The 57671-nt window shown below is 42.4% G+C and carries 49 protein-coding genes and 1 riboswitch (2 of these 50 running past the window's edge); of the genes, 22 read left to right on the plus strand and 27 right to left on the minus strand.

Annotated elements, in window-relative coordinates; all coding sequences use genetic code 11:
* The 4 genes from G9Q97_RS19985 to cmk all read right to left on the minus strand — a co-directional run.
* On the minus strand, window positions 1-862 hold the 5' portion of the coding sequence (locus tag G9Q97_RS19985; protein ID WP_166150143.1) for an NADH:ubiquinone reductase (Na(+)-transporting) subunit B. The gene continues 341 nt to the left of window position 1, outside the view; only the first 862 of its 1203 coding nucleotides appear in the window; it begins with the start codon at window positions 860-862; the stop codon falls past the left edge of the window.
* Between the two features lie 5 nt (window positions 863-867).
* Window positions 868-2229 carry a Na(+)-translocating NADH-quinone reductase subunit A gene (locus G9Q97_RS19990; protein WP_166150145.1) on the minus strand — a complete coding sequence of 454 codons (1362 nt, stop codon included), beginning with the start codon at window positions 2227-2229 and terminating at the stop codon, window positions 868-870.
* Between the two features lie 132 nt (window positions 2230-2361).
* Window positions 2362-3261: a 4-hydroxy-3-methylbut-2-enyl diphosphate reductase gene (locus G9Q97_RS19995; RefSeq protein ID WP_166150147.1), complete on the minus strand. Its 900-nt coding sequence runs from the start codon at window positions 3259-3261 to the stop codon at window positions 2362-2364.
* A 4-nt stretch (window positions 3262-3265) separates the two neighbouring features.
* The gene (gene cmk / locus G9Q97_RS20000) at window positions 3266-3943 is read right to left on the minus strand and encodes a (d)CMP kinase (protein WP_166150149.1); all 678 of its coding nucleotides are present in this window, start codon (window positions 3941-3943) and stop codon (window positions 3266-3268) included.
* A 153-nt stretch (window positions 3944-4096) separates the two neighbouring features.
* On the opposite strand from cmk, the gene ade reads away from it, so the two are divergent.
* Both ade and G9Q97_RS20010 read left to right on the plus strand, forming a co-directional pair.
* Window positions 4097-5746, plus strand: a complete 1650-nt coding sequence (gene ade / locus G9Q97_RS20005; protein WP_166150151.1) for an adenine deaminase — start codon at window positions 4097-4099, stop codon at window positions 5744-5746.
* An 89-nt stretch (window positions 5747-5835) separates the two neighbouring features.
* Window positions 5836-7086: a sensor histidine kinase gene (locus G9Q97_RS20010; RefSeq protein WP_166150153.1), complete on the plus strand. Its 1251-nt coding sequence runs from the start codon at window positions 5836-5838 to the stop codon at window positions 7084-7086.
* Window positions 7087-7174: 88 nt separating this feature from the next.
* On the opposite strand, the gene G9Q97_RS20015 is transcribed toward G9Q97_RS20010, so the two are convergent.
* The 5 genes from G9Q97_RS20015 to G9Q97_RS20035 all read right to left on the minus strand — a co-directional run bounded on the left by G9Q97_RS20015 (window position 7175) and on the right by G9Q97_RS20035 (window position 12832).
* Window positions 7175-8254 carry a DUF3810 domain-containing protein gene (locus G9Q97_RS20015; RefSeq protein WP_166150155.1) on the minus strand — a complete coding sequence of 360 codons (1080 nt, stop codon included), beginning with the start codon at window positions 8252-8254 and terminating at the stop codon, window positions 7175-7177.
* A 24-nt stretch (window positions 8255-8278) separates the two neighbouring features.
* A complete protein-coding gene (locus tag G9Q97_RS20020; RefSeq protein ID WP_166150157.1) occupies window positions 8279-8860 on the minus strand; it encodes a NifU family protein in 582 nt (193 codons plus the stop codon).
* Window positions 8861-8958: 98 nt separating this feature from the next.
* Window positions 8959-10284 (minus strand): dicarboxylate/amino acid:cation symporter, encoded by a 1326-nt coding sequence (locus G9Q97_RS20025; RefSeq protein ID WP_166150159.1) that lies wholly within the window; start codon window positions 10282-10284, stop codon window positions 8959-8961.
* Between the two features lie 22 nt (window positions 10285-10306).
* The gene (gene aroC / locus G9Q97_RS20030) at window positions 10307-11383 is read right to left on the minus strand and encodes a chorismate synthase (protein WP_166150161.1); all 1077 of its coding nucleotides are present in this window, start codon (window positions 11381-11383) and stop codon (window positions 10307-10309) included.
* Between the two features lie 3 nt (window positions 11384-11386).
* The gene (locus tag G9Q97_RS20035) at window positions 11387-12832 is read right to left on the minus strand and encodes a BatD family protein (RefSeq protein ID WP_166150163.1); all 1446 of its coding nucleotides are present in this window, start codon (window positions 12830-12832) and stop codon (window positions 11387-11389) included.
* A 135-nt stretch (window positions 12833-12967) separates the two neighbouring features.
* Here G9Q97_RS20035 and G9Q97_RS20040 point away from each other — a divergent pair, with 135 nt between their 5' ends.
* From G9Q97_RS20040 to G9Q97_RS20050, 3 genes are all read left to right on the plus strand, one after another.
* Window positions 12968-13159 carry a hypothetical protein gene (locus G9Q97_RS20040; RefSeq protein WP_166150165.1) on the plus strand — a complete coding sequence of 64 codons (192 nt, stop codon included), beginning with the start codon at window positions 12968-12970 and terminating at the stop codon, window positions 13157-13159.
* 134 nt (window positions 13160-13293) lie between these two features.
* Window positions 13294-13605, plus strand: a complete 312-nt coding sequence (locus G9Q97_RS20045; protein ID WP_166150167.1) for a hypothetical protein — start codon at window positions 13294-13296, stop codon at window positions 13603-13605.
* Between the two features lie 316 nt (window positions 13606-13921).
* Window positions 13922-15805, plus strand: a complete 1884-nt coding sequence (locus G9Q97_RS20050; RefSeq protein WP_166150169.1) for an ABC-F family ATP-binding cassette domain-containing protein — start codon at window positions 13922-13924, stop codon at window positions 15803-15805.
* Window positions 15806-16046: 241 nt separating this feature from the next.
* Here G9Q97_RS20050 and G9Q97_RS20055 read toward each other — a convergent pair whose 3' ends face one another.
* The 9 genes from G9Q97_RS20055 to G9Q97_RS20095 all read right to left on the minus strand — a co-directional run bounded on the left by G9Q97_RS20055 (window position 16047) and on the right by G9Q97_RS20095 (window position 26665).
* Window positions 16047-16907: a nucleoside phosphorylase gene (locus G9Q97_RS20055; RefSeq protein ID WP_166150171.1), complete on the minus strand. Its 861-nt coding sequence runs from the start codon at window positions 16905-16907 to the stop codon at window positions 16047-16049.
* A complete protein-coding gene (gene trhO / locus G9Q97_RS20060) occupies window positions 16888-17874 on the minus strand; it encodes an oxygen-dependent tRNA uridine(34) hydroxylase TrhO (RefSeq protein WP_166150173.1) in 987 nt (328 codons plus the stop codon). Before trhO ends, G9Q97_RS20055 begins: the two co-directional genes overlap by 20 nt.
* A gap of 57 nt (window positions 17875-17931) precedes the next feature.
* Window positions 17932-18570 (minus strand): acetyltransferase, encoded by a 639-nt coding sequence (locus G9Q97_RS20065; protein ID WP_166150175.1) that lies wholly within the window; start codon window positions 18568-18570, stop codon window positions 17932-17934.
* Window positions 18571-18623: 53 nt separating this feature from the next.
* On the minus strand, window positions 18624-19928 hold the full coding sequence (locus tag G9Q97_RS20070; protein WP_166150177.1) for a DUF2851 family protein: 1305 nt from the start codon (window positions 19926-19928) through the stop codon (window positions 18624-18626).
* A 75-nt stretch (window positions 19929-20003) separates the two neighbouring features.
* The gene (gene pyrF, locus G9Q97_RS20075; RefSeq protein WP_166150179.1) at window positions 20004-20819 is read right to left on the minus strand and encodes an orotidine-5'-phosphate decarboxylase; all 816 of its coding nucleotides are present in this window, start codon (window positions 20817-20819) and stop codon (window positions 20004-20006) included.
* A gap of 49 nt (window positions 20820-20868) precedes the next feature.
* Window positions 20869-21525, minus strand: coding sequence for a LolA family protein (locus tag G9Q97_RS20080; protein ID WP_166150181.1), 657 nt, complete (start codon window positions 21523-21525; stop codon window positions 20869-20871).
* Between the two features lie 19 nt (window positions 21526-21544).
* Complete coding sequence (locus G9Q97_RS20085; RefSeq protein ID WP_166150183.1) at window positions 21545-23995, minus strand: FtsK/SpoIIIE family DNA translocase; 2451 nt, start codon at window positions 23993-23995, stop codon at window positions 21545-21547.
* Between the two features lie 62 nt (window positions 23996-24057).
* Window positions 24058-25101, minus strand: coding sequence for a quinone-dependent dihydroorotate dehydrogenase (locus G9Q97_RS20090; protein ID WP_166150185.1), 1044 nt, complete (start codon window positions 25099-25101; stop codon window positions 24058-24060).
* Window positions 25102-25543: 442 nt separating this feature from the next.
* Window positions 25544-26665 carry a Gfo/Idh/MocA family protein gene (locus G9Q97_RS20095; protein WP_166150186.1) on the minus strand — a complete coding sequence of 374 codons (1122 nt, stop codon included), beginning with the start codon at window positions 26663-26665 and terminating at the stop codon, window positions 25544-25546.
* A gap of 116 nt (window positions 26666-26781) precedes the next feature.
* On the opposite strand from G9Q97_RS20095, the gene G9Q97_RS20100 reads away from it, so the two are divergent.
* Entirely contained in the window at window positions 26782-27198 is a 417-nt protein-coding gene (locus G9Q97_RS20100) for a GNAT family N-acetyltransferase (protein ID WP_166150188.1), read from the plus strand.
* Between the two features lie 66 nt (window positions 27199-27264).
* Here the strand turns inward: G9Q97_RS20100 and G9Q97_RS20105 are convergent, their stop codons facing one another.
* The 3 genes from G9Q97_RS20105 to G9Q97_RS20115 all read right to left on the minus strand — a co-directional run bounded on the left by G9Q97_RS20105 (window position 27265) and on the right by G9Q97_RS20115 (window position 31006).
* Complete coding sequence (locus G9Q97_RS20105; protein ID WP_166150190.1) at window positions 27265-28734, minus strand: Gfo/Idh/MocA family protein; 1470 nt, start codon at window positions 28732-28734, stop codon at window positions 27265-27267.
* 591 nt (window positions 28735-29325) lie between these two features.
* The gene (locus G9Q97_RS20110; protein ID WP_166150192.1) at window positions 29326-29562 is read right to left on the minus strand and encodes an acyl carrier protein; all 237 of its coding nucleotides are present in this window, start codon (window positions 29560-29562) and stop codon (window positions 29326-29328) included.
* 148 nt (window positions 29563-29710) lie between these two features.
* Window positions 29711-31006, minus strand: a complete 1296-nt coding sequence (locus G9Q97_RS20115) for a voltage-gated chloride channel family protein (RefSeq protein WP_166150194.1) — start codon at window positions 31004-31006, stop codon at window positions 29711-29713.
* Window positions 31007-31059: 53 nt separating this feature from the next.
* A riboswitch (Fluoride riboswitch) is annotated at window positions 31060-31170 on the minus strand.
* 202 nt (window positions 31171-31372) lie between these two features.
* On the opposite strand from G9Q97_RS20115, the gene G9Q97_RS20120 reads away from it, so the two are divergent.
* The 3 genes from G9Q97_RS20120 (at window position 31373) to G9Q97_RS20130 (ending at window position 35695) form a co-directional block, all read left to right on the plus strand.
* Window positions 31373-32266: a TIGR01777 family oxidoreductase gene (locus G9Q97_RS20120; protein ID WP_166150196.1), complete on the plus strand. Its 894-nt coding sequence runs from the start codon at window positions 31373-31375 to the stop codon at window positions 32264-32266.
* Window positions 32267-32481: 215 nt separating this feature from the next.
* The gene (locus tag G9Q97_RS20125; RefSeq protein WP_166150198.1) at window positions 32482-35031 is read left to right on the plus strand and encodes a M14 family metallopeptidase; all 2550 of its coding nucleotides are present in this window, start codon (window positions 32482-32484) and stop codon (window positions 35029-35031) included.
* Between the two features lie 157 nt (window positions 35032-35188).
* Window positions 35189-35695, plus strand: a complete 507-nt coding sequence (locus tag G9Q97_RS20130) for a hypothetical protein (protein WP_166150200.1) — start codon at window positions 35189-35191, stop codon at window positions 35693-35695.
* A gap of 12 nt (window positions 35696-35707) precedes the next feature.
* Here G9Q97_RS20130 and G9Q97_RS20135 read toward each other — a convergent pair whose 3' ends face one another.
* Window positions 35708-36013, minus strand: coding sequence for a DUF4286 family protein (locus tag G9Q97_RS20135; RefSeq protein WP_166150202.1), 306 nt, complete (start codon window positions 36011-36013; stop codon window positions 35708-35710).
* Between the two features lie 136 nt (window positions 36014-36149).
* Between G9Q97_RS20135 and G9Q97_RS20140 the strand changes: the two genes are divergently transcribed.
* From G9Q97_RS20140 to G9Q97_RS20190, 11 genes are all read left to right on the plus strand, one after another.
* The gene (locus G9Q97_RS20140; protein ID WP_166150204.1) at window positions 36150-36815 is read left to right on the plus strand and encodes a carotenoid biosynthesis protein; all 666 of its coding nucleotides are present in this window, start codon (window positions 36150-36152) and stop codon (window positions 36813-36815) included.
* Window positions 36816-36851: 36 nt separating this feature from the next.
* Entirely contained in the window at window positions 36852-37301 is a 450-nt protein-coding gene (locus tag G9Q97_RS20145; RefSeq protein ID WP_166150206.1) for a sterol desaturase family protein, read from the plus strand.
* Window positions 37294-38181, plus strand: coding sequence for a MerR family transcriptional regulator (locus G9Q97_RS20150; protein ID WP_166150208.1), 888 nt, complete (start codon window positions 37294-37296; stop codon window positions 38179-38181). The genes G9Q97_RS20145 and G9Q97_RS20150 overlap by 8 nt, the downstream gene beginning before the upstream one ends.
* 418 nt (window positions 38182-38599) lie before the next feature.
* A complete protein-coding gene (locus G9Q97_RS20155) occupies window positions 38600-40360 on the plus strand; it encodes a c-type cytochrome (protein WP_166150210.1) in 1761 nt (586 codons plus the stop codon).
* Window positions 40361-40399: 39 nt separating this feature from the next.
* Window positions 40400-41149, plus strand: coding sequence for a carbohydrate-binding family 9-like protein (locus tag G9Q97_RS20160; RefSeq protein WP_166150212.1), 750 nt, complete (start codon window positions 40400-40402; stop codon window positions 41147-41149).
* 24 nt (window positions 41150-41173) lie between these two features.
* Window positions 41174-41704, plus strand: coding sequence for a RidA family protein (locus tag G9Q97_RS20165; RefSeq protein ID WP_166150214.1), 531 nt, complete (start codon window positions 41174-41176; stop codon window positions 41702-41704).
* A gap of 57 nt (window positions 41705-41761) precedes the next feature.
* The gene (locus tag G9Q97_RS20170) at window positions 41762-42985 is read left to right on the plus strand and encodes an aminotransferase class V-fold PLP-dependent enzyme (protein ID WP_166150216.1); all 1224 of its coding nucleotides are present in this window, start codon (window positions 41762-41764) and stop codon (window positions 42983-42985) included.
* 3 nt (window positions 42986-42988) lie between these two features.
* On the plus strand, window positions 42989-44242 hold the full coding sequence (locus G9Q97_RS20175; protein WP_166150218.1) for an amidohydrolase/deacetylase family metallohydrolase: 1254 nt from the start codon (window positions 42989-42991) through the stop codon (window positions 44240-44242).
* Window positions 44243-44553: 311 nt separating this feature from the next.
* Window positions 44554-45126 carry a carboxymuconolactone decarboxylase family protein gene (locus G9Q97_RS20180; RefSeq protein WP_166150220.1) on the plus strand — a complete coding sequence of 191 codons (573 nt, stop codon included), beginning with the start codon at window positions 44554-44556 and terminating at the stop codon, window positions 45124-45126.
* A 1-nt stretch (window position 45127) separates the two neighbouring features.
* Window positions 45128-45946: a hypothetical protein gene (locus G9Q97_RS20185; protein WP_166150222.1), complete on the plus strand. Its 819-nt coding sequence runs from the start codon at window positions 45128-45130 to the stop codon at window positions 45944-45946.
* 17 nt (window positions 45947-45963) lie between these two features.
* Entirely contained in the window at window positions 45964-46347 is a 384-nt protein-coding gene (locus tag G9Q97_RS20190; protein WP_166150224.1) for a response regulator, read from the plus strand.
* Between the two features lie 26 nt (window positions 46348-46373).
* Here the strand turns inward: G9Q97_RS20190 and G9Q97_RS20195 are convergent, their stop codons facing one another.
* The 3 genes from G9Q97_RS20195 to G9Q97_RS20205 all read right to left on the minus strand — a co-directional run bounded on the left by G9Q97_RS20195 (window position 46374) and on the right by G9Q97_RS20205 (window position 50824).
* Window positions 46374-47396, minus strand: coding sequence for a PAS domain S-box protein (locus tag G9Q97_RS20195; RefSeq protein ID WP_166150226.1), 1023 nt, complete (start codon window positions 47394-47396; stop codon window positions 46374-46376).
* Window positions 47397-47561: 165 nt separating this feature from the next.
* On the minus strand, window positions 47562-49853 hold the full coding sequence (locus G9Q97_RS20200; RefSeq protein WP_166150228.1) for a PAS domain-containing sensor histidine kinase: 2292 nt from the start codon (window positions 49851-49853) through the stop codon (window positions 47562-47564).
* A 38-nt stretch (window positions 49854-49891) separates the two neighbouring features.
* Window positions 49892-50824, minus strand: coding sequence for an SMP-30/gluconolactonase/LRE family protein (locus G9Q97_RS20205; protein ID WP_187357741.1), 933 nt, complete (start codon window positions 50822-50824; stop codon window positions 49892-49894).
* A gap of 277 nt (window positions 50825-51101) precedes the next feature.
* Between G9Q97_RS20205 and G9Q97_RS20210 the strand changes: the two genes are divergently transcribed.
* Together G9Q97_RS20210 and G9Q97_RS20215 are read left to right on the plus strand one after the other, a co-directional pair.
* The gene (locus G9Q97_RS20210) at window positions 51102-51563 is read left to right on the plus strand and encodes a RidA family protein (RefSeq protein ID WP_166150230.1); all 462 of its coding nucleotides are present in this window, start codon (window positions 51102-51104) and stop codon (window positions 51561-51563) included.
* A gap of 119 nt (window positions 51564-51682) precedes the next feature.
* Window positions 51683-52696: a bile acid:sodium symporter family protein gene (locus G9Q97_RS20215; RefSeq protein ID WP_166150276.1), complete on the plus strand. Its 1014-nt coding sequence runs from the start codon at window positions 51683-51685 to the stop codon at window positions 52694-52696.
* 66 nt (window positions 52697-52762) lie between these two features.
* Here G9Q97_RS20215 and G9Q97_RS20220 read toward each other — a convergent pair whose 3' ends face one another.
* Entirely contained in the window at window positions 52763-56068 is a 3306-nt protein-coding gene (locus G9Q97_RS20220) for a VCBS repeat-containing protein (RefSeq protein ID WP_166150231.1), read from the minus strand.
* Between the two features lie 78 nt (window positions 56069-56146).
* A protein-coding gene (locus G9Q97_RS20225) for a SusD/RagB family nutrient-binding outer membrane lipoprotein (protein ID WP_166150233.1) crosses the window boundary here: on the minus strand, window positions 56147-57671 show its 3' portion. 98 nt of this gene lie beyond the right edge of the window; the window shows 1525 of its 1623 coding nt (coding positions 99-1623); its start codon lies beyond the right edge, outside the window; the stop codon is at window positions 56147-56149.

A 57671-nucleotide genomic window follows, 5' to 3' on the forward strand; every position in this document is an offset into this window, starting at 1 on the left:
TTATCATAATTTTCCAGCTTGCAACGCCTGTAAAGAGCAAAATAGCAGCTCCCAACAATACCATGAGGGTAGAGGTCTCTCCAATAGATCCTGGAATAAACCCAAGAAACATGTTTGAAAAACTAAACATACCTTCCATTACTGCGGAATTGTGACTCCCCAAATTGGAAACAGCATTTACTCCTTCTTGTCCGGACTGGTAGGCAACAGCCAAGGCGGTAGCCCCGGAAAATCCGTCAATCGGTGCTTTATCCCCTAAATAGGTCCAGACCTGATCACCGGAAATCTGCGCCGGATAGGCAAAATATAAAAATGCCCTTGCCGTCATGGCTACATTAAGGATATTCATTCCCGTTCCACCAAAAACCTCCTTGGCGATGACAACCGCAAAAACCGTTGCCAATGCAACTTGCCACAATGGGGTAGTGGCAGGTACAACCAAGGGGATAAGCATTCCGGTAACAAGGAAGCCTTCATTGATCGGATGCTTTCTAATAACCGCAAAAGTAGCTTCTACCAAGCCTCCTGCCGCATAAGAAACGATAACGATCGGCAAAACCAGGGTCAAACCCAAAATAAATTTATCCCCAAAACTGGCCTCTTCACCCACTGCCAGGAAATGCATGTGGCCCGTATTATAAATACCAAACAAAAGACAAGGTATCATGGCAATCACCACGGTGATCATCATTCTCTTTAAGTCAATGGCATCCTTTACCTGCGCACCTCTGGGACCTGTGGTATGCTTGGGTGAAAACAAAAATGTCTCACCTGCCTCGTACAAGTAATAAAGGTTTTCCAATTTTCCTCCCTTTTGAAATAAGGGTTTCTGTTTATCCAACAGATTGCGTAAAAACTCCATATTGTCTAACTGTATTGAATAAGTTCTATACCTTTCCTAACTATTTCCTGGACAGGGTGTTTTGAAACATCCACAAATTCACAAAGGGCCAGATCTTCTTCAACCACTTCATAAATACCCAACTCCTCCATTTCATCAAAATCTTCAGCCATGATGGCCTTTAACAAATATACCGGATAAATGTCCATTGGAGTAACACTTTCGAATACACCAGTCTGGACAAATGCCCTTTCTTCACCCCTGGCATTGGAATCCAAGGCATATTCCTTTTTAGGGAATAGAAAAGAAAGCAACCCAAGTGCTTTATGGTAACTCAGTTTTTCGGCAGTAGGTTTCATCCAACCCAGAAACTCATAATAATCCCCTTCAGGAATAATGGTTATCTGATGCTGATAAAAACCAACATACCCGTCCCGGTTAATTTTTTCTCCGGTTAGTACATTGCCGGAAATCACCCTGACCTTTTCTGTCTTTGTATTCCCTGCAACAAAACTATCCACACAGCTTCCAGTATAGGTCTGTGCATAAAGTGGTGATTTGGTTTCCGAACCTGTAATGGCAATGAGCTTGGAAGCATCATAAATTCCATTGGCGAATAATTTACCTATCTGTACCACACCGTAAGGATTGATGGTCCATACTACTTCACCTTTGTTGATCGGAGAAATGTGGTGGATATGTACGCCAACATTCCCTGAAGGATGAGGACCCGAAAAATGGTTGATTTCGGTTCCCTTAATATTGGACAGCTCTTCTGATTTATGATCGGCGGATAAACCCAGGTTGACTTTTCCCTTGGTTAGCTTTTGCAGCACATTGATGCCCAACTGGAAATAGTTAGACTGGCCCTTAAGCAAAAAATCATAGTCAGGTGCCAGGGGATGGGTATCAAATCCAGAGATAAAAATGGCTTTCGGCTCCTCCTCAGGATTGGCTACGATGCCGTAGGGGCGCTGAATTAGTTGGGGCCATACACCAGTGACAGCCAGATGATCTACAATCTTTTCCCGGCTAGCTGCCTGAATGTCGGCTTCGGTAAATTTTTCGAAACTTTCAAAATCGATCTCGGTATCAGCAAGAATTTTGATTTCAAGCAGTTTCCTTTTTTCTCCACGTTTGATTTCAACAATTTCTCCGGATACAGGTGCAACGTATTGCACTTTTTCCATTTTCTTGTCAAATAATATGGGGGTGCCTGCCTTCACCGAATCACCTTCCTTTACAAGGACCTTTGGTCTTTGCATTCCGATGAAATCTGTAGGCTTGATGGCAAAGGTTTTGACAGGTGGGAAGTTGCCAATTTTTTTCTCGGCTTTCCCTACCAGGCGAATATCAAACCCTTTCTTAAGCTTGATTTGTTTTGACATATTTGATTTTTGAAACTATATGGTCCTATGAAAAACGCCTCAAATCTAATAAATTACATTAGTTTTAAGAAGCTAAATCTGCGATTATTTGCCAAATTATCATCAAAAGCCTTTGGTAGAGCCTTGATTTTATTATCCTGCTTCTATGGGGTTTTCATCCATGGAAAGAAGGTATTCTTTTACCTGTTCCATCAACCACATGGGAGTGGAAGTGGCACCGCATATTCCAACACTATCTTCGGGGCGTACCCAGTCCGGATTTATATCCTGCTCATTTTCGACAAAATAGCTTCTAGGATTCACTCCTTTGCATACCTGAAACAAAGCTTTTCCATTTGAACTTTTCTTGCCGGAAACAAAAAAGATGACGTCTTTTTCTTCGGAAAATTTCAATAATTGAGGCTCCCTGTTTGAAACTTGCCTGCATATAGAATCGTTGGCGTTGAAATCCATCTCTTCCAGGCTCCCCTTTTCTGATCTAATCCTTTCTTCAATCTTTTCCTTTAGTTCATAAAACCCTCTGGTACTCTTGGTTGTCTGGCTGAACAGGGTAACCGGCCTGGAAAAATCAATTTGATCCAGGTCTTTATCCTCCATTACAATAATGGCTTTCTCCAGTGTCTGTCCTGTAAGACCAATTACTTCGGCATGCCCTTTTTTACCGTAAATCACAATTTGGCCCTCCTGTTTTTCCATTTTATCAAAGGCAGTCTTTACCCTGTGCTGCAGTTTCAAAACTACCGGACAGGAGGCATCAATCAACTCAATATTGTTCTTTATCGCTGTACGATAAGTTTCAGGAGGCTCACCGTGGGCACGGATCAATACCTTGCAATCACGCAGGCACTGCAAATCTTCCCGGTCAATCACCACCAAACCCTTATCACTTAACCTCCTCACCTCCATGTCATTATGGACGATATCCCCAAGACAATAGAGCTTTTGATTATCAGCCATTTCATCTTCAGCCATTTTAATGGCATATTCCACACCAAAACAATATCCCGAATTCTTATCTATTGTAACTTCCATAAATTCAATTCATTCTCTCTTTAGCCAATTCTATTATCCTGGAAACCTGCTCTTCAAAATCCAGATAACTGGTATCCAATTCTATTGCATCGTCCGCTTTAACTAGCGGACTTATAGCCCTTGTAGTATCTATGGCATCTCTGTTTTCAAGATTTTCTTTTACTTTATCCAAACTAAGCATTTCTCCCTTTTCCAAAAGCTCTTTTTGCCTTCGGGCTGCTCTTATGCCTGTATCCGCTCTCATAAATACTTTTAATTCGGCTTTTGGAAATACAACTGTACCAATATCCCTGCCATCCATCACAATTCCCTTCTTTTTTCCCAGTTTCCTTTGTTTTTCAACCATGGCTCTTCTGACTTCTTCTAATTTACTGATTTCACTAACCCTGGAAGACACCTGCATTCCTCTGATTTCGGCTTCTACATTAACACCGTTAAGGTAAACTTGTTGGACTCCGCTTGAAGCATCCTGATGAAATGAGATATCAAGTTCTTGCAAACCCTTGCTTACATCTTTTGGAATATCCGGGTTAATGTAATTTTCTATAAAAAACAAAGTAACCGCCCTATACATGGCACCTGAATCCAGATAGGTATATCCTAAAGCCCTGGCTACTGCTTTGGCCGTGGTACTCTTTCCACACCCGGAATAACCGTCAATGGCAATAATTATTCTCTTCATCAAAAAAATGAGTTGTTAACTGCTTTCCTTTTCAAATGCAAATATAGTATATTTATGACTATTCTGGGCAGCAGACCTGTTTTGTATTGGTATTTATACGACTCAGGTAAAGGAAACAGCAGCATAAGCATTATTTTAACTTTTCACAATAGAATGACGACAGCTTTCAGTGTAACAGGACATTTTGTAGATATTCAGAACCAAGACATTTATCCCGCTGAAATACAAGTAAGCGGCAAAAAAATCAAAGCCATAAAGAGAATTGCTGACGCTCCCGAACAATACCTGCTTCCGGGCTTTGTAGATGCTCATGTGCATATTGAATCTTCATTACTTGTTCCTTCGGAGTTTGCCAGATTGGCAGTTTTGCATGGCACCGTAGCCGCTGTCTCTGACCCCCACGAAATTGCCAATGTCTGTGGCATGGATGGAATAAGTTTTATGATTGACAATGGCAATGATACGCCGTTTAAATTTTTTTTTGGTGCACCTTCCTGCGTTCCTGCCACACCTTTTGAAACCGCAGGTGCAGCTATCAGCCCAGACGAAATTGATCAACTGTTCCGGGAGAAAAACCTGCTTTATCTGGCAGAAATGATGAACTGGCCGGGAGTGCTCTCAGGGGATGCTTTGGTGAAAGAAAAAATAAAGCTGGCAATAAAATATGGAAAACCCGTCGACGGTCATGCACCAGGCCTAATGGGGGAAAATGCGGCAAAATATGCGGCAGCAGGGATATCCACTGACCATGAATGTTTTACGATAGAAGAAGCGAGAGACAAAATCAGCTATGGCATGAAAGTAGCCATCCGCGAAGGCAGTGCGGCAAAAAATTTTGATGCCTTGATTGACTTAATGGATGAAACCCCTAAACAATTGATGTTTTGCTCAGATGACAAACATCCCGACAGCTTATTGGATGGCCATATCAATCAACTTGTGGCCAGGGCAGTGGCATTGGGAAAGGACATGTTTGACGTGCTGAGGGCTGCCTGCATCACACCAGTAGCACATTATGGATTAGATGTAGGCTTGTGTAGGGATGGTGATCCGGCCGATTTTATTGTGGTAGACAACCTGGTTGATTTTATTCCCAGGCAAACCTACATCAATGGGCAAATGGTCGCCAATAATGGGATATCCGAAATTTTAAGTGTAAGCTGCATTCCCATCAACCATTTCAAGGCAAAGCCCCTTTCAGGGAATGTCTTTGATTTAATTAAAGAAGAAGGCCCGGCAAAAATCATACAGGTACTCGACCGGCAGCTGATTACAAAAACCATTGAGGCAGAAGTGAGTGCTAAGGGAGGAAAAGTGATCTCAGATCCAGAAAAAGATATTTTAAAAATTGCCGTGATCAACCGGTATGCCATTAACAGTAAGCCTCAGGTAGCATTGGTGAAAGGTTTTGGGTTAAAAGAAGGCGCCATCGCTTCCTCCGTAGCCCACGATTCCCATAATATCATTGTTGTGGGCTGTACCGATGAAGCCATGATACAAGCAGCTAACCTTATCATTACCCATCAGGGAGGATTATCCGCAGTTACAAATGAAAAGGAAAGTGTGCTACCCTTGCCTGTAGCAGGCCTGATGAGCCATCAGGATGCTTTTAAAGTAGCGGAACAATACACCCTGTTGGATAAAATGGCCAAAACCTTGGGATCTTCACTTCAATCTCCATTCATGTCGTTAAGTTTTATGGCATTATTGGTCATCCCTCAGATTAAAATAAGCGATCAGGGTCTTTTTGATGGCGAAATGTTTGAATTTATTTCCGTTTTCGAAAAAAAGAAGGAAGCGTAGAAACCTAACCTTAAAGGTGGAAAGTGAATTTTTGGAAAAACATAAAGACATACGCTAAGCATTTGTTCTACTGGGAAAAGAACCCGGTCATGGAGAAACAAATATTCAATGCCACGCTGGTTATTGTTTTTTTCTTCATGATTGCCATGGCTTTTTTCAATCTGATTATTGGAAATTTTGTTTTAATCGGGCTGACGCTATTCGTGATTGCAGGACTTTTGGTTTGCTTTAACCTGCTAAGAAAAAAAAATAAATACAAATTGGCCTATTATATTTTCGGGCTGTCCATTTATCCTATTTTGGCAATTAGCTTTTTTTATAATGATGGTATTCAGGGTCCCATTTTTTACATTTTTCTTCTTTCCCACCTTGTCATTCTCAGTGTATCCACTCATGGTGGCTATGTTTTCTGGACCCTGGTCAATGGAACTTTCTTTTTTATCCTTTATTATATAGGTGTATTTCATGAAGTGTGGATACCAAAGATGTATAACAGCAAGGATATTATTTTTGTGGACCACACGCTCACTTATGCTGCCTGCCTGGCAGGAATCACTTTTTTGGTGCTGACATTAAAAAAATTTTACCGGGTTCAGAAAAACAAGGTAAAAGAAAAAACCAATGAATTGATGCAGCTGAACCGAAGTTTAAGTAAGACCAGTGCCCAAAAAGATAAAATCATCACCATTATTTCACATGACCTAAAAAACCCACTTCAATCCATCATGCAGACCATGGAGCTGATGAAAAACGGAGATCTGCCTCCCGAAGAGGTTGCGTTTCTTCACGAAGAATTGTCAAAAATAACCAGCAGGACCTATAATATGATGGAAAATATCCTGGATTGGTCTTCATTCGAACTAAAAAACAAAACCGTAAGGGTCAAGGAAATCAAATTAAAAGCTCTGATTGAAGATACAACAGAGATTTTTAAAGTAATGGCCAAGCAAAAACAAATAGCGCTTCTCCTGGAGTACAAAAAAAACCCTTTGGTTAAAATTGAAACGGACCGACTACTGCTTATTTACAGGAACCTTGTGCAAAATGCCATTAAATTTACACCGATAGGGGGTAAAGTAAAGGTTGAAATAAATGCCAAAGGCAAATCAGTGAGCATTTCCATTCAGGATGATGGAGTAGGTATTTCTGAAGAACGCCAGAAAAAGATATTTGATCAGGACATCAAATCCACTTATGGAACAGAGCAGGAAAAAGGTACTGGAATGGGATTACACCTTTGCTTTCAGAATGCACACAGGCTAGGAGGTAAAATAGACGTAAAAAGTGTGGAAGGGAATGGTTCAGTTTTTATTTTGACTTTTCCTGACGGGTTGGCTTAATATAATAGGTCTTTTACCCTGGGTCGGGTATAAGCTTTCTCTGCGGAGGGGAAAGGCTACAGGAAGATTCCCAGGGGCTATTTCCGCTTTAAAAGGAATTTCCGGATTTAGATCTCCATGCAAAAGCCAGCATGGGGAGTTGGGCATAACTCTTTACCCCTGCTTTAATCCCCTGAGATTTCAGGTACAAATCGTTAGATTTCCGGCTTAATTCAAGAAAATAAGGCCTGATTTTCAGATTGGCTTTTTGGATTTCCACTATATCCGATTTAATGGCAATGGGAATATTTTCTGTAAACTGACTGTACGATTCCCGGTCCATTCTATGCAAATCGTTCAACTGGTACCTGAAAAGTTTGAGTTCTCCTGCATATTTCAGAAAAGGGTCACTGCTTTCAGCACAAACCAGCCAGGCGATGAAGTTGGCTTCTCCCTCATCTGTTATCCCAAAACCATGAGCCAATTCATGGGCAAGTGTAAAGCTTTTTTCCAATGGATGTAAGGAAGGATCAAGATAGCCTTCACCTGTAAAAGGGAAATAAATACCGAAAATACCCATTCTTCTCATCATTCCTGAAGGAAAAAACTGTTTCACCGTCGGCAGTCCCCGCCAGGAATAGCCCATATCTGACAAAATGATTTTCATTTCTCTTCTAAGCAATTCCCTGTGATCCTTAAAATCCCAAAAATTGACAATGGTATCGGTATCCTGTTGAATGAGTCCTCTAAGGTGAAACAGACCTGCCTGGGTAGCTTCCATTTCCTGTAGCAACAATTCCGTGTTCAATGGTGCTGGCTGCAAGGATAAATGCTGGTAAAGCGGGATCCTGTAATAATTATAGCCCCAGAGAAAAAGGAAAAAAAATACGATCCAACCGGAAAAGTTTATCAAGCTCCTGAAGCAAAAATACAATCTCGACCTGAAACCCTTGATTTCTTTGATTAATCCTTTTAAAAAAAACCATCCCAGCCAGAGCAGCCCTGCTAGCAGCAGGTAAAATGCTGGAATAGGAAGAAGCGTAATGGAATAATCAAGTATTCCCCTAATGGCAGGATAAAGGCCCCTGGCATACCATACTTCCGTGAAGCCGGGGTAGTTTTCCGAAACAATTCTTATAAGGACTGAAAATAGCCCCAAAATCCCTCCAATCCACCTTCCAAGGACCATTGATCTGCTAATGAAAAGCTAAAACTACACTCCTTCGGCTTCCACACCTTTAACCTCTTCCAACATTCCGGTGAGTAAGTTTTCAATTCCTGCTTTTAAGGTAATGGTACTTGATGGGCAGCCTGAACAAGCGCCCTGCAGCAACACCTTAACGATACCATCCTGAAAACTATGAAAGACAATGGCGCCACCATCTTGTTCCACGGCAGGTCGAATGTATTCATCCAGGATGCCTTTGATTTTTTTTACCGTTTCGCTATCATTTTCATCGAAAAGTGGATCTTGCTCAAATTGAGTTGTTACAGGCTGCTTCCCGGAAGATAAAAACTCCTTGATATGATTTCGGATATGATCTTGAATGGTTTCCCATGGTATATCGGCTTTTTTTGTTACAGTAACGAAATTGGAGGCGATAAATACCCTTTCTACAGCTGCAAAATTGAATAGCTCTTTGGCCAAAGGTGCATTCTCTGCACTTTTTTCATCCGGGAAATCAAAACTCACCCCATCATCTGCCAACATGAAATTGGCAACAAACTTTAAAGAATTGGGATTGGGGTTGGCTTCCATGTAAAGATGAACCGGCTTTTTCTCTGCTTCTAACATTGATCACAATATTTAAGTACGCTATATTTTTCTACCACTGAAACGCCAGGGAATCAATGATGGTTCGGAAAAGGTATATTTCCCCCGATTATTGATTTTCAGGATGCCGTCAATGGGTTTGCTTTGCGCACCAGACCTTCTGGCAATTCCCCCTCAGTAGAGGCGACCACGGTGCATACCATTGCATCTCCTGTTACATTTACAATTGTCCTGAACATATCCAAAATACGATCAGGGGCGAGTATCAAAGCAATCCCTGCTGCTGGTACGCCTATGGACTCCAAAACAATAATCAGCATGATTATTCCCGCGCCAGGTACCCCTGCCGTTCCAATTGAGGCAAGTGTAGCGGTCATCACGATCAACAACTGCTGACTTAAAGTCAAGTCCATTCCCAGGGCCTGGGCAATAAATACTGCTGCCACTCCCTGATAGAGGCTTGTGCCGTCCATATTAATGGTAGCACCCAGAGGCAAGACAAAACTACTTACCTCTTCAGAAACACCAATCTCCTCTTCTACCTGCTTCATGGTAACAGGAAGAGTGGCAGAACTGGAGCTGGTCGTGAATGCAAGTAATTGCGCTGGTCTGATGGCTTTGAAAAAATCCAGGTACTTGACTTTAGTGAAAAGTTTCAGGATCATGGGGTAAATGAATAGAATCATAAAAAACAGGCCTCCCAAAACTACCAGGCTGTACTTTAGCAACGCTAGGAGTAATTCCAGGGCAGAATCCGGATTATCACCCGTTATTTCTACTATGAGGGAAGCCATCAGGGCAAAAACACCATATGGTGCAAGTATCATGATGAACCCGACAATCTTGATTATGACATCATTCAACCCTTCAAAAAAAGCAATTACAGGTTCTGCCTTACTCTTGGGAATCTGAATCAGTGCAATGCCGACAATAATGGCAAAAAAAACGACCTGCAGCATGCTGGCATTATCTGTAGCTGCCAGGAAAACATTTTCAGGCACCATGTCCACCAAAGGCTGCAAGGGACTTTGTTGCTTTAATTCTTCGGCTTGAAGGGATTTACTATCCGCAGTTTCATCATACAAACTCATCAGGTTGTCCCTGGTATCTGTAGGCAAACTTTTACCCGGATTGAAAATATTTACGATCACTAAACCTATGGTCACGGAAAGAGCGGTGGTAAAAATATAAGTAAGAATGGTTTTCCCACCGATACGGCTGAGTTTGGTGATGTCACCTAAGTTAGAGACCCCTACAATCAGGGACGCCAGTACCAGCGGTACAGCTATCATTTTCAGTCCGTTAATGAAAATGGTCCCTACAGGTTTGATATAATTTAAGGTAAAATCCGGCGAAATTCCCAATTTGACTACTCCCAGGCCTACCATTAGTCCCAGGACCAGGCCGATGATAATTTGGGTGTGAAGGGGTATTCTTTTTTTCATGTGTGATTAGTGGTTGTGGTGGTTATATTTTGCTGGAACGATTCAACAGGATAAAATCTGCTAGTACCAAAGCGCACATGGCTTCGACGATGGGCACTGCCCTTGGCACCACACAGGGGTCGTGGCGGCCTTTGCCAGTGACGGTAGTAGCTTCTCCCTCGGAATTGATGCTTTCCTGATCCTGCATGATGGTGGCAACAGGCTTAAAAGCTACCCGAAAATAAATATCTTCTCCATTGGAAATACCGCCCTGGATACCGCCGGAATGGTTCGTTTTTGTTTTTATTTTGCCTTCTTCTTTGTAAAAAACATCGTTATGCTCTGATCCCTTCATGCTCACCCCTTCAAAACCACTTCCATATTCAAATCCCTTAACCGCGTTGATACTAAGCATGGCATGACCTAATACAGCATGTAAACGATCAAAAACCGGTTCACCCAATGCTGCAGGTACCCCCTGAGCCACACAGCTAACCACACCACCGATGGTATCCCGGTTTTTTCGGGTCTCATCTATCAAGGCAATCATCTGCTCGGCCGTGGTTGAATCAGGACAGCGAACCATGTTGGATTCAATTTGGCCAAAATCCAATTCAGCATAGGGCTTTTCAAGGCGAATGTGACCTGCCTGGCTTACGTAAGCATTGATGGTAATGCCATATTGGGCAAGCATTAATTTTGCAACAGCCCCGGCAGCCACCCTTGCGGCAGTTTCCCTGGCACTACTCCTCCCGCCCCCACGGTAATCCCGAACTCCATATTTTTCATGGTAAGTAAAATCTGCATGAGAGGGACGGAATTTATCCGCAATATGCGAATAATCCTTGCTTTTTTGATCGGTATTGTAGATGACTATAGCTATTGGCGTACCTGTACTTTGGCCCTCAAACACACCGGAAAGGATTTCAAATTCATCTTCTTCCTTTCGCTGGGTGGTAATTTTTGATTGTCCGGGCTTCCTGCGTTGAAGCTCCTTTCTGATAAATTCTTCCGATATGGCTATTCCTGCCGGACAACCATCTATGATGACGCCAAGCCCCTTACCATGAGATTCACCAAAGGTGGTGATAGTGAAAACATTACCAAATGTATTGCGCATGAACTAATTTTTCTTTATAATCAAAAATCCCAATAAAATCAGTGCCATGAAGAGCAAAACATTTATCAGGATGGAAAAATAATATTTAAATCCCTGGTTTAAAAGCTTATTGTCCTCAACTTCTATCAGATCATACAATCCTCCCAAACGTGAAGAAGAGATGGCCTGATTTATCCTGCTCTCCCCAGTGACATTGACTACCGCCTTTGGTTGCAAGGTGTCGTATTGGGCCAAATCCGGATTAAAATAAATCCATTCAAAATGATCTTTCAAAGCCACCCTTTCCTGTTCATTTAATGTCATAAAATAACTGAACTCTTTCATACCTGTCACTTTTCCCCTTCCCCTGTTGATCTGCACTTGTTCATTTGGATCAAAAGTGTTGAGTTTTTGTCCTCTTTTTACAACCGGTGGGCGAATGGAACTGATATTCCCCTCACCCAAAATGGTAAAATCATAGGTAAATCCTTCTCCGGTCCGTGCCTCAAGTTCTTCAAAACTTTCCCTCAGTCGGTAGTTGCCTACACTCACCTCATTTTTCAGGGGGTGTGGGGGGAGCGGTTTGACCTTTATGGATTTGGGCTGTGAGTAGAAGGTTTTAAAATCCTGAAGGCGGTTACTTCCAAAAAAACTTGGGTTTTTTGCCAATCTGTATTTGATCATTTCCCAGCCCACCTGAGGAAAATCAACGGTTCCAGAATTAAAGGGAAAAAAACTTGCTTCGTAAACCTTATATTTGGTCCATATTTTTCCTCCAAATTCCACTTTCTCCGGTTGAATACTGGTGATGTTAAAATTCTCTTCCCAGGCATTTCCCGGTTTGATCTCATTGATAATCCGCTCAAGCTGTTTTCCAGGCTCATGAAAATTGAAAGGAGCCTGATTGGCTTCAGACATATAAAAAGCAAGACTTACATTAAACCCTTCTCCGACAAAGACTTCCTCTTTGTCTACCGAAAGGGAAAAGAACGCATCATCCTCCACCTCTACATACTCTGGCTCTTCGGCATCCCTTCTCCCAAAAAGATCATCCAAAGGGTCTAAGGCACGGTTGTTTCTGGTACTGGCCCGTGCATCTATTACAGAGATGGTCTTTCCGGGAGTCGATACAGCTTCCCCATTTACAGAAAGTGTAAAGTCAGGCACCGTGAATTGGCCCTTTCTCAAGGGTTTATAATATTGGATGATACTATTGGTACTGCTCATTTGGCCATTGATGATATTCATGGATGAGCTTTGGGAAACTCCCTGCTTCTGAAATCCTGGAATATCGGGTAACTGATCATAAGACCGTATTTTTTCCCCGGAGACCGTTACTTTTATGGTAAAAGTTTCATTCAATGCAACTTCACTTTCTCCCAATTCAATTTTGATATCCTGAGCCATCGCCTGACTGGAAAAAAGGCCCAGGAGAAATACGAAAAGAAAATGCTTCGTCGTTAAACACATATAAGATGATTGTATTATCTTTAAATATAACTGCAAATAAACAAGTATATTTTATACGTAACAAATCAAATCTATTACCGTATGGAGTAATAATAGTATTCTTTTTCCTAAAACTAACTTAAAATAACATGACCCATGATGGAATATGTTAAAACTATTTTATTGAAGGTAAGTTTTGACAGCAAACTCTTTGAAAAGGAGTTACGCAAGGGACTGAACCTTCTGGTTCCCGCAGAACTGGAAGAGTTCAGGGTTTGGTGTTATAAGACATTTTCCAAATTATACGAGCCCATTTTGAACAAATACTTTATCAAACTGGCCGGTTAAACCATCTATCTTATGCCCCGGAAAACTGGGGCATTTTTTTGCCCGATACTATCCTTCATTACGCCCCCGGCTTCATTTTTTCTGATGTTTTGTACAGAATTTTAGTTACTTTTAACGTAATAAAGAAAAAAGACATGGAAAAGAAAAAATCAGGATTTGAAGAGATTGAAAAAATGCTTCAGGAAATCGGTAGCAAAATCGAAGTACTGATCGAAAAAGGCACAAAGGCAACCGGAGAAGCCAGCGAAGAGATCGAGAAGAAAATTAAGGAACTGCGCAAGAACAAAGAAAAGCTCGAAAAAGAACTCCATGAAAAAAAGGCAAAGTTCGAAGAAAAATACAAAAGCAATAGAGGAAATGCGAAACCTTTCCTTGAAGAATCATTCTTTCATCTTAAACAAAGCGTCCGTTCTTTAATTAATGCCATCAATGAGCTATTGAAATAATCCGCAAAGTGAAGCTCCGGGAAACCAATTTTCACTTAATTATTTAAAATCTGTATAGATTTCTTTTAAACCCTGAAATTTTTGATGTAAGACCCGAGGCATAAATTTTTTTATTGGATCTGGCAGTAGGCGATTAATCCAAACAGAAAAGTTCACGGGGTTTGGAAGTTAGCATTGGTTAAACACTCAAGATTTGTACATTCGCCACCTGTTATTTTTCCACCTGATCCAATCCATGTTGCCACTAAGGAATAAAATCATGTGCGGGCTGACCGCAAAAATTGAATTATCCGAAATACCATCGTAATTTTGCCTTATGAATCACCTATCCGTAGAAAATTTGAGTAAGTCCTTTGGGGAGCGCGTGCTTTTTTCCAGGATTTCTTTTGGCATAGATCAGGGACAAAAAACAGCCCTTGTTGGCATTAATGGTGCCGGAAAATCAACTTTGATGAAAATTATCATGGGTGAAGAGATCCCTGACGAAGGGCAAGTGGTGATCAACCTGGAAGCCAGGATAGCCTATGTGCACCAAAACCCTGTTTTTTCAGGAGAAAAAAGTATCTATCAAACCATTTTTGACGATCCGGACAATGAAACCATACAAGTAATTCAGGCCTATCAAAAGGCCCTATTGCAGGCAGAAAAAGACGGAAACAATGATAAGCTGCAGCCTCTGTTCGAAAAAATGGACCAGCTGCAGGCATGGGATTTTGAATACCAGATCAATGAAGTATTGGGTAAATTAGGCCTCCATGATACCGGCATTCAGGTATCAGCACTCAGCGGAGGGCAAAGAAAACGCGTGGCACTGGCCAAAGCAATATTAAATTTTCCCGACCTTTTGTTATTGGATGAGCCTACCAATCACCTGGACCTGGAAACTATCGAATGGCTGGAGGAATATCTTTCAAAAGCCAACCTTTCCCTGCTAATGGTTACTCACGACCGATATTTTCTGGATAAAGTAACCAATCAAATTCTGGAATTGGAGCAAGGAAACCTTTATCGGTACGCAGGAAATTACGGATACTTTCTGGAAAAAAAAGCTGATAGGAAAGCTGCTCAGGCCACCGAACAGGAAAAGGCCAAAAGTCTTTACAAAAAAGAGCTTGATTGGATCAGGAGGCAACCAAAAGCCCGGGGTACCAAAGCCAAATACAGGGTTGACGCATTTGAGGAAACCAAAGAAAAAGCTTTCAATAAATCGGAGGAGCGGGATATCAGTCTGGAAGTTACTGCCCAACGCCTGGGCAAAAAGATCGTAGAAATCGAAAAAATCCACAAATCCTACGGCGATTTGAATTTGATAAATGATTTTAGTTATGTTTTCAAAAAAGGTGATAAAATTGGCATCATAGGCCCCAATGGAGCAGGGAAAACCACCTTCCTCAACATGCTCACTGGAATGATATCCCCGGATAAAGGCACGGTCACCATCGGTCAAACCACCGCTTTTGGCTATTACAGGCAAGAGGAGGATAGTTTCGATGAAACCAAGCGCTTGATTGATATTGTCAAGGAGGTGGCAGAAGTGGTTACAGTAGCGGGTGGCAGTACCATTACCGTCAGCCAATTTCTCAATCAATTTGGGTTTCCACCCAAGCAGCAACATACCCCTGTTTCAAAATTAAGTGGGGGGGAAAGAAGGAGACTCCAACTCCTTATGGTCCTGGTAAAAAGTCCAAATTTCCTGATCCTCGATGAACCTACCAATGACCTGGATATTGTCACCCTGAATACCCTGGAAGATTTTTTGGATAATTTCCCGGGTTGCCTGGTCATCGTTTCTCACGACAGGTATTTTATGGACAGACTGGTGGAGCACCTGTTTGTATTTGACGGTGAGGGGAAAATCAGTGACTTTCCCGGAAATTATACAGACTACCGTGAAAATTTAAAACGCATAAAACCCAATCCCCCAAAAAAAACAGAGGAAAAAAAATCCGGCAATAGCAAGGATCAGGACAAAAACACCAATAAAGCCAGTTTCAAAGACAAGAAAGAGTTTGAAACCATTTCTCAGGACCTGGAAAACCTGGCAAGAAAAAAGGAGTCCTACATCAACAAAATCAATGAGGGAACAGAAAACCACCAGACCCTGATAGAATGGTCTATGGAAATAGAAAGCATTGAAAAAAAGACCGCAGACCTGGAAATGCGCTGGCTTGAGCTTAGCGAATTGGATGGCATCTCTTGATATCCATCTGCCTGATGACTAATTAAAAGTCATTGTCTTCTCCAGCTGAATCGTTGTTCTTATTTCCTTGACCTGCTTTGTCTAATAATCTCCAATTCTGAATAACAAAGTCAGCTTTACAATTTGAGTTTCATTAATTGTAAACCTGTCCAGGACGAAACAGTACATATCCCTTATTCTGATTTATAATACACTGGTGTAAAAATATCGCTTACATTTAGCCTTATGCTTTCTTTTTATTTCAGCCTATTTTTTCCAGAACAACGGCAATTAATCTTTCCATTAGCTCCTCTGGGGAACTTGAAACGTTTTTGGTGATTCGGTTGGCAATAATGGCATTCAGGCTAATGGTTTCATGCCCCAGTAGCCTGCCCATGGCATAATATCCTGCTGTTTCCATTTCAAAATTGGAGCATTGAAGTCCATTGACATTTATCTTTGCCAATTGATCAAAAATATCAGTAAAAACAGGATTTAACCTAACTTTTCTACCTTGCGGTCCAAAAAAACCCGGACAAGTCACTGTTATACCTGAAGGCAATTCACTAAACTTTGTCCTCACCACCGCTGAACCCTGTACGCAATAAGGCATAAATGGCAATTTTAGACCAGATCTTGCCTGAAAAGATAACTCCTGTTCCAGATCGGTTTGGGGAAGCTTATAAAAAGCCATAAGCGTATCAAGCCCCAATGCATAATCGGACAGCAAAAGACTGTCTTCGGGGATTTCGGCACGCACGCTTCCGGAGGTTCCCACACGTATAATAGTCAGTCTTTGCGGATTGGGCTTTGGAAGCCTGGTTGCAAAGTCCACATTAAACAAAGCATCCAGTTCGGTCATAAAAATCTCCACATTATCTGTACCCATACCAGTACTGATGACACTCAGTCTTTTACCCTGGAATGTTCCAGTGTGGGTAACAAACTCCCTTTTGCGAACCTTTAACTCCACGGTATCAAAGTACCTGGAAATCTTTCCTACCCTATCGGGATCTCCTACAGCAATCACCGTATCTGCCACTTGCCCGGGTTTGAGGTTCAAATGGTAAATACTTCCATCAGGATTGATGAGGAGTTCCGATTCAGGTATGGGTTTTACCATGCAAAACAGATTTTATTTTAGATGCGTCGGGTTTTTGATAAAACCCTTTATAGGGATTGTACCCATTTGTGTTTTTTTGATAGTAACCGGTACCATTATATGGCCTCTTTTGGGGATGCTCTTTACAGGCCTCAGAACAAGCTCCTTCCATTTCCCAACCACAAGATTCACAAATAGGCACATGCTCGTTACATTCCGGATTGGCGCAGTTGACCATGCGGTCTGAAGCTGTTCCGCAAACAAAACATTTAGATACAATCTTAGGGTTGACCTGATTGACCGCTACAGCAAGGCGATTGTCAAACACGTAACATTTTCCTTCAAAATCCTCTCCCCCGGCTTCCATTCCGTATTTGATGATTCCTCCGTGGAGCTGATACACATCTTTGAATCCCTGTTCAAGCAGGAAAGCAGAGGCCTTTTCGCATTTAATGCCGCCGGTGCAATAGGTCAGCACTTTCTTTTCTTTTAGGTGCTCCAGTTCCCTGACTTTCTCCGGAAAATCCCGAAAGTTATCCATATCCAGCCTCACTGCATTTTTGAAATGCCCCAATTCATGTTCATAGTTGGAGCGTACATCAAGGATGACCACATCCTCCTGGTCTTTCAAGGCTTTAAATTCATCAGGCTCCAGATGTTTTCCGGTCTTGACCCTGGGGTTGATGTGTTTCAAACCGGAATGGACGATTTCATCCTTTGCCCGAACATTGATCTTGGCAAAGGCATGTTCATGGTGGGTGTCAATTTTAAATTCGGTATCTGCGAATCTGGGATCAGCCTTAACATAGGCCATGTATTTTTCACAGTCTTCCTTTAAACCGGAGACTGTGCCATTTAGGCCCTCAGAAGAGACGATGATCCTTCCCCTGATATTGTTTTCAATGCAAAACAGGTGATGTTCATCCCTGTAGGCTTCCAAATCCTCGATTTGGGCATAACAATAATACAATAAAATGTTGTAATCCATAACTTAAGCCCTGTTTCAGGCAGGGTGTTATTTGAATAAATAGTATACTTCTACTGGTTATTTTTCGATGACCTTGGCAGGATTGCCAAAAACAGTCTGTTTGGCAGCTACATCTGCGATGACGACTGAACCTGCTCCTATTCTGGCATTCTTCCCAATTTTAATCCCTGCTACTACCGTAACTCCTGAGCCAAGGAATGCCCCATCCTCTATGGTCACTCCGGAGTTCACCACTGCCCCTGCTCCGACCTGCACGAAATCACCAAGCCTGGCCTGGTGCTCTATGGTGGCGTTAGTATGTAAAATACAATGATTACCGATCTCGGCTGCTGCCCCGATGGTTACCTTGGCATTGATAAAATTCCCATGTCCTATCGCTGCATCTGTAGAAATGTAGGCCATGCGGTGCAGGGCGTTTACAGGTTGGACTTTCCTTTTTTCATTAAGCATTTTCACCAATGACTCCCTATACTTTGCATCATCGATGGCCACGAATGCTTCGCATTTCTTGCCGATCAATTTAAGAAATCCATCATCCTCGGGACCTCCCAATACGGTGATGTTATTGATTTCCTTTTTGTGAAGGCTTTCATCCTCATCCAAAAAACCAAAGACCACCAGATCATGGCTGTTAAAAATTTCCAGAGCCGGATGGGCTATTCCCTTAGCCCCAAATATAATGATGGGTTTTTCCATGATTTTTGATTTAGAAGTGCAAAATTAATTGAAATTACCATCCCATGCAAAGGTCATTTCAGATTAGGCCTGAGCAGGTTCTGGCCAATTTTGCAATAAAGACACCTTCTTTTGGAGCAATACCCATGATACAGGCCTAACATCCCCTGGCTGTCAAAAGCATTTAGGGGAGACCAGCCGGCCGCCAGATAAATCTCCGTCAACCTGTTTTTTTCCTCAGAGACTTCCTGCAGAAAATTGAAACATTTTTCCTGCCAGTGCCCCAAATCGGAATATTGACCATAAGCATACCACAGCGGCACCACATAATTAATGGCCAACAAATCCAGGATACCGGAACTTAACCCTCCCCTTGATTTATGTTTCATGGGTTTGCCAAAATGGTAATGCTGTTGCCAATATTCGCTTACTTTTATTTCAAAAACTTCCCTGAAAGCCAGTTTATTGTCAAGCCCATACAGCACATTTGAGAATAAGTTTGGTGTCTTGTTCAATAGAGCAGCCAATTGGGCAAGCCGCAATGAAGGAAAATTACCCGGTCTTACTTTCATGAATTTCCATTCCGATCCGAATAATTCGTTTTTCAGGTTATATTTCCTTTGAAGGAAATCATAATCAGCCTCCAGTTTTTTCTCGTACTCCTGGTCCAAACCCAGGGTAGCTGGAATCATTCCCGCCTGACCAAAAACCATGGCCTCAACCAAAGATTGGGTACCTGCATTTTTCTTGATCAATTTATAGGGAAGGCTTTTGGCCAGTTTAAGCATGGGATTGGCATTGGTTTTGAAACCAAAGGCGTAAAAGAGCCACTGGTAAGCAGTCTCTTCCCAATCCTGCTTGTTTTCTTCCAATAAAGTCAGCACCATCCTGCTCTTTTCCTGCAATCTTTCCACCAGGGCTTTTTCCAGCATGGAGAATTTTAAAATGTCAGGAACTTTCACCAAAGCTTCGCTACATAAAAGCCTATTAGGGGAAAAAAGCAATTTTTCATAGTTTCTGATTACGTCCAGTGGAACCTTCCCAAACAGGGATAAGGTAGGAATAATGGTCCCATCTGCCCTGTAAACTTCTTCGTCCTGTTCCCAAACCACATGCAATACAACGCTATTGTAAGCAGGATCATTTTGGTGTTGGTGTGCTTTCCAGTCTGAAGCTTTCAAATGAATTTCCACATGGCCATAATTTTTGATCCCTCCCAAGATTATCTCTGCTTCCTTGAAATCGGGGCCTTCATGTTGGTTGTGCCATCCAATTTTTGGAATAGACAAAGGTATCCCTGAGGTGGTTTCCAATCCCTTTTTATCAAAATACTGGTATTTCCACACCAGGTGAAGAAAATCTTCCTGAAATTGAACCATGAAAAATTCATTGAAAAACCTTATTAATATAGCTATAAAAATAAAAAAACCAAAGATGAGTCGGTAGAATTTTCTTTAACAGTAGGTATTCAGTAGTTCTTCCATAGCAACCTGTAAGCTTTGCGCTTCCTTTTTTGCCGCCAAACCAAAATCTTCGCCTGAAGAAGCATAAATAATGCCTCTGGAAGAATTGACCAGTAAGCCACACTGGGCATTCATTCCCGCCCTTGCCACTTCCTCCAGGCTGCCGCCCTGTGCCCCTACCCCGGGCACTAATAAAAAATGATCGGGAACAAGCTGCCGGACAGTCTGTATATGGCTGACACGCGTGGCACCAACCACATACATCATGTTTTCGGAATTTCCCCAGACCTTGCTTTTCTCCAATACAGTAACAAATAGGGGTTTTTGTTTTTCATCGGTTATCATCTGAAAATCCTGACTTCCCTGATTCGAGGTCAAAGCCAATAGAATCACCCATTTACCGTCGAACTTCAGAAAAGGAGTAACACTGTCTTCCCCCATATACGGCGCCACGGTAATGGCATCGAAATTCATTTTCTCAAAAAATGCCCTGGCATAAAGACTTGAGGTATTGCCTATGTCCCCCCTTTTGGCGTCGGCTATGGTAAAGACATCTGCAGGCAGGTATTCCAGGGTTTTTTGCAATATATCCAGACCTTTGGGGCCCATTGCCTCATAAAAGGCCAGATTTGGTTTATAGGCCACCGCCTGGTCTATGGTCTGATCAATGATGATTTTATTGAAAACGTATACCGGATCCTTTTCCTTCTGCAGGTGCCTTGGAAGCTTTTCCAGCACAGGATCCAGCCCTACGCATAAAAACGACCGTTTCTTTTTGATCTCCGCAAAAATTTCTTTTGAAGTCATGGCACAAAAGTAAATAAAACAACTTCAAAATAACATAATATCAACCTGTTTAACGGAGGTCGATGATTTCAACATCCTGATTTTCACTGGTATTAAATACAAAATAATCATCCATGATGTTGATATTGCTGTCCAGGTCTTTAAAAGTATATTTAAAAGTACCTCCAACATCATCCTGAATTTCCCATGCCAGTAAATCAAATCTTGATTTATCAACGTATAACTTGATTTTTTCGAATTGGGCATTGGGCTTTTCGGCGGTAAGCATGATTTCATGAACCGGCACCCCGTTCATTACACTGCTTCCCTCAAGCTTTGCCTCATAGCCTTTTTTGTAAATACTGTAGATGTTCGAGGGGGTAAGTTCTTCAGTGTCTTCCTCAACATCATTGATGGTGACTTCTTTGTACTTGCTTGATTTGATCAGTGTCCAAACGGTATTCCCATTATTAAATATTTCCTGATCATTCAAGGTAAGCCGGTATTTCTCGCCCTTAACAGTGACTTCACCTGTATTGGTTTGTATCAGTCCTTCATCCTCTGTGGAGTAGGTGTATTCAAATATAGCAGAGAAGCCGTTTAATTTTTGGTAATTGTCACTTACTTTATCAAGTATTTCGACGGCTTTTGGGTCGTTTTGCCCAAAGGATACCTGAAAAAAGCAAAGGAAAATAAGACTTGCGATGATCGTTTTTTTGCCTTTCATTTTATTTAGATCAATATTTTTAAAGGTTGTTCAATAATTGTTCCAAACTATTTTCATCCTGAACCAAAACCTCTCTGGCTTTACTTCCTTCAAAAGCTCCGACTATGCCAGCTGCTTCCAGCTGGTCAATAATCCTGCCAGCGCGGTTGTATCCCAATTTTAGTTTCCTCTGTATCAGTGATGTACTACCTTGCTGGTGCATCACGATCAATCTTGCTGCATCATCAAATAAAGGGTCTCTATCAGATAGGTCTACCTCTCCGATTCCTCCATCGTCCTCTCCCACAAATTCAGGAAGCAGGTAGGCATCAGGGTAACCGCGCTGATCTCCTATCCATTCACAAATGGAATCCACTTCCGGTGTATCGAGGAAAGCACATTGTAATCTGATCACGTCCGAACCCATTGAAAGCAACATGTCACCCATTCCTATCAGCTGCTCTGCCCCTCCCGCATCCAAAATTGTACGGCTGTCAATTTTACTTGTCACCCTGAAAGAGAGTCTTGCCGGAAAATTGGCCTTGATAATTCCTGTTATTACATTGACAGATGGCCGCTGGGTGGCCAACACCAAATGAATACCAATAGCTCTGGCCAATTGGGCCAGCCTGGCAATGGGGCCTTCGATTTCTTTCCCTGCCGTCATCATCAGGTCAGCCAGCTCATCTATCACCAATACGATGTAGGGCATAAACTGATGTCCTTTTTCTGGGTTTAATTTTCTGGCCACAAATTTGGAATTGTACTCCTTCAAGTTTCGGCATCCGGCATCTTTAAGCAAATCATACCGGTTATCCATTTCTATACACAGGGAGTTCAGCGTATAAATCACTTTCTTGGTATCCGTAATGATGGCCTCCTCAGAATTTGGAAGTTTGGCTAGAAAATGTCTTTCAATTTTATTAAAAAGCGTTAGTTCCACTTTTTTCGGATCCACAAGAATTAATTTGAGCTGAGAGGGGTGTTTCTTATAGATCAGAGATGCCAGGATCATGTTCAGCCCCACAGACTTACCCTGACCTGTGGCCCCTGCCATCAGTAAATGCGGCATCTTGGCTAAATCCACAACAAAAACCTCATTGGATATGGTTTTGCCAAGGGCTACAGGCAGGTCCTTGTCACTTTTCATAAACTTTTCCGTTCCCAGGACGGATCGTGCTGCGACCAATTCCCTGTTTTTATTGGGAACTTCTATTCCTATCGTTCCCTTTCCCGGTATTGGAGCAATGATCCGGATGCCCAGTGCTGCCAGGCTAAGCGCAATGTCATCTTCTAGGTTTTTGATTTTGCTGATTTTCACTCCAGGGTCGGGAATGATTTCATACAAGGTTACCGTTGGCCCAATAGTAGCTTTGATCTCCTGAATACCGATCTTAAAATTTACCAGCGTTTCTACAATTTTATTTTTGTTTTCTTCCAGTTCCTGCCGGGTAACTGTCACCTTTTGCTGGTCGTATTCATTCAGAAGGTCCAATGTGGGATACCTGTAGCTGGGCAAATCCAGTGTAGGATCATAAGGGTCAAGATTTTCCACCGTATCCGCTGTTTTTTCTTCCACTTTCTGCTCCTGGACAAAAAAACCATCGGCTTTTTCCTCAGGCTCATCGTATTGTTCCTCTGTCCGGTCCTCCACCTTAAATGCAGGCTCCTGCCTGTTGTCTTTTCCAGACACCGAACTTTCTTTATCGGAAAGCTTCCAGCTGCCCAGTTCTGTTTCATCATCCACATCATCCTGAATGGCCGAATCATCTTCCGAATCCTCATTTTCCGATAGGGGACTGGGATCTATTTCAGTTTCATTACCATATTTTTCAGAAGCAGCGTCCTTTTCTTCAGATGTAAACCATCGGATCTGATCTACATTAAAAAAGATAACCACAAAGATCAATAAGGATCCAAAAATCAAAATAAAGGTACCCCAACCCAAAAATTCATCTGTGATCAATGCCAGTTCATACCCAAATCCCCCACTTAAAAAAGCAAGGTACTGAAACCCATCCAACAAATGGACCAAATAGCCCAGTAGTAAACCCAACCAAACAAGGAAAAACAAGGAAAAAGCCGCATATCTGGTTAAGGAAACAGAAGTATTTTTAAAAGAAAGCCTGAGCCCCCATAAAAACAAAAAAGGTGGAAATAATAAAGCGGCTAGTCCAAACCAACGATAAATCATGTAATGGGACATTACTGCTCCTGTATAGCCCAAAAGGTTTTGGGTCTCCCCAGCCTTGGTTCTTAATGGAACTCCCGAATCACTTACCAGGCTTTGATCTGCCTGCCCTGCAAAAAGGTAGCTCAAAAAGGCCAATAGCATAAATACGGAAAACATCATAAAGAAAATACCAAATGACAGTCCCCATCGCTTGTCCTTAAAAACAGCCCAGTTGATTGTGCTTTTGGTTCTTTCTTTTCCTTTTGCCGGTGCAGCTTTCTTTTTAAAAGTATTCTTCTTGTACGTATTTGCAGCCATGATAATTCCTTTCCTCCACTATCGGGGTGTAATTTAACGCTTGCTTTAGAAATAAAAAAGATTTACGATTTATCGGACCAACCTACCATACCCATTTTCAATCGCTTAACCATTGCGGGGCCCTCATAAATCATACCAGTATATATCTGAACCAAGCTGGCCCCCGCAGCTAACTTTTCCTGGACATCCTCCACAGAAAATATTCCTCCCACGCCTATCACGGGAAAGGCATTGCCGGATTGACTGGTCAAATAGCGAATGACTTCGGTACTCCTGTCTTTAAGCACCCTACCACTCAGGCCTCCTGCCCCTATCTCCTGAACAAGATTTGAAGAAGTTTTCAATCCATCTCTTACCACAGTGGTATTGGTGGCTATCACCCCATCTATATTCGTTTCCCTGACGATAGCTATGATATCATCCAATTGCGTATTGGTAAGGTCCGGGGCGATTTTAAGCAAAACCGGACGTTTTTGAGGGTAATGGTCAGTGGCTGATTTTACCGCCTGCAAAAGCTGCTTGAGCGGCTCTTTCTCCTGAAGAGCCCTTAAATTCGGCGTATTGGGAGAACTCACATTGATAACGAAATAATCCACATGAGGATGCAAGGCGTGCAAGCTGTACAAATAATCGTCCAGGGCCAGCTCATTTGGTGTAGTTTTATTCTTGCCAATATTACCGCCCACCAATACGCCCGACTTTCTTTTCTTCAATCTTTCTACTGCTGCCAATACCCCCTCATTATTAAAACCCATCCTATTGATCAATGCCTGATCCTTGGGCAAGCGAAAAAGCCTGGGCTTCGGATTTCCCTCCTGAGGCTTGGGAGTCAGTGTACCAATCTCAATAAAACCAAATCCCAGCATGGACATTTCATCGATCAGTTTGGCATCCTTGTCAAATCCCGCTGCCAGGCCTATTGGATTTTTGAAAGTTAACCCAAATACCTCCCGCTCCAGGTCCTTGTGCTCAAAGGCAAATGCCGATTTGATCACCGAACGCAGGATAGGTAGGTTAAATAGTTTTTTGATCCAGGAAAAGGTGAAATAATGCGCTGATTCAGGGTTTTTGGTAAACAGTAAAGGCTTGATGAAATGCTTGTACACGACGAAAATATTTTGGCTAATCACAAAATTAAACCAATTCTGTGACAATGCCCCGTCCCCGCCACACAAAATGAAAGATAATGCCCAGGACCGGAAATACACTCTCTGAATGGGCACTGAGGAATCTGAAAAGATGATATTTAATACCCGGCAGTCTTTCTAAAAAATATTGATGTAATTAAATCCACAGGACTGCAGTTAAACCAGTCAGTGTAACCATTAAAATGCTCACAATATTTGTTTTTTAAGGTTTGCCGTCAACATAAAAAGCAGTGGTCCGATCCCTGTTCTCAAGTCAAGACTAAACCTACACGTAATCCGGAGTGCCTTTTGAGCTAACTCAGCTTTACAGAAAGACTCACTTATCTTCATCGCTTTTTGTGCCGTGACCTATCCTAAAATCCACTAACGCCTTCCCAGCGATTTAAGCACTGCAATAAAACTAAACTAATTTGATCTTCTCTTTTTTCCCTGTTTTCACCGCTTTATAAATGGTATCGATGATGATCAAATCTTTAAGACCCTCTTCTCCATCTACAGGAACCTGAGCTGTATCGCCCTCCAGGATAATTTCTGCCATTCGATCCATTTGTACCGTCTGATGGGTAATGTGGGGTTTATCCAAAGGCCCCTTATGCGTTTTTCCCTTGATAGGTCCATAACCGGTCGAAGGCTGCATTTCTGCATATCCCTCTGTGCCATTCAAAAAAAACCTGTCCAGGTTACTCATACTGTAAGTAGACAAACAGGAGGCAACTACTCCGCTGGGAAAGCCAAATTGAAACATGATGGTCTCATCCACTCCTTCTTTAAATTTCACGGGGTCGGTTTTGGTTTCCTGGGCTGTAACCCATTCCGGCTCTTCCCCTACCATATACCTGGCACCATTAACGGAATAGATACCTATATCCATCATGGCACCGCCTCCCGCCAACTCCTTGTTCAATCTCCATTGGGTAGGGTCTCCGATTTTAAACCCACTCAAACCCTGAAAAAATTTAATTTCCCCAAAGGCACCAGCCTCGCGCATCCGAATTACCTCAAGGGTATTCGCCTCAAAATGCATGCGGTAACCAACCAAAAGCTTCACACCTGCATTTTTACAGGCTTCCACCATCTCTCTTCCTTCTTTGGCATTAAGGGCCATAGGTTTTTCGCAGATTACATGCTTCCCTGCTGCCGCTACCCGCAAAGTCTGGGGATGGTGCAAAGCGTTTGGCGTAATAATATATACGGCATCAATGTCCGGATTATCCTTGATGGCATCAAAATTTTCGTAATTGTAGCAGTTTTTTTCAGGGATATTGTATTTGGCCTGCCAGGCAGTAATTTTGGAGGGGGTACCACTAATTACCCCCACCAGTTTTGCTTTTTTACTATCCACCATGGCTTCAGCCACTCTGGTACCATAGCTGCCCAAGCCCATGATGGCAACGCGTAATAGGGTGCCTTGATCGGGTTTTTGGTTCATCACATGCATTGATTTGGTTTCAAATCCGGGAATAAAGGGAATAGACACTGCGGAAAGCGTCAATTTTTGCAAAAAATTTCTTCTACTTGACATGGGAAATATAGGTTTATGGTTATTTCTTATTGATCGGTATATCGCAAGATATTGGTTTTATCTATAATTGTAAAATATTATTTATCTTCCACTGTAAACATAACCCCCTGTTGATCATGAAGCCAGGTATTACCTATCAAAAAGAAAACCACCTATCCATGGCTGAATTTCGGGAAATACTGATCGCCTCAAGCCTGGGAGAAAGAAGGCCCGTGAAGAATTCAGCAAGACTGGAAGACATGCTCCGTCATGCCAACCTCATCATTACCGCCAGACTGGAAGGAAAACTAATCGGTATAGCCCGATCCCTTACAGATACCACTTTTTGTACCTACCTGTCTGATTTGGCTGTCCATGCGGAATTTCAAAAGCAGGGGATAGGCAAAACTTTGATTCAAAAAACCAAAGCTGCTTATCCCCAGGCCAAGCTTATTCTTTTATCTGCACCAAAAGCCACTGCTTATTACCCCAAAATAGGCATGAGCAAACATGACAACTGTTATTATCTTGAGGATTTGGATAAGTTAAGCTGATCCAATCAGACGCGGCCCTCCGGTAAATGTGTTTTCCGTAGTGTCAAGCCATAATCGATCGACCCATCAGACTGAACCAGGCGAAGGCAGGTCAAATTCCGCTCTTCTGGGATCATACAGCAACCGGTTGGCTTCAACGGACCTGTCTCCGACAAAGTGCTCTGCCTCTCCGTCAAACTCCAGCCAGGGACCAACAATATAATCTGCCTGATCCACGGGTACACCCATTCCATCTCTGGCAGTCTCATGAATTTTCATAAATTCCTCGAAAGCCAGCTGATTGTCTCCAAACCTGCCGGCCTTTGCGTTAAATGGCACTTTCTCTCCTAATCTGTAAGAAATATTCATCAGGTGTCCCATGGTACAACTGTAATGAGCATCATACATGTTACCATTGGCCATCATGGGATCATTGGCTTTACAAGCCGCAATAAAGCTCCCAAATGCACCTCCGGGTGTGATGGCCACAGGTTTTGATGCTACATCTCTGGGCTGACTACCGTTATGGGATTGGTATTCTCCTCCCTCCATCAATCTCCCACCGTCTTCAAAATAAAAGCGATTGGTCACCTCCCTTTCGTAACCTTCGTGATTCACATTTCTGACATTGAAAAAGACATATTGCCCATTGGCAAACTCCGCAAGGGCAAACATGGTATTCGGGGTTTCGCCCTGATCATCCCAGCGGAACCTTCCTCCCAGTGCCATGACTCTTTTGGGATGGGTATTGGCCACTTCGTCATCAAGTGCCCAATAGGCGACGTCAAGTTGGTGTGTACCCTGATTATTCAGTTCACCATTGCCTACCTGCCAAAACCAATGCCAATTATAATGAACCAGGTTTTCATGATAACCATCTATGACAGAAGGCCCTTTCCATAAATTCCAATCCAGGTGATTTGGAGGATTGGTAACTGGACTGTATCCAATTCCTTCCCTCGGTTTACAGGCAAAACCATGGGAAACCTTCATCTTTCCATATTTTCCGGATTTGATTTCACCAATTTGATTGGCCCAGTTATCACTGCTCCTCCTTTGGGTACCATGCTGTACCACAATACCATATTTCTGGGCTGCAGCGAGGGCAATTCGGCCCTCATGAACGTCATGGCTGGCGGGTTTTTCCACATAACAATGCTTCCCTGCCTGGGCTGCCCATACCACCATCAATGAATGCCAGTTATTGGGTGTGGCCACACTAATGGCATCTATATTTTTGTCTTCCAGAACCCTTCTCACATCTTTTTCTCCCTTTACCTTATTGCTATTGGTCTTTCCATCCCGAAGTCCCTGAACCCTCTCGCCAAGAACGCGACTGTCTGGATCTACAAGGTACGCAATCTCAGAATCCTTGTGTTCTGAAAATTCCCTGATATGGGTTTTTCCCCTGCCATTGACTCCACATACCGCAATCCTAAGCCTTTCATTCGCTCCCATAATGGATGCATAAGATTTGGCACTGAAGCTCATGGCTCCAATGGTCAGACCACCGGCACCAAAAATGGATTTCTTGATAAACTCCCTTCTTTCTTTCATTTTTTGGGTTTATTTTAAGGATAATTTGAATAAGTAACCTTATAAATAAAAGAAAATACTTTTAGGAATCAAATAATATTTCTTCCTTTTGCAATTTTTGTCCTCGAACGGAATTTTGATTTTGAAATTAAAGCTTTCAACCAATGCCATTGAAACCGGGTTTAACTCCTTTGGAGGAGGGGCCCCACAAATGCATCTACCGAATCAAAATTCCAAAGACGACTTCACTGAGGCTTATTCCATAAGACCAATTTCTATTGAGAAAATAGAACAGCGCTACCCCTGATATCTGCGCCTTTTTGTGATATAGATTTACAACGGATGTTTTGGGAATGATGTCCAGCCGGTAATTTATTGGCTTTTGAAACCCAGCACATGAAAAACGAAACTGTTTGTTAATTAACCAACATGCGGTTCTTGAGATTCACTTGACCACCCTCAGTTGGTCTGAAATGAAGAAATGCCAGGAAAATGATTGGTAATCCCAAAGCCTCATCCGGGCGAGTATGATTTACCAAGTCCACGAACTTCTAAAAATTAAGCTAATAAATCACTGTTCAATTTACTTTACATAAAAAAATTGAGGTAAAATCAGGAAGCCTTAAGCAATGTGGTAATCAATTCAGAAGGTGTTTGTATATGCGCTACCTTTTCCTCTTCAAGCTCTCTTTTAAGCTCATACTCCAACTCAAAAATCAGGCCGGCCACAAAAATTTTGTCCATTCTCAAATCATTATAAAAATTTGCGGCTTTCTTTTTGCCTGTAAGCGGAATGCCGTAAGACTGAAATACGCCAATAGCTTTGCGCATTGCTGTGATGTTTTTCATTTTTACATAAATAAAATTTAACTCAAACTTAAGACGACATATCTCATGGATTTGTTGTGGGATAAATAGATTTTTTTAATTAAAATTTGTTAATCGCTGTCTGAAAAGCAGCCAAGCCTTATATAATTTCAAAAAAACAAAAATAGGATCATTTACCAATACGCCTTCCCTTCTTTTTCAGCAGCTTAACATGCTTGGGCGAACCAATTACCTGTGACCCGTAAATGCCGGAATGGCCGCTAAAAAGGTAGGCCAATACGCATGCGAGACCGATGTACATTCCAGGTGCTGAGCCAAAAAGCTCTATCCCCATAAAGGTACAGGCCATCGGCGTATTTGTAGCGCCAGAAAAAACCCCGACAAAGCCCATCCCAGCCAACAAAGCCACCGGTAAAGGGGTCCATTCAGCCATTGCATTACCCAGTGTAGCCCCCACATAAAATAAGGGTGTTACCTCACCTCCCTTAAATCCTGCCCCGAGGGTAAGGGAAGTCTTTGCCGTTTTTATCAAAAAATCATACCAAGGCAAATCTACCGAAAACGCATCCACAATAGTCGGAATACCCAGACCAATATATTTGGTATCTCCCATCAAAAAAACAGAAGCGGCAATCATTACACCACCTACCACCGGTCTGAAGGGCGGATATTTGATTTTCCTGGAAAAAAACCCAGCCCAAAAATGAGTAGAAAAGGCAAACAGCCTCCCTGCAAGGCCAAAACAAATTCCAGCTGGAATGATCCATAATAACAGGATTAGGTCTAATTCAGGCACTAATGGAATGGTATAATGGGTATGAGCCACCGCCCAAAGGTCCGCACAGGCATAATCCGCAATATAAGCTGCAAGAAATGCCGGCAAAATCGATTCGTACCGCAGTCTGCCGATCACCAGCCATTCCAGGGCAAATACCGCTCCTGCCAGGGGTGTGCCAAATACAGATGCAAAACCTGCTGCCACTCCTACGGTGATAACCGTTTTTCTATCGGTATCGGGAAGTTTAAACCATTTTGTAAATTGATCGGATATCGCTCCACCCATCTGCACGGCCGTACCCTCCCGCCCTGCTGATCCGCCAAAAAAATGGGTCATGAGAGTACCGAACAGCACCAACGGAACCATTCTTAATGGTATGATTTTTAAAGGATTATAAAACTCTTCCAGTAATTGATTGTTGCCCTTTACTACAGAATTGCCATACCTGTGGTATACCCAGCCAATGACAAATCCGCCAATAGGAAGGAATAAAATGACATAAATATTTGCTTCCCGAAATTGAGTGGCCCAATCCAGGCTGATCAAAAAGATTGCCGAAGCGGAACCTGCCAGTAAGCCAATTATGATAGATAGTAGCAGCCATCGAAAAGTGTAGCCAATGTTGGGTGCAAACTCCTGAAATAAAAATTTTCTTAGGGGCAATAAAATTCTGGTCCTCTTCAACATGAAAGTGGTTTTTAAACGCTGCGCATAAAACAAACCTGAAGTACAGGTTAGAAGTTGAAGCAGGAGTCATCAGCTGAACAAATACAGCGGTTTAAACCTGAAAAACCTATCCAAAAGAAAGGGGAAATCAGGAAATTTGGTGGAACCCCATCACCAGATGCGACAAATGTAAGCAAACAAATTAAATTTTTCAGGAAGAGAATGAATAAAGCCGGGGACATCGACACATTTGATCTTAACAGGAAAAAGGCCTCCCAAAATAAGGCAGATCAAATTTTTTTGACGACAAAACAAAAATTTAGATGGAATGCTTTTTGATAGGATAATCATTCAGGTTATATAACTGTAATATTTTGAATGTCTATTATGCAAAAGATACTGATAACAGGAGGTTCGGGATTAATTGGGAAAGCCATCACTCAATTGCTGGAGGAGCAAGGCAAGGAAGTCGCATGGCTGAGCAGAAATCCGGAGAAATACGCACAAAAAGCTTATTATTGGGATCCTGTACAGTATAAAATAGACCAGGAGTCGCTATACTGGGCGGAGGGCATCATTCACCTTGCCGGAGAAGGTGTTGCGGATAAGCGCTGGACCGAATCCCGGAAAAAGGACATCCTGGAGAGCCGGGTTAAAAGCAGCAGGCTTCTTTTTGAGGAACTTGAAAAAGTTAAGGATAAACCCAAGGCATTTGTTAGTTCCAGTGCCGTAGGATACTATGGTTTTGATACCGGCGACAAACTAATCTATGAGGGGGAGCCCCCCGGCAGGGATTTTCTTGCGAAAGTGGTAAAAGAATGGGAATCGGAAGTTGAAAAAATTCAGGAAATAAAGATTCGAACGGTCATTTTCAGAACAGGAATTGTTCTTGCAAAAGATGGAGGAGCATTAAAGGAAATGCTTAAACCCCCTGTAGCAGCTCCTCTTGGCTCTGGAAGGCAGTACATGAGTTGGATACATTTACAGGATCTGGCCAGAATGTTTATTTTTGCCTTAGAAAATCATGGGCTTTCGGGTATTTACAATGCTGTAGGACCTGTGCCGGTAACCAACAGCGTGCTAACTGAGCGGGCAGCTAGCTTCAAAGACAAACCTTTCGTTAAAATAGGTGTTCCAGCATTTGCATTAAAGCTACTTTTGGGAGAAATGGCGCAAATGGTGCTGGGCGGAAACCGGGTCAGCTCTGAAAAAATAGAAGGCACAGGATTCAAATTCAACTACGGAGACCTTAATCAGGCACTTCAACAAATATTTCACTAGTTTTGATAAATGGTTGTTCCTTTTCTAATTTAACTTAATACTTTCATGTGTTTATAATTGACCCCTAATGGTCATCCCGATTAGTCGGGGCAGGCTATAGAATCTTTGACGATTAAGATAATCCTTACCCTGGATTTTAATGATGATTTTAATCGTGTGGATTTCATGGCTAATTGTAAAAGTGCAATGACATTGCGTCACTAAATCCTATATGTATGAAAATCAAATTGCTAAGCAGCTTTTTTTTGCTGATAATTTTTGTGGCAAGGGCCCAGGAGGCAAGTCTGGATTACTACCTGCCCGAGGATTTCACCTATGAGGCAAATATTCCCGAGCCTTCTGCTGTATTGGGTTTTGAGGTGGGGGAATGGCATGCCAACCATTCTCAGGTAGTTCAATATTTTACCGCAATTGCAGCAAGTTCACCTCGTGCAACCTTGATCAACTATGGCAGCACGTATGAAAAGCGGCCTCTGATAATGTTGGCCGTATCCTCTCCTGAAAACATTGAAAACCTGGAAAGCATTAAAACGCAGAGGGCAGCTTTGAGAAATTCGAACGCCGCTCCGGGAAACATGCCTGTGGTCATGTACATGGGCCACTCTGTTCATGGTAATGAACCCTCTGGTGTCAATGCGTCTCTTCTCTCTGCCTACCACTTTACCGCAGCCATAGAGCTGGAAGAAGATCTGGAAAATATGGTGCTTTTGATTGATCCTGCAATTAACCCTGATGGCATCAACCGCTTTGCCTCCTGGGTAAACAGCCACAAAAGTTACTTCCCCAGCGGAGACCCAAATAACAGAGAACTCAATGAGCCATGGCCAAGAGGACGGACCAACCATTATTGGTTTGACCTAAACCGGGATTGGCTGCCCGTACAACACCCTGAGTCCCGTGGCAGAATAGAACAGCTTCAGGAATGGCTGCCCAACATCGTGTTGGATTTTCATGAGATGGGAACAAACAATACTTTCTTCTTTCAGCCCGGGATACCCAGCAGGAACAACCCTTTAACCCCTGAAAAAAATTTCGAACTGACTGAGAGGATTGCTCAATACCATGCCCGGTATTTGGATGAAATTGGATCTTTGTACTATACAAAAGAAAGTTTTGACGATTACTACTATGGTAAAGGTTCTACCTACCCGGATATTCAGGGTGCAGTAGGGATTTTATTTGAGCAAGCCTCCTCCAGGGGACACTTGCAGGAAAATGCCTTCGGCGAAATTTCATTCCCCTTCACCATAAGAAATCAGTTTACCACAGCCCTTTCCTCATTCGAGGCTGCCCGGGACATGAGACAAGAGCTGAACCAATACATGGTGGATTTTTATCAGGAATCGAAGCAAGCCTACACCGAGGATGATGACAAGGCTTATATTTTTGGTGCTCAGGAAGATTATGGCCGGACCTATCATTTTGCTGATATTCTTCTTCAGCATGACATTCAGTTATACAGTCTGGAAGAAGATGTTACCCTCAATGGAGTACCGTTTGAATCTGGTAAGTCCTTTATCGTCCCCTTGGACCAACCGCAGTACAAGCTGATCAAAACCATGTTTGAAACGCGTTCTACTTTTACGGATAGCCTTTTTTATGATGTTTCTACCTGGAACATGCCCATGGCTTTCAATGTAGATTTTATGGCACTCAGCAGCAAAATCCTTAACCTGGCGAAAGTGGAAGATGTGAGTGGGGGCCTGACTTTTAAGGAAGGAAGGGTACTTGGAGCTGCAGGGGCGTATAGCTATGCATTCGAATGGAAGGAATACTATGCTCCTAAGGCATTGTATCAGCTAATGGATAAAGGTTATCAGTTGAGACTGGCACACAAACCTTTCCAAAACCAGCTGGGGAAAATATTTTCCAGAGGTACAATACTGGTAGAAAAAGGAAATACAGAAAAAAGCGACGCGGCATTTTTTGATGACCTCAGCGAGGTAGCGAAGGGTACGGGAATCACGATTCATGCGTTGACAACCGGATATACTTCTGGCATAAACCTGGGATCACCAAGTATAGACGTGCTTGAAAAGCCGTCAATCGCCATTTTGGTTGATGAGGGAGTAAGTAGTAGCGATGCAGGAGAAATCTGGCACCTGTTTGACCAACGGATGAATATCCCCATAACCCTGATACCTACAGGAAGGATGTCCTCTGCTGACCTGAACCGGTACAATGTCCTTGTTATGCCATCCGGAAGCTATGGTTCCATCGGCAAAAATGGAATCGGAAAATTAGATACCTGGATCAGGAATGGCGGAACCCTTGTTGCCCGCGGATCAGCTATGGACTGGTTGGCAAAGGAGGAACTTGCCTCATTCAATTTTCTGTCCAGGGAAGATTCCGCTGCTTTTTCTCAAAAACAATATGCCGATATGGATAACGAGCGGGGAGCCAAAGTTACAGGAGGTGCCATTTTTAAAGCGAAGTTGGACATCACTCATCCTGTAGCTTACGGGTATTCTTCCGAAGAAATCCACGTGTTCAAATCGGGAAATCAGTTTCTCAAACCGGCAAAAAATCCTTATGCCAATCCGCTGATCTACACAGCCGAGCCTTTGGCCAGTGGGTACGTTCATCCGGAAAATCTGGAAATGATAAAGAACAACGGCGTCATTCAGGTTTCCGCCATGGGAAGTGGAAGAACAATAGGCTTTGTAGACAATCCGAATTTCAGGGCTTTTTGGTTTGGAACCAATAAACTATTTCTGAATGCTGTGTTCTTTGGGCAAACCATAAGCGGTGCTTCAGCAAGATAATATAATCCAGGAGTAGTACAAACCAGTGCTATTCCTGCATTTTTACATCTTGAAAATACATTTATCCTGTTTAAAAACACTCCTAAAGGATTATTTTTAATAAGCTACTTTATATTTTCGCATAGTTTTGCTTATTTTACTATTTCAAGCATAAAGTATGGCTAAAAAACTCTTTCCTTTAGACAAGAATTACATTCTCCAACAGGCTCAGTTGGCTATGGAAAAGGAAATGATGGCCTTGATTTTAATTGAATTAAAGCAATCTTTCATTCTTCTTTTCAACCCCTTGCAACTAAAGGATGACACCTACCTGCAAATTCTCCAACAACAGGAGTTTCCTCCAAATCACCTCTCCCTCATATACAGACAATTGGCGGGAATTTACCGCTTCAGATACGGGTCAAATCAATTGGAAATTCTATTTGATGGTAAATCTCACTTTGACAAATACCAGGAAGATTGGGCTCTTTGCTTAAAAAAATGGCTGTATGCATTAGGGCAGCAGGAAGCATATGTGAAAACCATGCTCCGAATGACCCTTCTTTATGATAACCCTTCCCGGGCTGGTTTTGCTGAAAACAGGTGTAAATCAATCATCAACGAATACTTTGGGCTTTCGATAGTAAAAAGAAAAGGGGACCTTTTGATGAAAACCGGAACTTGATGACAAGAGCAGTCAATCCACAGATTCTAAAACCGATCTGAAGGATACAAATTGACTTCCAAATTTTTCTACAATTTCCTCCCGCAATACCGGCGCATACTTCTGTTGGAAAAATTCCAGGTCCTCCATTCCCTCAGTAAAAAATTGGGCAGAAAAATTCACCCCATCACCATTGTCCTCCTGAAGAAGTCTGAAGAAACGTTTTTCAAAAAACAAGCCTGTTTGCATCACTTTTGGCAAATACTCAAATTTCATCCACTCAACAAACTCAAATTCTCTTTCCTTGTCAATATTGATGGTAATATTATAAAGTATCATTGGTTTAACTATTTTTTTTTAATTTTGGCTCGCATTTCACGACCCTACTTAACAATTTAGAAACAAAAGTATAAAAAATCAATTAACATTAGACAGTACCAAAATTGTACCGAAAACCAAACCATTTTACCCGGCCATGAGGAGTTTCAAAGAAATGCTGTCTTTTTTAAAAAGAAATAAGCTGGTTATAGCTAAAACAGTCCTATTAATCCTCCATTTGGTTGGCTTGCTGGGGCTTTACTTCTCAATAAGCAGGCCCATATTTCAAACCTTAACCCCTGTTCATCTGCTTGTTGTCACCGGAATATTGATTTCTTTTCATAAAGATTTCAATTTGGGGTTTTGGTTATTCGGTATTTTTGCATTTACCGTAGGGATGGTATCGGAAATCATTGGCGTAAAAACGGGGTTGATATTTGGTGAATACGCCTACGGACAGGTGCTTGGTTTTCAAGTGCTTGGGGTCCCATTGATCATTGGGATAAATTGGTTTTTATTGGTCTATCTCACGGGAGGCATCCTAAACAAACGCATAAAAAACGATATTTTAGCTGCTATATGTAGTTCCATTCTCATGGTATTGATGGATGTGGTTCTCGAACCGGTAGCCGTCAAACTTGATTTTTGGCAATGGGAACTCAATCACATTCCCTTATCGAATTTTGCAGGTTGGTTTCTAATTGCATTTATCATTCAACTGACATACAGGAAGACAACATTTGACAAAAGAAATCAGCTTAACTGGTTCATTTTCATCAACCTGATCTTGTTTTTTTCCATTTTGGCAATTATCCTTGAATAAGTAAAACATTTTATTTCTTCTAAAGTTACCCTAAAGATGATTTATGCTTTATTATATATAATGGTAGGGTTTTTGGCCATGGAGGTGTCTGGATGGTTTATTCATAAGTACCTCATGCATGGGATTTTATGGAAAATTCATAAAACACACCACCAACATTCTAAAGGCTATTTTGAGCTGAATGATGTGTTTTCGTTAATTTTTGGGGGTATTGCTATTACATTAATTTTTTTAGGGCTTGAAAATTTTGATTACAGATTTTGGATGGGCATGGGAATAAGTATTTACGGAATGAGTTATTTCTTTTTACATGATGTACTTATTCACCGCCGGCTGAAGTTTTTTGGAAAACCGAAAAACAGATTCCTTTCCGCCATATTTAAAGCCCATCAGGCCCACCATGCCAGCAGGTTCAGGGATGGATCTGTATCTTTCGGTTTGTTTTTTGTTCCCTTTAAGTACTTTAAAAAAAAGAGAGATGAGTAATTATTCAATAAAGGATTTAGAGCAGCTTTCAGGAATTAAAGCCCACACACTTAGGGTTTGGGAACAAAGGTATAATTTGCTAAAACCCAAAAGAACAGATACCAATATCCGCTTTTATGATGATGAAGACTTGAAGCTGATTCTAAACGTAGCCTTGTTGAATGACAATGGATATAAAATCAGTAAGATTGCCGGAATGACTCTGGAAAACATGAAATCAGAGATTCTTAAATTAACGGAAAGATCATTTGCCTATGACGACCAGATTCATTCTCTGATCATCACCATGGTAGAATTGGATGAAGAACGTTTTGAAAAGATAATTTCAACCAATATCCTGAAAATAGGATTTGAACTAACCATGCTTCACATCATTTATCCGTTTTTATCCAAAATCGGGATCCTGTGGCAGACCGGTAGCATTCACCCTGGTCAGGAACATTTCATCAGTAATCTGGTCAGGCAAAAATTAATAGTAGCGATTGACGGACAAATGTATACTGGAGGAGGGAAGAAATTCCTCTTATTCTTGCCAGAAGGTGAGCTGCATGAAATCTCCCTGCTTTTTTCTTGCTACTTACTCAAATCAAGTGGTCATAAAGTCATCTATTTAGGGCAAAATACGCCTGACGAAGACCTGAATAGCGTGTATAATGCGCACAAACCCGATTATTTAGTCACTGTCATTACCACTTCTCCATCAGGTGAAGAAGTACAAAAATACCTGAATTCACTGAGCGAAAGATTTGCAGCATCTGAAATTCTAATTTCCGGATATCAAATTATCGGGCAGGACCTGAATATTCCTGCTAATGTTCACGTTATGCAATATTTAAAAGATATTAAAGATTATTTGGTGTCTCTCACCCATGTAGCCTGATCCAATGGCATGTTGCACCAACTTTTTCAACGCTTAACCTGCAAAGCTTCGGGAAATCTCTACCAAAAAAAGCATCAGTCTGGCTGTATTGACTTTGTGATCATCTACAAAAAGGATCTCCGTAAAACCATCATTGCTGACTGATTAAAATAAGCGCCATTAAATGTCCAAATAAAAAATCCATGGTGACTATTTCACAACCTATTGCTATATCAACAGTTTTACCTATGTAATGCTTTTAATTCCGGGATAATCATTCACCGCTATCATACACTATCCTCCATTTAGGTAATTTTTTATGGTGAATCAACATTTATTTTGTGGAAAATTTACGAATTCACTTTATCTTACTTAGAAAATAGGCACCCAGTACAAATTACCCAAATATTAGCTATTTCTACTTTCAATTGATCAAGATATGTCACAAAGAAATTGGAGCACCCACCATTACTTGACTACTGGGCTACTCACTTCATTGATTTTGATTTTTTATACATCTTGTCAGTCTGACAACAATCTTCCGCCTGCTGATCCGGATAATGGGGGGCTGTTTCTTCCAGATGGTTTTGAAGCAATTGTGGTCGTTGACAGCATTGGTCGGGCTAGGCACCTGACCGTAAATGAAAATGGGGACATTTATGTAAAACTGAGAGTTCCTAATGAGGAAGGACAAGGAATTGTTGCCTTAAGAGACAGCAACGGAGATGGGAAAGCAGATAGGGTGGAAACTTTTGGAGAATACTCCGACACGGGCAATTACGGCACTGGAATGGAAATTTATAATGGCTACCTTTATTTCAGTACGGCCGGGGAAGTTTACCGGACAAAGATTGATCCGGAAAAATTAGTGCCTGAAGGAGAAGTGGAGTTAATCATGAAAGATGATTATAAGAATGCAGTTCATGGATATGAACACATAGCCAAACCCCTGGCTTTTGATCAGGAAGGAAACATGTACGTGCCTTTTGGCTCTCCCGGTGATGTATGTCAGGAGTTCAACAGAAGACCAGGTGCACCGGGAATGGACCCCTGCCCTGAACTGGAATGGCATGGGGGAATCTGGCGGTTTGATGCCAACAAGCTCAACCAAACCCAGCAGGATGGTTACAGGTATGCTACCGGCATACGCAGTGTAGTGGCCATGGACTGGAACAAAGACGAAAACAGCCTCTATGTGGTGCAGCATGGCAGGGATAACCTTCACCGTACCTGGCCGGATTTATTTTCAAGATGGGAGTCGGCACTTCTTCCGTCTGAAGAATTTTTCAAAGTAGAAGATGGCACAGATGGAGGATGGCCCTATTATTATTACGACCACTTACAGGAGAAGAAATTACTTAATCCGGAATATGGCGGCGATAAAACTTTAGCCACAGGTGCTGAAAATGTGGAATCTCCACTTTTGGGTTTTCCAGGCCATTTTGCCCCAAATGATCTATATTTCTACCAGGGTGAGCAGTTTCCGGAAAGGTATAAAAGCGGAGCCTTTGTGGCTTTCCATGGCAGTACCATAAGAGGCCCCTATCCACAGGGGGGTTATTTTGTGGGTTTTGTCCCTTTTGAAAACGGCAAACCTTCCGGACCATGGGAGGTCTTTGCAGATGGCTTTGCACAGTTGGATACCATAGTAAATACCGGGGATGCCGCAGCAAGACCTATGGGCATCTCCATGGGCCCTGATGGTTCCCTTTATATCACAGAAAGCGTACAGGGGAAAATTTGGAGGGTGATGTATACTGGTGAAAAAGAAGATTTTGGGGCGGAAGCCCTCGCTGAATTGGAAGAACGAAAAAATACCAGAACAAACATCAAGAACCCAGATGAGGAAGCCGATAATCTGGAGAAAGGACTCCTCGAAACTGGTGCACAAACCTACAATATCTATTGTGCTACTTGTCATCAAGCCAATGGTAAAGGTGACGGTACCCGCTTCCCTCCCCTGGCCGAAACAGAATGGGTAACCCGAAATAACAAAAGATTGATCAGCCTGGTATTAAATGGAATGGAAGGGCAAATTGAGGTCAATGAGGTGGAGTATAACGGTATCATGCCTGCACACTCCTTTTTAAGTGATGTGGAAGTGGCTGGAGTTTTGACTTATATAAGGAAAAACTTTGGCAATAATTCTTCCAGCATTTCAGCAACAGAAGTAGCTAAAGTCAGGAATGAATTGCAATAACTTGCGTTAGCTGCCTATATTCCCTAAATTCAAACATCAATGAAAGTCGGACTATTCATCTTAATGCTAACACTTGGTTTTTTTAAAAGCCATTTTACAGATACCATGAACCATTCAGCAGCAGACCCATCCACATACATGGTACATCCGGTTACTAAACCCATCCTTATCAATGGAAATTGGGAAAAACAAGAGTGGAGGGAAGTTCCTGCCATTGAGATTGCCTTTCATATGGGAGAAACACCTTCATTTTCTCCCAAAACCGAAGTAAAACTGAGGTATGACAAAGACAATATCTATGGCATTTTTAAGGTGCAAGATCGCTATGTGCAATGTCTGGTTCAGGAAATAAACGGCCCAGTTTCGACAGATTCCTGTGTGGAATTTTTCTTTTCTCCCGATGTCGCTGCGCCACTGGAATATTTTAATCTGGAAATCAACTGCTCCGGGGTTCCTCTCCTTCACTATGTCACCAGTCCCAGAAAAGAGTATAAGGTACTGGACCCGGAAGATATCAGACAAATAGAGATTGCACATAGCATGCCGGACAAGGTTGATCCGGAAATCCGGGAGGATACGACCTGGTACATAGAATTCAAAATGCCTGTAAGTATTTTGAAGGAGCATCGCAACATATCCACGCCTGCTCCGGGGGTTACCTGGAAAGCCAACTTTTATAAGACTGGCAGTAAAACCAGCAATCCTCACTATTTTACCTGGAACGAAGTAATTAATGACAGACCAGACTTTCACCTACCCAGGTATTTTGGTAACATCACCTTTCAATAATCGTCCAATTCAAACTTAATAAAAATGCTTAAACCACTTCAATTTTTACTGGTAATCGGTTTTCTTTCCATTTCTATTGTGGGCCATGCCCAACAGGATCCGGAAGAGAAATTAAAATCCATGGGTATCACTTTACAAACACCAGCTCCACCTACCGCCAATTTTGTAAGGGCGGTAAGAACGGGAAACCTGGTGTTTCTTTCCGGGCATGGTCCGGCGCGGGGAGACGGAACCAGTGTGCAGGGGAAATTGGGCACTGAACTTACGGTAACTGAAGGACAAGAGGCTGCCAGGCTTACCGGAATTGCCTTACTTTCCTCATTGAAAGCTGAAATAGGGAATTTGAACAAGGTAAAAAGAATCGTTAAAGTTTTGGGAATGGTCAATGCCAGCCCGGATTTTACCCAGCAACCCCGTGTCATGAATGGTTTTTCTGACTTTATGGTTGAGGTTTTTGGAGAAAAAGGCAAACATGCCCGCTCCGCTGTGGGTATGGGTTCTTTACCCAACAATATTGCCATAGAAATAGAAATGATAGTGGAAATAGAAGACTGAGTTCAGGAACACCGATAAATGGCAGCCAGAGCGGGGCATTCTAAAACAAAAATAATTATGATAAGCAGAAGAAAATTACTAAAAAGACTGGGTGCCTTACCATTGGTGGGTGGGGTGATAGGCAGTGGCATTCCTTTATCAGGAACCATGGCTGCAAATGCTGAAACAAGCCCAAAAAGAGATATCGTTAAGGAGTTGGGCTTGAGGAGCTTCATCAATGCCGCCGGAACTTACACGGCCATGACTGCTTCCCTGATGCCAAAAGAAGTGATGGAAACCATTAATTTCTCTTCCCGTCACTATATCATGCTGGACGAGGTACAGGACAAAGTGGGAGAGAAAATTGCAGCCCTTTGTCATGCCGAAGCCGCAACGGTTACTGCCGGATGTTGGTCTGCCATGGTTTTGGGAACTGCGGGTGTGCTGACAGGAACTGACCGCGATAAAATCAGGAAACTGCCCAACCTTGAAGGGATGAAGTCAGAAGTCATTGTACAAAAATCACATAATGTAGGATACGTACACGCCATCACCAATACCGGGGTCAGCGTGATAGAAGTAGAGACAGCCGCCGATGTAGATCGCGCCATCAATGGGAAAACGGCAATGATGTGGTTTTTAAATTATCAGGCACCTGATGGAAAGATCAAGCATGAAGAGTGGGTGGCTTTAGGCAAAAAACACGGGATTCCCACCATGATCGATATGGCAGCAGATGTACCTCCGGTGGAGAACCTTTGGAAGTACAATGACATGGGTTTTGATCTGGTATGCATTTCAGGAGGCAAGGCCATGAGAGGTCCGCAAAGTGCCGGAATTCTTATGGGGAGGAAGGATCTTATCGAAGCAGCGAGGTTGAGTGCCCCCCCCAGAGGAGGCACCATTGGCAGGGGCATGAAGGTGAATAAAGAAGAAATCCTGGGTATGTATGTGGCTTTGGATGAATACATTAAAAAAGACCACGATAAGGAATGGCAGGAATGGGAAGATAAGGTGGCCTATGTGGCCAGCGTGGTGGAAAAAATCGATAGCGTGACTACAGAAGTATCCGTTCCAGAAATTGCCAACCACACCCCTTATCTTAAAATTGCCTGGGACCCGGATAAAATCCAGCTCAGCCGGGCTCAATTACAGGAAAAACTCAGGCAGGGCAATCCCTCCATTGAAGTAATCAGTGGTGGTGACCATGCAATAAGCATGACCGTTTTTATGCTGAGGCCCAAAGAAGAAAAAATTGTCGCCAAAAGAATCGCTGAAGAATTAAACATTGCTAAAGTTTAAACCATGAAAATCAAAAATCTTTTTCTCTTATTCCTGCTGGTATTTTCCAGTGGACTGTTACCTGCCCAAACCTATGATCTGCTCATCAAAGGGGGCAGGTTGATTGATCCAAAAAACAATATTGACGGGGTAATGGACATTGCTATAACTGATGGCAAAATTGCCCGGGTAGCCAGTTCCATTAGCGCTTCTGATGCCAGGAAAACGATTCCGGCTCAGGGACTTTTGGTAACCCCAGGACTGATAGACATCCATGGTCATGTTTTTCACGGAACACAACCAAACCATTATTTAAGTGATGGTTTGATAGCCGTTCCACCGGATGGGTTTACCTTCAGGGTTGGAGTGACTACCATTGTGGATTGTGGAGGTCCCGGCTGGAAAAACTTTGATACTTTCAAGAAGAATATCATTGATGCAAGCAAGACCCGTGTACTGGCCTTTATGAATATTGTGGGTGAAGGAATGCGAGGAGGTGCCTGGGAGCAAAATACCGGGGACATGGACGCCAAATTGAGCGCCATGGTGGCCCAGCAAAACCGCCAGCATGTAGTGGGCTTTAAGGTTGCCCATTATGGCAGCAGGGATTGGATCCCTATTGATCGTGCTGTGGAAGCTGGAAACATTGCCAAAATGCCTGTGATTGTAGACTTTGGAGGCTCTACCCAGTTTGAACCCCTTTCTATCCGGGAGCTCTTCTTTGAAAGGTTGAGGCCCGGGGACATATATACCCATACTTATGCAGAACTTAACGGTGCCAGAGAAACCATAGTGGACAGGGAAACCAGACAATTCCAACCATTTGTACTGGAGGCCCAGAAAAGGGGGATTATTTTTGACGTGGGCTATGGAGGAGCCAGTTTTGAACTCCGTCAGGCCATTCCGGCCATAGCTGCAGGCCTCTATCCCAATACCATCAGTACGGACCTGCATGCAGGAAGTATGAATGCAGCCATGAAGAATATGCTGAACGTCATGACCACCTTTATGGCACTTGACATGGAACTTCCCAAAGTGATCAGTGCCAGCACCTGGGAGCCGGCACAAGTCATCCAAAGGACTGAGCTGGGCCACTTGTCTGAAGGAGCCATTGCCGATCTGGCCATTTTAAGGGTGAGAGAGGGAGACTTTGGGGTCTGGGACCGCACAGGTCAAAAAGTAGAGACAAACCAAAGATTGGAATGTGAAATGACCATCAAAGATGGCAATATCGTATACGACTTCAATGGAATGGCCGCACAGGAAATCATTCAATAAAGTCAAAACATAGAAATAATTGTCAAAATGCCTTCCCTTCAGGGAGGGCATTTTTCATTTACAGCCACTATGCCTTCAAAAGTCCCTGAATTTGCTGACAATCTTATTAACTGGTTACTAAAGTTTGAAAAGCAGTTGGCAAACTCCCCTTCGGATTACATACAATTAATTTAATTTCAAACAGCTAAAAATGTAATTCTACTTTTTATTAAAAAATATCTATTTAATTCTTTGTATTTATATAAAAAATAAATTTAATTTTGCTGTATGTTGATAAAGTTAAAATGTTCATTTTTTATCTAAACGCACTTATGAAAAAAAGTTTTTCAATCATCGAGTATCAGGAGGCCGGTCAGGATATCAAAGAAATCTACGACGACACAAAAAAAACACTAGGCATTCCTTTTGTTTTAAACTGGTTTAAATGTCAGGCAGGAAACCCTGCATTATTAAAAGGAAATTGGATCAAGCTAAAGTCCACCCTTTGTGAGGGGAATGTACCCAACATCATCAAGCAATTGATTATCTACACCGTTTCTGCCGAGAGGCAGTGTAATTATTGTGCGGAAGCTCACAAGTTATTTGCCGATATGATGGGAAAGTCCCTAAGTTCGGATCCGGATTTTTTAATATCTGAAAACATGGACAGTGACCTGGTTCCAAACAGCTATAAAGTGGCCGTAAGGACTGTTGCCAATGCGGCACTTTCTGATGGACATGTGGAAGAAAAAGATTTTGACGCCCTGATGAAAGCAGGATTTAATGAGGATGAAATTCAGGAACTTTTTGCTCAGGCAGACCTGGTTAACATGCTCAATACCATTGCCAACATCTCGGGTATTAAAATAGATAATGAAATTGTGGAGTTAAGTTATTCCCTTTAACATGGAAGTATCCAATCCTTATTTGGGATACAAGATCCTTTTTGAGGCCATGGTGAAATTTTCTGCAGGTATATCCATGGCCAAAAAGCTGGAGGAAATATCTTTGGAAATCAGTTTACATTTAAAATACCTGCTGAATTTCCAGGACTTTAATTATTTCTTTATCGTAGGACAGGAGGTTGATTGCTTCTGGGTAAATCAAATGGGTAAAACCCGCTACCATACCTGCCATCTGGATCAACTAGACCCTATCCATAAGCAGGTATTCGAAAGTGGGATACCAAAATATAACTATTGTGAGAAAAGTGACACCAGCACCCACGTCTGGAAATTCTTTAATGAAAACAACCATTTCAGTCTGCTCAGCATCAGATCTCATATAGATAATCCATTTAATGAAAAAAGCATTCCAATTATCAAGGTGGTAAATAAAATGCTATCTGCCCGGATAGAGAACCTGAAAATGATACAATTGATCCATTTTCAAAACCAGGAATTGGAAAGCCTGACAACTGTATTACAATCTAAGAATGCTGAAATCCAGGCATTAAACAATCAGCAGGAATCCATCATTATCGAAAAAACTACCCGATTAAAGGATTCCAATAAAAAATTAAAGGGGTTGATCCAGTTTAATTCTCACCAACTTAGAGAACCCCTTACGAGGGTAATCAGCTTGGTAGCTATTAAAGAAGACCTTCTGGTTGAAGAATACATCAGTGATATTTTACCCTTGCTATCCGAATCGGTCATGGATCTGGATCGGGCAATAATCGAAGTGATAGAAAGGTCTGAATTTTTTGATAAAGAAGAGAAGTAAAAACGAATAGTAAGATTATGAAAGTGTTTTTAATTGATGACCAGAAAATTACAAACGTATTGAACCGGAAGTATTTATCCATGATCCGGGAGGACCTTGATATTTTTGATTTTGATGATCCGGAATTGGCCATGGACGCATTGGAAAAGGAGAAACCAGCACTCATCTTTTTGGATTTAAACATGCCCATAGTCAGTGGATGGGACATCCTTTTATTCATGCGCAAAAGAAAAATTGAAATTCCGGTGATTATTCTGACTTCTTCAAGCAGCCAACAGGACAGAGAAAAGGCCAATCTGTTCCACAATGTTTTTTCTTTTCAACTAAAGCCTCTGACCAAAAGTGGTTTTACAGAATTGTTACAGGGGTATTACCTTCTAAGTGAATATAAACCGACCTAAAAATAAATCACCAGGAAATATCAAGATTAGCTGCTGTCTTTTTCTTTCAGGCTTACCTTATCGGTTTTGTTTACAATATCCCTGATGATATCATCCAGTTCCTCAGCGGAATCCATTATCATTTTACGAAAATTTTCCTTGCCAAAATCTTTTTCCAAACTATCCATGGCCATCACCAGGCTCATCAAACGGGCCAAAGGTGCCCTGACTACATGAGATTGCATCCAGGCTATTTCCTGTAAACGTTTGTTTTGATCCTCTATGGCATGGATGTATTGCACCCTTTCGGTAATGTCATTGGCAAGCACGACTTCAGCCTTTACTCCCTGGTAATCAATCACGTTGCTTTTTATTTCTACGGTAATGATTTCCCCGTTTTTCTTTCGGTGCTTGAATATTTTCGGTCCGGTTATGGTTTTTCCCTCCCTTATGCCGGCGATCACCATTTCCAGCTTCGAAATTTCTTCCCTGGGTCTAATATCCCTGAGATTCATATTCAAAAACTCTTCCTTCGAATAGCCATAATGGTCTATGGCAGCCTTGTTTACATCCAGGAAGTCCAGGGTATCCATATCATACAAATACATGGGCTGGGGACTGAGCTGAAAAAGCTCCTTGTAGCGCTTTTCGGAGTCCTGTAACTGAGCGGAGATTTCGTTCCTACCTATGCTATAAACAATGCTTTTGTACAATGAGGTAGGGGACAGGTTATCCTTCAGCAAATAATCAGAAACACCCAAAGTAAGGGATTTCATCCCGAATTCTATATTGGAATAACCCGTCAATACCAAAATACTCAAATCTCCAGCAAGTTCCTTGACCTTCAAAATCAGGGATTCTCCTTGTAAATCAGGTAAAGTTAAATCCAGAATGATTGCATCAAAATAGGTCGTCGGATCAATTAATTTTTCTCTTGCCTCTTCAAAGGTGTTGACCACGCACAGATCCAAATTAAGGATTTTCTCATGAAGATATTCCTCAATCAGTAAAATATCTCCCAGGTTATCTTCAACCAACAATAAATGATACCCTTCCTGATCTTTCACCATTACAATCTACTAAAAAACAAACTTGGTTATGTCCTTAAAATTATGTCTAAATAATCGTTTGTTCGGTTGCTGTTATTTTTCTCGAATTTTTACTAATGTTTCAAAAACTCCTTAATTAAGAAAATAATTAATTTAAATCCAATCAATACATGAATTTTCTAAGAATTAGTTCTCAAAATCTTTGGTTAAACCTGTAAGCCTGTTTTCACTTATTGTTTTAGGAAAGGTAAAGAAAAAGGTACTTCCTTTTCCCTCTACAGAACTAAATCCTATGGTACCACCAAGGTTTTCAATTATTTTTTTACACATTGCCAACCCTATCCCCGACCCGGTAAATTTTTGTTTCTCATGTAATCTGGAAAACAATATAAATACCTGGTCATGCAGGCCTTCCGGAATACCTATACCATTATCCTTTACACTAAACATCCAATAATCTTCATTTTCTTCCGCCTGAATATCAACCTCTGGTATGTGGCCTTCATTTTGATATTTCAAAGCATTATTGATCAGGTTTTGAAATACCTGACGGATAGGGGCGACGGGGATTATCAACCTCGGTAATTTTCCGAGACTGATGCGGGCATTTTTTTGTTGGATCAATTCTTTATGAAGCTGGAGAATATTGGAAACCAGTTCATCAATGGCCACTTCTTTTACCTTTTCTTCTATTCTTCCTGCCCTGGAATAGGTTAGAAGGTCCATGATAATGTTTTTCATGCGACTGGCTCCATCCACCGCAAAATGAATATACTGTTTTCCTTTTTCATCCAGTAAGGTCTGGTATTTTTTCTCTAATAATCCCATAAATCCAGTGATCATCCGCAAGGGTTCCTGCAAATCATGAGAAGCAATATATGCAAACTGCTCCAGCTCCTGATTGGAACGCTCCAGCTCCAAAGCCTTATCCTGAAGGGCCACATTGAGGCTTTTCAGATTTTCTTCTTTCTTTTTCGTATCGGTCACGTCCCTGGACATGCCAACAAGCCCTACCACTTTTCCATAACTGTCCTTCAAAGGTACCTTATTGGTCAACAACCAAACCTGTCTACCATTGCGATCATGGTAATATTCCTCCACATTCAATATCGGCTCACCATCACGTAGAATCTGCCTGTCATAAGCATCCATCCCCGTGGCAATTTCCTCGGGGAAATAATCGTAAACCGTTTTACCCAGGGTCTCTTCCTCGCTTGTACTACCTAAAAGGTTTTCATACTGAAACCTGTTGTTGATAATATGCCTTCCATCGGTATCCTTAACATAAATCTGAATTGGCAAATTATCTATGATGGCCCGCAACAAAGAACGCTCCTTTATCAATGCTTCATCAACAAGCTTTTTCTCAGTAATGTCATAGCCTACCCATATGTACTGATAAGCTATGTCCTGATTGTCTTTAAACGGGATCATTATGGTGTCTACCCAGAATACCCCACCGTCTTTTGTTTTCCCCTTCAATTCCCCCCTCCAGATTCTCCCGGAATAAGTCGCATCCCAGCAATCCTGGATCAGTTGCTCATCACTTTCATCATAAAGTACCCTGAGGGAATGCTGGTCCAGACCGGATTTATCGAAACCTGAAATTTCCTGAAATTTCAGGTTGACATATTCTACCTTCCTTTCCCTATCAAGTATCATCACCAAACAAGACTCATCCAAAGCAAACCGGTAATCAGACAAATCCTTAAGGCTTTCCAGAAGTTGCTCTTCTGCTTCCACTCTATTGGTTATGTCATTGATCAACACCATAGAACAACTTCTTCCTGCTATTTCTACCAAATGCCCTGTAATCTCCACCAGCATCAACTCACCTGCTTTGTTTAAATGCCGCCAGACTTTTTGGTGAATAGTACCATAAATATCCCCACCTTTGGTGTGCTTCTCAATCAGGGGGATGTCTTCTACAGGCCTGATATCCCTGATATTTAAGCTTAAAAATTCTTCCCTACTGTATCCATATTTCAACAAGGCCTGCCTGTTGACATCGATAATATTGAGGCTTCCAAATTCCCAGGTGAACATGGGCATTGGATTGTCTTGAAACAGAATCTTGTAGAGATCACCTCTATCAGAAAAAAGCTCCGGCTGTTGGGTCAGGCCCGGAACATCAAGCGATTCTATTGAACCACAATAGCGCATAGCATCACCATCCTGTACAAGCCTGGCTCTGACTATAACCCGGGAACCCGATAGGAGTTCCAGCACCTCAAGAAAAGCCTGACCGGCATTCAGGAAATTCCCAAGGGCATGTGTGAGCATAGTAGAAAAATCGGGTTTGAATTTACCCTTTAAGAATGATATGGATACCGGTGCAACCTGGGAAATTTGAAGGATCTCCCTGCCAATGGCACAACAACTAAAAGACTGATTGGCAGGATCTATTTCCCAGGCACCTACTCCGGTAAGTTTTAATACTTTGGACCAATGCCTGTCTCCTTCTTTTTGATTAACCATGATTTCAGTAAAAAATGAATGAGGGCACTATTCCCAACTTATTTATCAAAAGCTCTTCCTGCTTCTTCCGATCTAAAACGATCTATGTTGCCATTATCCTGGAGGGTGACATAAGCTGTTTTTCCATCTGCCCCTCCGAAGGCAATGTTGGAAGGTTTTTTCCCGGATACGGCAAATTCTTTCAACAATTCCCCATCAGGAGACAATTTCACTATGGTACCCTTTCCATGCCTTGTGATGAACAGGTTACCTTGCACATCTACACGCATGCCATCCATTCCAAAATCATCAAAAGAATGAATCAGTCGTTTATTGGAAATATCCCCCTTTTCATCCAGGTCGTAAGCCCAGACCTTCCGCTGCACTGATTCATTAACATACAGGGTCCTGTTATCGGGACTAACTTCAATGCCATTCGTGGTACCCATATCAGCTTCCAAAAGTACAAACCGACCATCCAGGCCTACCCTCCAGATCTGTCCTGTACTTTCGGCCCAGTTGGGATCACTGGCAAATAAAATATCATTATCCATTATGGCCAGGTCATTTGGCTGGTTCAGTTCATCATGGTGGGCGTATACGGAAATCTCCCGGGATGCCATGTCTACTTTTAATACATTGTGACCGGTATAATCTGCAATCAGCATCTCTCCCTTGCTGTTGAAACGAATCCCGTTTCCTGTGCTTCCCTCCGGAAGGTTAACAAACAGGCTTGCTTCACCATCCGGCGTAACCTTACCAATAGTACCTGCCTCTCCAAAATTTACCACATAAACATTTCCTTCTTTATCCACTGCAGGTCCTTCAATGCCAGTAGTAAATTCACTATTCCTGGTAAACGGCTCACTTGTATAAAATTCTTCCTGGTCCTTCATATCTACGGAATTGGCTTTTTCGTTTTTCCCGGCACATGCGCCCAATACCAAAAATAAAAGTAGCGCAGTCCAGGTTTTTTCTTTCGTAAGTAACATATTGAATGGCATTAATATACAATATACATCATATCAAATTTAACCAAAAATAGCAGCATTACACCTTCTGGCATAAAGTGAATTTACACAAAAATAAGAATTAAAAATTTTTGATACCCAAAAATTTCATTGGTCCGAAGTGGACCAAAAATTCCGAGCTATAGATTCTCCGTTTGGACAAGACTTGGGGGCATTGTACCGGAAGTATTTGGAGAAAAAAATTTATTCCCATATATTCAATGGTTTTAATGCTTACCATAAATCGACACCTACAATCATGGAAAAAATGAAAAGAAGAAGTACCATCAAAAAATTATTTGCCAGCCTTGCAGGAATAGCGGGAGTTGGATCGGTAGCCCATGCCAGTACCGATGGGGCACCTGAAAAGGAAGCTTTTAACATTCAGGAGGAACAGGATGTGCCCTTGTTTTCCGGAGCAACCAAATTGGGAAATACCGTCTACATCGCAGGAAAAGGTGCTCATTTTGAAGGTGATATCAAAGCCCACACCGACCATGTACTCAAGGAACTGGAGAAAGAACTGGTCAAGGCAGGTAGTTCCATGGAGAAAGTACTGAAAGTTAATGTTTACCTGCACGATTTAAGCGATTATAAGGGTATGAATGAGGTGTTTAGGGGAAGATTTGGAAGCAAACCACCCGTTCGTACGACTGTCGCCACATATGGGGGTGTACCAGGTGATTCTCTGGTGGAAATGGACTGCATAGCCTATATATAAACACCAATTTATTCAGCTTTTAAATCCCGACCCTTAAAACCCATTTGACCTTGAAAAAAGAAAAACTTTTCAAAACCATCATTGGAGCAGGACTATTGTGCCTGCTCCTTGCTTTCATTATGATCATTTCAGGAATGATTGCTGCTGCAGGTCCGATTCTTATCCTGTTTTTTGTATTCCTGGGTATTGGTTTCCGTGGTTTTCAAAAGCTTAAAGGTTTTACCTACACTACCATGATTTTTGCCGGGGTGACAGCAGCCATGTACTACCCGGAATATTTTGTAGAATACAAGGGCTATTCCTACAGCAATCTGATAACCCCCCTGATTCAGATCATAATGTTTGGGATGGGTACTTCCATGTCCATAAAGGACTTTGCCGGAGTGGCCAAAATGCCCAGAGGAGTATTTATCGGTTTGCTATCTCAGTTTACCATCATGCCCCTTTTGGGCTTTATCCTTGCCAGCCTGAGCAATTTCCCTGCAGAAATAGCTGCCGGATTGGTACTGATTGGCTGTTCACCAAGTGGGCTTGCTTCAAACGTGATGAGCTACCTGGCAAAAGCCAACCTGGCACTTTCAATTACCATTACCGCAATCTCCACCCTGCTTGCTCCATTTATGACGCCGCTTCTGATGAAACTTCTGGCAGGAGAATTTGTGGAAATTGACGTGCTGGACATGATGTGGAGCATTATCAAAATGGTCATTATCCCCATTGGGGCCGGATTGTTGTTCAACCGATTTTTAAGCGGCAAAGCCAAATGGCTGGATGATGCCATGCCTTTGGTGTCTATGATCGGCATCGGCGTAATTATCGTCATCATTACAGCTGCAGGCCGGGACAGTTTACTGGATATAGGAGGATTGTTGATCATCCTGGTTTTTATCCATAATGTCATGGGCTATAACCTGGGTTTCTGGGTTAGCAAATGGCTTGGACTTTCCGAAAAAGATGCCCGTACGGTGGCCCTGGAAGTAGGCATGCAAAATGGTGGATTGGCATCAGGCCTGGCCAAGGAAATGGGTAAAATCGCCACCGTAGGTCTGGCCCCGGCAGTTTTTGGACCTTTGATGAACATTACAGGTTCCGTGTTGGCATCCTATTGGCACAGAAAACCACCAAAAGAATAAAAATATCTTGACCAAAAAAATCTTTTCCAAAGTTCGGAACTTTGGAAAAGATTAAATTTCAATTAGCTATTTATTTCTCGAAGTAAAGACCCTTATTTTACCATCATTTTGTGCAAATACAAAATATTGTTTTCCCTGCACCTGTAGTTCTTTTATATCCCTGACTTCCCCCGGAATATGCAGACCGCTGTTGATATGCGGCAAAAGCCTCCAGGTTTCAGCATCATCCATCGCATATACAAAGCCAGGATTGGCATCCAATCTGCCCGTGCTGACCCTGGTCTTGCTCAGATTTCCACCTGTAAATAATACAGGATTGGCCTGACCCGGAACCCTGGCCTTTTGCACGGCATAAAGGGGAGAAAATTGAATCGATTCAGGCAACAGCTTTTCGGTAAATCTACCCTCCCCGTCATTTTCCAAAAACAAGGATTTCAATCTAAAGGCAGCCAAAGTATCTGCTTCTACCATACCCAAGGCTTCTAGAATTTCACTAACATCAGCCTGGGCAAATGAGCGGTAGTCCGGGAATTTCCCTTTCATCATTGGCAATTGTCCTATCATTTCATCCCTGCTGAATGCAAAAGCATTTGTATCCGCCTTGTAGTAGGTCAATATGGGATCGTTTCGCCCATTGTTGTCAAAATCCTTGTAAATTACCTGCATGGGTTGTTCATGACTTGCCTGGTAAACCGTATTCTTTCCGTAATTTCCCGCCAGAATATCTACATCCCCATCTCCATCCATATCCTTCACATGCAGGCTCAGCCACCAGCCTTTGGTCCGCTCGGAAAGCTCCTTTTGGGTAAGCTCGAAACGGCCCCCTTCCAGTTTGTAAACCTGAATCCCCATCCATTCTCCGGCCAGGACCAATTCTACTTTACCATCCCCGTCGGTGTCTGCAAAACAGGCATCACTTACCAGACCAGGAGCAAGCAATTCATTGCTGTATTGGGCCGTGACATCCTGGAAATGCCCCTTACCATCATTTAATAACAAATAACTACGTGGAGCTTCCGGGTATCTTCCCGGCAAATACCTGCCTCCTACAAATAAATCTGGAAATCCATCCTCATTGATATCAGCCACGGTTACAGCACTTCCGCTGAACAACATTTCCGGAAGCGCATCCTCAGATCGAATTAAATTTCCTTCCCCGTCATTCAGGTACAACCGGTCCTGATAAGCAGGGTGATTTTCAGAAAAGTCAATGCCCCCGCTGACCACATACAGGTCAGGGAAATTATCTCCATTGGCATCCAGCCAAACAGCATCCGTATCGGTAGCAAGGCTGTCTTCCTGTAAGGCAATTTGTCTGGATGCTGAAAAATTCCCCTTTCTATCCTGAACAAAAAGTTTGCCTGCCTGGTCTTTTCCCCCACCAATGAACAGATCCTGAAGCCCGTCTCCATCTACATCTGCAATGGCCATTTTCGGACCCAGAGAGCCCATGGTATTTGGCATCAGCCTGTCTTGAGTGAAATCCAGAAAATTACTTTCCTGATGAATAAAATCCAGCCCCAGGGCATTATCAACTTCAACCAGCCATTTTTCATTTGTCTGCCTGTCAAGGGGTTTTGCCCCAGCTTCCCGCTGGTCCAATAGTATGGTTTGGTTAACTTCAAGATCACGAAGCACCTGGTAAGCAGCACCTGGCCACCAGACTTCCAGGCTATCGACCCGATTCTGATTTCCTAAACCAAAAACCAATTCATGATCTACGGAAGATTGATAACCCCTGACAGGTATCATTTCCTGAAGGAAACTTTGACCTCCGGCATGAACCACCACCTTACTTCCAATACCGGATGTGTTGTTACCCATTCCATCAAGTCTGACTTTAAGGTAGGCATGGTCAAAAAGCCTTTCACTATTGTTCCGGTAAATACTTACCGCGTCATTGGTATGACAAACGATCAGGTCCAGGTCTCCATCACCATCCAAATCTGCGTAAGCGGATGCGTTGGAAACCGTTTCCTTATCCAGCCCCCAGTCCCGGGCCATATTTTTAAAGGTAAGGTCACCCTGATTGTGGTATAGGTAATTTCTGACATAAATAGGTGGCATTTTGTCAATCAATTCGGTCAGTGCCTCCTCCTTGCCGGACTGATTGGATTTGATCCTTTCGCTGACCATATAATTCAAAAAATCCATGTCCAGGTAATTTCTGGCATAACCATTACTTATAAATACATCTTTCCAACCATCGTTGTCAAAATCAGCAGCCAACACTGCCCAACTCCAATCGGAATGGGCAATGCCACTGTAATGACCCAGTTCAATAAAATTTCCCGCTCCCTTGTTAAGTTGGAACATGTTGCGCATGGATTGGGCATGAAATCCCTTGTTTAACAGTTCCCTGTATTTGTCATAATTTTCAGGACCAAGAATGGATTTTTGGTTGAAATTGTATTCGGGCATCATGTCCATGGTAAGCAGATCTGGAAGCAAATCGTTGTTCATGTCAGCCGCATCCGCACCCATGGAAAAAAGGGAGACATGCCCCATGTGCTCCCTTACTACTTCTTCAAATGTCCCATCCTGTTGGTTGAAATACAGGTAATCCTCTTCATTGTAATCATTGCTTACATAAATATCCAACCAACCATCATCATTAAAATCACTTACCGTAACGGCAAGCCCAAAACCAAGAACATTGTCAATAATCCCACTCTCCCGGGTGACATCCGTGAAGCGGTTCTGATCATTCCGGTACAATTTATCCCCCAAAAAAGCTCCGGTTCTCTTTTTATAAGAGCCATCAATTCTGCTGAAGCCTGCATATTCCTGGGTGGAGTGGTTCAATAGAAACATATCCAGATCTCCATCATTGTCATAGTCAAAAAAAGAAGCCTGGGTAGAATAACCAGGATCATCCAGGCCAAATTCCGCTGCGGCTTCTCTAAAAGTCAGGTCTCCCTGATTGATGAATAGCAGATTTTTCCGGTTATCGGGGTCATTGGCGGCAGATCGGCAAACATAAATATCCAATAATCCATCCCCATTGACATCTGCCATGGTGGTTCCGGTATTCCACAAGCCTGCTGCCGCAACGCCGGCTTTTTCGGTAATGTCCTCAAATCTAAAATTACCTTTATTCAGATACAATTTGCTTGCCATCATGTTTCCCGTGAAGTAAATATCCGGCAAACTGTCATTATTGATATCTCCTATCGCCAGGCCCCCTCCCTGGTAAAAATAACCATAGGTCAGTACATTGAATTCATCCGATTCCCGGACCAGGTTTTTGAATTCCACTCCAGTGGTACCGGAAGACAGTTCTGAAAACAAGGCATTTGGGTTTTCCCTTTTGCATGAAAATCCAATCAACAAAAGAAACAGAAATAAGGAAAACCGGGATAGATAGATCATGACTTGGCAATTTGATATAAAACTAAAAAAAGTGCCGCTATTGACGGCACTTTTTTATGAAAGAAATATAATGAAAGCTTACTCGGGCTTGGCATCCCACCAAAGCTTGGTGCCGTTGGAATTGCCTCCCCTACTGGTCAGCTCAGGTAGCTGTTCTGCCGCCGTCACTGCCTCGTTGTTGTTGTCGTATTCCCCTTGTACGAATATCAACCTGGGCATTACTTCATCTGCGGGAACATCTTCATTGTCAGAATTCAATCTGGGATAAGGAGTTGGGTAATTGGTCCTTCTCAGTTCAGCCCATGCTTCCCAGCCGTCAGGATAAATAGCAACCCACTTTTGGGTACAAATTTGCTCCAGTTGCTGCTCCTTGGTACCTCCAGTCAAAAATGCCACAGGCACATTTGAATTTGGACCCAAATTCCATTCCGGTTTACCCGGAAATGTTACCGGCTTAGGAGTATTGTCACTGTTGATATAAGCCTGTATGGCTGCAGGCTCAGCACCAATTCTAGGCTCAGACATGGACAGTTCAATTCCCTTTTCATAAAATTCCTGTGCCGAGCCGCCCATTGCCCAACCTTCAAGGGCACCTTCAGCCAGTAAAAACTGAACCTCTGCAGCACTTAGCACTCTCCAGGGCTCTCCGGCAGCACTACCTCCGCGTCCTTCATTCAGAAAGATAACTCCCATATCAGAGTGTGCATCATTCCAACCAGTTTCACCCAAATCCTCACGAGAAAGACCATTTCTAAGGCCTTTGTAGGGCTGTCCTTCACCTGATTCCTGGTAATCCACGGTTTCGCTGAAATAAACGCCGGTACGGGGATCATCATAACCTACCATCACACTTTCCATCAAAGCACTCATACGGAATTCACCCCAGTTGGTGATGATCCAGTAAGGATTTCTGGACTGAACAGTAGTGTTGATAAAAGCACTGTCATCATTGGACTCCATTACGCCATCAGCTACTGCTTTTTCAGCTTCTGTTTTGGAAAGGGCAGGATCTATATATTTTACCCTCATGGCCAATCGCAATCTCAGAGAATTGGCATAAGTCAACCACTTGTCCGCTGAGCCACCGAAAATCTGGTCATGACCCACAAAGGCAGATCCTCCGGTATTTTGCTTCAACACAGCCACTGCTTCGTCCAATACGGTAAACAAATCCCTGTATACCTCCTCCTGGGAATCATAAGGTACGGTGGTCTCTCCGTTTCCGAATGAGGAATAAATGATTGGTCCCCAGTAATCGGAAATCCTGTGATAGGCATTCACCTTCCATACTTTGATAAAAGCATTTTCCAGGGGCAGTTCGTTTTCTTCAGTAAACTCCTCCACAAACTGTATGACAGGAGCTGCTTGTCCATAGAAGTAATTCCATGCGCCATTGGACCAACCTCCAACCTGTATGTGCCTGTCAGAGTCAAAGTTCACCTGGGTGGTCGCAAAATATTGGGCATACAAATCAGCAAACAAACTTTGGGCGGTCTGAAAGCCTGCGGTGCTACCTCCCGGGGCAAGGTACATGGCCCTTCCCTGGGCATTGGCAAACGCCTGACCCAACAAACCAATATCCAAATTGGATGCTACAATGGCA

The organism is Cyclobacterium plantarum, assembly GCF_011290685.1.
Taxonomy (GTDB): Bacteria; Bacteroidota; Bacteroidia; order Cytophagales; family Cyclobacteriaceae; genus Cyclobacterium; species Cyclobacterium plantarum.

What these genes read in the sequence shown, in the direction of transcription:
- G9Q97_RS20135 (WP_166150202.1), bottom strand. Translation starts at nt 36,013, where the DNA reads ATGATACTTTATAATATTACCATCAATATTGACAAGGAAAGAGAATTT.
- G9Q97_RS20165 (WP_166150214.1), top strand. Translation starts at nt 41,174, where the DNA reads ATGCTTAAACCACTTCAATTTTTACTGGTAATCGGTTTTCTTTCCATT.
- G9Q97_RS20155 (WP_166150210.1), top strand. Translation starts at nt 38,600, where the DNA reads ATGTCACAAAGAAATTGGAGCACCCACCATTACTTGACTACTGGGCTA.
- ade (WP_166150151.1), top strand. Translation starts at nt 4,097, where the DNA reads ATGACGACAGCTTTCAGTGTAACAGGACATTTTGTAGATATTCAGAAC.
- cmk (WP_166150149.1), bottom strand. Translation starts at nt 3,943, where the DNA reads ATGAAGAGAATAATTATTGCCATTGACGGTTATTCCGGGTGTGGAAAG.
- G9Q97_RS20025 (WP_166150159.1), bottom strand. Translation starts at nt 10,284, where the DNA reads ATGAAAAAAAGAATACCCCTTCACACCCAAATTATCATCGGCCTGGTC.
- G9Q97_RS20095 (WP_166150186.1), bottom strand. Translation starts at nt 26,665, where the DNA reads ATGTCAAGTAGAAGAAATTTTTTGCAAAAATTGACGCTTTCCGCAGTG.
- G9Q97_RS20205 (WP_187357741.1), bottom strand. Translation starts at nt 50,824, where the DNA reads ATGTTACTTACGAAAGAAAAAACCTGGACTGCGCTACTTTTATTTTTG.
- G9Q97_RS20080 (WP_166150181.1), bottom strand. Translation starts at nt 21,525, where the DNA reads ATGAAAGGCAAAAAAACGATCATCGCAAGTCTTATTTTCCTTTGCTTT.
- G9Q97_RS20190 (WP_166150224.1), top strand. Translation starts at nt 45,964, where the DNA reads ATGAAAGTGTTTTTAATTGATGACCAGAAAATTACAAACGTATTGAAC.
- G9Q97_RS20215 (WP_166150276.1), top strand. Translation starts at nt 51,683, where the DNA reads ATGATCATTTCAGGAATGATTGCTGCTGCAGGTCCGATTCTTATCCTG.
- G9Q97_RS20180 (WP_166150220.1), top strand. Translation starts at nt 44,554, where the DNA reads ATGAAAAAAAGTTTTTCAATCATCGAGTATCAGGAGGCCGGTCAGGAT.
- G9Q97_RS20070 (WP_166150177.1), bottom strand. Translation starts at nt 19,928, where the DNA reads ATGGTTCAATTTCAGGAAGATTTTCTTCACCTGGTGTGGAAATACCAG.
- G9Q97_RS20015 (WP_166150155.1), bottom strand. Translation starts at nt 8,254, where the DNA reads ATGGTCCTTGGAAGGTGGATTGGAGGGATTTTGGGGCTATTTTCAGTC.
- G9Q97_RS20145 (WP_166150206.1), top strand. Translation starts at nt 36,852, where the DNA reads ATGATTTATGCTTTATTATATATAATGGTAGGGTTTTTGGCCATGGAG.
- G9Q97_RS20125 (WP_166150198.1), top strand. Translation starts at nt 32,482, where the DNA reads ATGAAAATCAAATTGCTAAGCAGCTTTTTTTTGCTGATAATTTTTGTG.
- G9Q97_RS20065 (WP_166150175.1), bottom strand. Translation starts at nt 18,570, where the DNA reads ATGGAAAAACCCATCATTATATTTGGGGCTAAGGGAATAGCCCATCCG.
- G9Q97_RS20130 (WP_166150200.1), top strand. Translation starts at nt 35,189, where the DNA reads ATGGCTAAAAAACTCTTTCCTTTAGACAAGAATTACATTCTCCAACAG.
- G9Q97_RS20185 (WP_166150222.1), top strand. Translation starts at nt 45,128, where the DNA reads ATGGAAGTATCCAATCCTTATTTGGGATACAAGATCCTTTTTGAGGCC.
- G9Q97_RS20195 (WP_166150226.1), bottom strand. Translation starts at nt 47,396, where the DNA reads ATGGTGAAAGATCAGGAAGGGTATCATTTATTGTTGGTTGAAGATAAC.
- G9Q97_RS20035 (WP_166150163.1), bottom strand. Translation starts at nt 12,832, where the DNA reads ATGTGTTTAACGACGAAGCATTTTCTTTTCGTATTTCTCCTGGGCCTT.
- G9Q97_RS20055 (WP_166150171.1), bottom strand. Translation starts at nt 16,907, where the DNA reads ATGGTAAAACCCATACCTGAATCGGAACTCCTCATCAATCCTGATGGA.
- G9Q97_RS20200 (WP_166150228.1), bottom strand. Translation starts at nt 49,853, where the DNA reads ATGGTTAATCAAAAAGAAGGAGACAGGCATTGGTCCAAAGTATTAAAA.
- G9Q97_RS20050 (WP_166150169.1), top strand. Translation starts at nt 13,922, where the DNA reads ATGAATCACCTATCCGTAGAAAATTTGAGTAAGTCCTTTGGGGAGCGC.
- G9Q97_RS20150 (WP_166150208.1), top strand. Translation starts at nt 37,294, where the DNA reads ATGAGTAATTATTCAATAAAGGATTTAGAGCAGCTTTCAGGAATTAAA.
- G9Q97_RS20140 (WP_166150204.1), top strand. Translation starts at nt 36,150, where the DNA reads ATGAGGAGTTTCAAAGAAATGCTGTCTTTTTTAAAAAGAAATAAGCTG.
- G9Q97_RS20120 (WP_166150196.1), top strand. Translation starts at nt 31,373, where the DNA reads ATGCAAAAGATACTGATAACAGGAGGTTCGGGATTAATTGGGAAAGCC.
- G9Q97_RS19995 (WP_166150147.1), bottom strand. Translation starts at nt 3,261, where the DNA reads ATGGAAGTTACAATAGATAAGAATTCGGGATATTGTTTTGGTGTGGAA.
- G9Q97_RS20160 (WP_166150212.1), top strand. Translation starts at nt 40,400, where the DNA reads ATGAAAGTCGGACTATTCATCTTAATGCTAACACTTGGTTTTTTTAAA.
- G9Q97_RS20175 (WP_166150218.1), top strand. Translation starts at nt 42,989, where the DNA reads ATGAAAATCAAAAATCTTTTTCTCTTATTCCTGCTGGTATTTTCCAGT.
- G9Q97_RS20045 (WP_166150167.1), top strand. Translation starts at nt 13,294, where the DNA reads ATGGAAAAGAAAAAATCAGGATTTGAAGAGATTGAAAAAATGCTTCAG.
- G9Q97_RS20100 (WP_166150188.1), top strand. Translation starts at nt 26,782, where the DNA reads ATGAAGCCAGGTATTACCTATCAAAAAGAAAACCACCTATCCATGGCT.
- G9Q97_RS20210 (WP_166150230.1), top strand. Translation starts at nt 51,102, where the DNA reads ATGGAAAAAATGAAAAGAAGAAGTACCATCAAAAAATTATTTGCCAGC.
- G9Q97_RS19990 (WP_166150145.1), bottom strand. Translation starts at nt 2,229, where the DNA reads ATGTCAAAACAAATCAAGCTTAAGAAAGGGTTTGATATTCGCCTGGTA.
- G9Q97_RS20105 (WP_166150190.1), bottom strand. Translation starts at nt 28,734, where the DNA reads ATGAAAGAAAGAAGGGAGTTTATCAAGAAATCCATTTTTGGTGCCGGT.
- G9Q97_RS20010 (WP_166150153.1), top strand. Translation starts at nt 5,836, where the DNA reads ATGGAGAAACAAATATTCAATGCCACGCTGGTTATTGTTTTTTTCTTC.
- pyrF (WP_166150179.1), bottom strand. Translation starts at nt 20,819, where the DNA reads ATGACTTCAAAAGAAATTTTTGCGGAGATCAAAAAGAAACGGTCGTTT.
- G9Q97_RS20220 (WP_166150231.1), bottom strand. Translation starts at nt 56,068, where the DNA reads ATGATCTATCTATCCCGGTTTTCCTTATTTCTGTTTCTTTTGTTGATT.
- G9Q97_RS20170 (WP_166150216.1), top strand. Translation starts at nt 41,762, where the DNA reads ATGATAAGCAGAAGAAAATTACTAAAAAGACTGGGTGCCTTACCATTG.
- trhO (WP_166150173.1), bottom strand. Translation starts at nt 17,874, where the DNA reads ATGGATTACAACATTTTATTGTATTATTGTTATGCCCAAATCGAGGAT.
- aroC (WP_166150161.1), bottom strand. Translation starts at nt 11,383, where the DNA reads ATGCGCAATACATTTGGTAATGTTTTCACTATCACCACCTTTGGTGAA.
- G9Q97_RS20110 (WP_166150192.1), bottom strand. Translation starts at nt 29,562, where the DNA reads ATGAAAAACATCACAGCAATGCGCAAAGCTATTGGCGTATTTCAGTCT.
- G9Q97_RS20040 (WP_166150165.1), top strand. Translation starts at nt 12,968, where the DNA reads ATGATGGAATATGTTAAAACTATTTTATTGAAGGTAAGTTTTGACAGC.
- G9Q97_RS20020 (WP_166150157.1), bottom strand. Translation starts at nt 8,860, where the DNA reads ATGTTAGAAGCAGAGAAAAAGCCGGTTCATCTTTACATGGAAGCCAAC.
- G9Q97_RS20115 (WP_166150194.1), bottom strand. Translation starts at nt 31,006, where the DNA reads ATGTTGAAGAGGACCAGAATTTTATTGCCCCTAAGAAAATTTTTATTT.
- G9Q97_RS20085 (WP_166150183.1), bottom strand. Translation starts at nt 23,995, where the DNA reads ATGGCTGCAAATACGTACAAGAAGAATACTTTTAAAAAGAAAGCTGCA.